Here is a 56,499-nt window from a genome sequence, read left to right as displayed (position 1 = left end):
GCTGGAGCGTCGTTCACGCCGTCACCGGCCATTGCGACCACGCGGCCCTCGCTTTTCAGGCGCGCCACCACTGCGCTCTTCTGATCAGGCAGGACATCAGCCTCAACCTCGTCGATACCCAGTTTGCGGGCGACTGCTTCGGCGGTAATGCGGTTGTCGCCGGTCAGCATGACCACCCGGATGCCCTCACGGCGCAGCGCGGCAAGGGCTTCGGCCGTGGTCGGTTTGATCGGATCAGCGATAGCGATCGCCCCGCCGGCCCGGCCATCGATCCCGACGAAGATAGCTGTAGCGCCTTCGCGGCGAAGATCGTCAGCGGCGCTCGCGAGAGCCGACGTATCGATGTTCTGCTCGGTCAAGAACCGGGCGTTCCCGAGCACGATACGTTTGCCATCGACTGTGCCGATGGCCCCGCGACCTGTTGGCGAGTCGAAATCGCTGACCTGCGCTGACGCCATGCCACGAGCCTTGGCGGCCTCGACAATGGCGAGTGCCAGCGGGTGCTCAGATGCCTGTTCAACCGCCGCGGCGAGGCGCAGCACTTCGTCCTCGGTATGGCCCGAAGCAGGCACCATGGCTGCCACAGCCGGATGCCCCATCGTCAGCGTGCCGGTCTTGTCGACCACCAAGGTATCGACCTTTTCCATGCGTTCGAGCGCTTCGGCATTCTTGATCAGGACGCCCAGCCCGGCACCCCGGCCAACACCGACCATGATCGACATCGGCGTGGCGAGGCCAAGCGCGCAGGGGCACGCGATGATCAGCACGGCAACGGCTGCCACCAGTCCGTAAGCAAACCTTGGCTCCGGCCCCCAGATGCTCCACCCGGCAAAGGCAAGAACCGCGATGGCAATCACCACGGGCACGAACCAGCCAGAAACCTGATCTGCCATGCGCTGGATCGGTGCGCAAGAGCGCTGCGCCTCTGCGACCATCTGGACGATCCGGGCCAGAATGGTGTCACGTCCGACCTTGGTCGCCGCAATGACCAGCGCGCCTGTCTGGTTGAGCGTGCCGCCAATCACCGCATCGCCCTTGGCCTTGGTGACGGGCATCGACTCACCGGTGACCATCGATTCATCGAGCGAAGAACGACCGTCCTCTACCTGGCCATCGACCGGCACCTTTTCACCGGGCCGCACGCGCAGATGGTCGCCGACGGCGATGGTCTCGAGGCCGACTTCCTCTTCGCTGCCATCCGGCATCAGGCGGCGCGCCGTCTTGGGGGCGAGGCCGAGCAGGGCCTTGATCGCCCCTGAGGTCCGTTCGCGGGCACGCAGTTCGAGGACTTGCCCCAGAAGGACGAGCACAGTGATGACCGCAGCTGCCTCGAAGTAGACCGCGACGCTGCCATCGGAATTGCGAAACGCCGGCGGGAACAGTCCGGGGGCCAGCGCGGCGACCATGCTGTAGAGCCAGGCCACCCCGGTGCCCATGGCGATCAAGGTGAACATGTTGAGGTTACGGGTCTTGAGCGACGCCCATCCGCGCACGAAAAACGGCCAGCCTGCCCAGAGAACCACCGGCGTTGCGAGAACAAGCTGGATCCAGACGGAAAGCCGCATTGGCACGAGGTGGTGAATGGCGGGGAAGATGTGCCCGCCCATCTCGAGCAGGAAAACCGGCAATGCCAAGACGAGGCCGATTTTAAAACGCCGGGTCATGTCGAGCAACTCGGGGCTCGGTCCATCATCGATACTGACTTCAGCCGGCTCAAGGGCCATGCCGCAGATCGGGCAGGCGCCGGGATGATCCTGTCGCACCTCCGGGTGCATGGGGCACGTCCAGATCGTTCCGGCCGGAGCGTCAACTGGCGGGTGCTCGCCCAAATACTGATCCGGGTTAGCGACAAACTTCGAGCGGCAGCCAGAGCTGCAGAAGTGGTATGGATGACCCGCGTGTTCAGCGTGATGAGCGGTCTTTGCTGGATCGACCGTCATGCCGCAGACAGGATCAAGCCCCATCCCTAATTGGTCATGACCGTCGTGGTGGTGTGCATGTGAGGCCGTATTGTTCATCGCTGGTTCCTGGGTGCGGTCCGCGGCAAGGGACGCCAGACTGAGGGACAACTTGCGCTCGTTCGTATCGAAAGCAAGAGCAGGCACGCCCCATGGAACATTCGCTGAATGCCGCCGTATTTGGCGAGTACTTTGCACTCCACCAAGTCCCGACAGCGTCTGGGAAAACAGACAACCCTTGCGAACCGGGTGCGAGTGGCGGGTCACATGATAGGTTTCGGGTTAGGCGAGGCGGCGGCTGATTAGCGCTGCGAAGGATCGAGGAGAGACTTGAGGTCCTGGGCCATTTCCATCGGAGCAAAGGCGCTGACATTGGCACGTCCCGTATTGCCGACGGGAAGTCGCCCGGTGAGATGACCGAGCGGCACAAGAAACAGGCGCGCAACTTGCCCGATCCCTTCTCGCCAATCTCGGTCACGACCTGCCATTTGCAGCATCTTGATGTGCGACTGCCAATGCAACCTGAAATGCATTTGGGCGGCGATGTGCGCGCGTTCCAAATGATGCCAGGCCGCCGCGCCCTCGCCGGCCTGCTCGGCGCGGTCGGCAGCAAGGTATTCTTCGGCCAGGAACGCGACAATGCGCAGACGGTCTTTCTCAGCCATGGGCGAGCTCCCTGCGCGCATGGAGGAACACTTCGGCACTGCCCCAGATCGCAAGGCTGGCCATTATCGCGGCGACCACGAGGTCCGGCCAGGCGTGGCCCGTGCCGAAGACTCCCAGCGCCGCGCCGAGCACAGCCAGGTTTGCCAGCGCATCGTTTCGAGAGCAGATCCATACAGAACGCATGTTTGCGTCACCCTCTCGATACCGGAACAGCATCAGCGCCACAGAAACATTGACCAAGAGAGCCAATGTCCCGACCACACCCATCATCTCAGGTCGCGGGTTTGATCCGGCGAGAACGGCATAGATTGCGTAGCCGATCACCCAAATCCCGAACGCAAGCATGGTTGCAGCTTTGACAAGCGCCGCCCGTGCGCGCCATGCCAGGGCCATGCCGGCTACGCCGAGGCTGACCGCGTAGTTCGCCGCATCTCCGAAGAAATCCAGAGCATCCGCCTGCAACGCGCGCGAATCCGATGCGATGCCGGCGATGATCTCGACGAAGAACATGGCCACGTTGGCGATCAGCGCGATCCACAGGATCAGCCGCCACTGCCGGTCATTGTGCCCTGCTGGATCGGGTTCGGGCGTCTCGCAGCAGGATTTGCCCATGCCGCTCTCCTTGCAACGTTCGAGTCGCCCGATCATATGCACCTTGTAGTAACTACAAGGTCAAGCGATGCGTATTGGAGAACTGGCAAGAGCCACAGGAACCAAGGCTGAGACGATTCGATATTATGAGCGCGAAGGCATCCTGCCTTCCGCCGACCGGACCGACAGCAACTACCGCGACTACTCGGCGGGTCACCTTGCCACACTCAACTTCGTTCGCAGAGCGCGCGAGCTGGGCTTCAACATGGCGCAGGTCCGCGAGCTGCTCAAGCTCTCTGACCACGAGGACAATGATTGCGCAGACGTCGACAAGCTTGTGAAGGATCAGCTTGTTGAGGTCGATCGCAAGATCGCAGATCTGACGTCGCTGCGTGACGAACTGGGGCAGATGCTGACATCGTGTCAAGCTGACCGCATCGGTGACTGCCGCATCGTCGAAAGCTTGGGCCGCACTCGGAAGACGCAGGTCAGCGCTGGCAGTTAAGAAGCTCGTAGGGTTGTGCAGGGGTGATCGTGTAGTGATGCATCACCTTCCCGTGCCAGGTTTCATGCCAGTCGAGATACCCCTTGGCCGCTACGTCGTTGCGCAAGCCCTTCAAGGCCGCCTTGGACGCAGCAGGGATCGAAAATTGCCGCGGGCACGACCTGCGCCATACGCGGGCAACTCGTATCGTGCGATCAACGGGTTCGCTCGCGGTGGCCAAGGAGGCGCTCAAGCACAAGAGCATCAACATGACGCTTCGCTATGCTCACGTTATGGATGAAGACCTTCGGCGAGGGCTTGAAATTAGCGAGTCCCGAAATAGTCCCGAAGTGTCGAATAACTGAGGATCAAAACGTGAGTTTTTCCGAGCGCGTTGGCTATGCAGTCAATCTCGGTGGAAACGAGATGCTCTACCAACTGAGCTAAGCCCCCATGCACCGGTAAGCCGCGCTATCGAGAGGTTTTTGCCGCCGCGTCAACCGGGTTAAAAAGGACATGCGCAGTGCCGAAATGACCGGCTTTTTGCCCCCCATCACCATCCCGCTCGATTGATCTTGCGGCGCTTTTGCGATCGGCAAATCTTGCATTGATCCTACCGCATCCTGGTTTCTCCTCGTATGGCCGGGGCTGGAGAACACGCCTTGGCTGACACAACGATCCCTCCTGCCCCTGCCCGCGAAGGCATGATCCGCATTCCCGGCGGCACTTTCACGATGGGATCGGAGAGCTTCTATCCCGAGGAAGCGCCCCTGCGCCGTGTGTCGGTGGATAGCTTCCTGATCGACGAAATCCCGGTGACCAATCGCCAGTTCGCCCGTTTCGTCGCGGAAACCGGCCATGTGACGCTGGCAGAAATCGCGCCTGACCCCAAGGACTATCCGGGCATACCGGCCGAGATGGCGCATCCCGGCTCTTTGGTTTTTCACAAGACCAAGGGCCCGGTCGACCTGGGCAACCCGCAGAACTGGTGGCAGTTCGTGTTCGGCGCCGACTGGCGGCACCCGTATGGCCCTGATGCCGACCTCGACGCGCTCGACCTTTGGGACCATCCGGTCGTGCAGGTCGCATGGAGCGATGCCGAGGCCTATGCCAAATGGGTCGGAAAGGACCTGCCCACCGAGGCGGAGTTCGAATATGCCGCGCGCGGCGGGCTGGAAGGCAGCGACTATGCCTGGGGCGAGGAACTGGCCCCCGGCGGGCAGATGATGGCCAATTACTGGCAGGGCCTGTTCCCGTTTTCCAACACCAGACTTGACGGCTGGGAGCGCACCTCGCCGGTGCGCAGTTTCCCGCCGAACGGCTACGGCCTGTTCGACATGATCGCCAATACCTGGGAATGGACCGCCGACTGGTGGAGCGAGCGTCCGCAGACCGTGGCCAAGAAGCGCGGCGATTCGTGCTGCACGCTCGACAATCCCAGAGGCGGCAAATTGCCTGCCAGCTTGGACCCTGCACAGCCGCAGATCAGGATCGGCCGCAAGGTGCTCAAGGGCGGGTCGCATCTCTGCGCGGAAAACTATTGCCAGCGCTATCGCCCCGCCGCGCGGCACCCCGAAATGATCGACTCTGCCACGACACACATCGGTTTTCGCTGCGTCGTGCGGGGGAGGGGCTGAGGGCGTAGGGCTGGTTGCGCTGGCTCCTGCAGTTGGCCGGTTCGGTTTGCCCGCTTGGCCGCCGCGATCCATTGAAAACACACGATTGGTTTGTGCTGTAGTGCGCTTTTCTGCGGCATCTGCGCAAAATCTGGTTACAGAGGGCCGCGATGGACCATGAACCGCTCCCGCTAGCCCTTGAACGCGCCCGCCGCGTGATGGAGCGCGTGCAGCAGGGGCATGCGGTTAGCGCCTATGAGATGGCGCAGGCCCGCGAGACTTTCGAGCGGGCCTTGCAGGAATTGCAGCGCGGGCAGGCGGTTCGGCGCGACAACTTGCTGATGGCAGCGCTGGCCGGCGCGATGTGGGCTTCGTGGATCACCGGAACAGCCATCCTGCTTTGGGCCTGACACCCGGTGTGTCAGGACTCCGTGGTGATTTGGTCAACCAGGGCCATGGCAGCGGCATGGACGTCCGCCCATGTCTCCTCAAACCCGGCGGCATCGCCGAAATAGGGATCGGTCAGTGACTGCCCCTCGCGCCCTGCGACCAGATCCAGCACCAGCGCCAGTTCGGCAGTGGCAAGGGCCGGCCGCATCGCTTGCAGGTGTGCAAGGTTCTGGTGGTCTGCCGCGATGATCGTGGTGAAGCGCGAGAAGTCGGCCGGGCGGACCTGACGGGCGCGGTAACCAGTGATGTCCTCACCGTGCCGCGCGGCGGTGGCGATAGCGCGGCTGTCTGGCGGCTCGCCCGAGTGCCAGTTACCGGTTCCGGCGGAGTCGGTCTCGATATCAAGCCCGGCCTCTCGCGCCGCTTTACGCAGGGCGGCTTCAGCCAGCGGAGAGCGGCAGATATTGCCCAGACAGACGAAGAGGACGGAAGGACTTGCCATGGCGAAGAGCCTAGCCCGCGTTCTGCATACCGGGCAAGAAAAAGGGGGAGGAACAGGCCTGCGGGGCTGGCGCAGGAGGGGGACGTTCCTCCCCCGATGCCGTCTCCCGGAGTGAGGGGTGGGAGACGGCGGGCAGCTGGAAGAGATGCGATCAGATCGGGCGGGCAGGCCCATCCTCGATTGCGGTAAAATAGCGCGCCATGGCATCGGCGGCCGCCTCGGTCAGTTCGATGAAGGCACGGCGGCGGTCGCTCTGGTCTTCGACACGGGTGAACAGGCCGCAAGTGATCATCTGGTTGATCCAGCGCAGCGCGGTGGACGGCGGCACGCAGGCTGCGATGCACAGCGAGGTCACCGACACGCGCTTGTTTTCGCCGCGCGCGGCAGTGAGGTCTAGCAGCATGTCCCAGGCCGGATCGGAAAACAGGTCGGCCCCGAAATAGCGCGCGCGCTGCTGCCGCTGGCGCAGGATCGTGCGGACCATCGGCGCATGGGGAAGCGCCGGCCGGGCAGAGCGAAGCAGCGCCGTCTCGCTTTCCGAAGAACCGGCCCAGGCGAGAGCCGGCGAGCGCAGCGCAGAATCCCCGCCCTGCTGGAAGGTTTCGAGCCGCTGGGCGATGGCCTCCACCTGCTGGGTCAGCCGCATCAGCGCAAACCGGTCCGCCTCGGCCAGTTCCCGCACGCCGTGCCCCGGGGAAAGTGCCCGCACCCGGCCAAGCGCAATGACGAAATCCGTGCGCCCCGCGTCCACGAGCAATTGCGCGCGGGACTGGTCGATGCAGCCGAACACGGAGTCCAGCGCTTCCATCGAGGTCGAGACGATCAGTTGCGCGCCAGACTGCCGGACCCGCATATCGAGCCGGGCGAGGACGGCCAGCGTCTGGGCATCGGCAACAGGGCAATCGAAGACGATCACTTCGCCCAGCGGATGCGCATCGCCGCTCACCAGTGCCGCAATGCCTTGCGCCGAGGTGACATGATAGCCCGCATTGACCGCATCCTCGCGCAGTTGCGCGAGCACGTGGGGCCGATCAGCGAAGACCGCGAGGCTCAGCGCCGCGCCGGCATCATTGGCGGCAAAGGCCTGCTCCAGATGGGCGGGCGCACTATGGGCGAAGGGTGCCTGCGGCATGGTTCCGACTCCTGTTCGACATGAACAGGAGTAGAACAAACGCAGGCCGTGTCAAGAATGTTCTTGCTCTGATCTCAATCCGCAAACGGATCGCGGACCAGGATCGTGTCTTCCCGCTGCGGCGAGGTGCTGACCAGCGCCACCGGCGTCTCGATCAATTCCTGCACGCGCTGGATGTACTTCACCGCCTGCGCCGGCAGGTCTGCCCATGACCGCGCGCCGGCCGTAGTGCCGCTCCAGCCTTCCATTTCCTCGTAGATCGGTTCGACATTGGCCTGATCGGCCGCATGGCTGGGGAAGTAGTCGAGCACCTTGCCGTTCAGGCGATAACCGGTGCAGATCTTCACCGTCTCCATGCCGTCCAGCACGTCGACCTTGGTCAGGGCGATGCCGGTGACGCCCGAGATCGCGCAGGACTGGCGCACCAGCACGGCATCGAACCAGCCGCAACGACGCTTGCGCCCGGTGACCGTGCCGAATTCATGGCCGCGCTCACCCAGCCGCTGGCCGACGGCGTCTTCCAGCTCGGTCGGGAACGGACCAGCGCCAACGCGCGTGGTATAGGCCTTGACGATGCCCAGCACGAAGCCGGTGGCGCTGGGGCCAAGGCCCGAGCCCGAGGCCGCCGTGCCGCTCACCGTGTTCGACGAGGTGACGAAGGGATAGGTGCCGTGATCGACATCAAGCAGCACGCCCTGCGCGCCTTCGAAGAGGATGCGCGCACCGGCCTTTTTCACGGTGTTCAGCCGCTTCCACACCGGTTCGGCGAACTGCAGCACGGACGGTGCAATTTCCTTGAGATCAGCGATCAGCTTTGCCCGGTCAACGGGCGGCTGGCCGAACCCGGCACGCAGCGCATCATGATGCGCGCAGAGCCGGTCGAACTGCGATTCCAGATCATCAAGATGCGCCAGATCGCACACCCGGATCGCCCGGCGGCCAACCTTGTCTTCATAGGCCGGGCCAATGCCGCGCCCGGTCGTGCCGATCTTGCCCGATCCCGCGGCGGTTTCGCGCAGGCCATCAAGGTCGCGGTGGATCGGCAGGATCAGCGGGCAATTATCGGCAATGGCGAAGTTCTCGGCATTGATGACCACACCCTGCCCTTCAAGCTTCGCAATCTCGTCACGCAGGTGCCACGGATCGAGCACCACGCCATTGCCGATTATTGACAGCGTGCCCGTGACGATGCCCGAAGGCAGCAGGCTGAGCTTGTAGACCTGATCGCCGACGACCAGTGTATGGCCGGCATTGTGCCCGCCCTGAAAGCGCACCACGGCGTCCGCCCGGCTTGCCAGCCAGTCGACAATCTTGCCCTTGCCTTCATCGCCCCACTGGGCGCCGACGACGGTGACGTTGGCCATGGTTACAGTCCCTCACCTGCCAGATGACCTGCATGCGCCCTTCGACAGGACTCGGCGCAAGAGGTGGACCAGTGCGGACCTGTGAAGGTCTTCGCAAACGGTGGCGCCTCTGGGGCAAGGGCAGCGGCGAGTCAAGACCGCAAGTCGATGGGCAAGGTGACTGCGCGATGGAAAGCAGGACAGGGCCTCAGCGATTAATGGAACGGTATCGTTTCTTTATCTTGCCACCAGCAGAGACTCGCGATAGCCTTCGCTCATAAACGGGAGAGTTCGCCAATGACCGCCATCGCCACCCTCACCCCTGTGTCCGAAATCGACCTTGCCCAGTTCCCCTGGGCGATCCCGACCGATCGTTATGTCAGCCCCGAAATCGCTCAGCGCGAGCGCGAGGCGATCTGGATGAAATGCTGGCAGATCGCCGGCCGGGCGGACGAGCTTCCCAATCCGGGCGACTGGAAGCGGCATCAGGTGCTCGACCAGTCGTTCGTCATCGTGCGCGGCAAGGATGGCAAGCTGCGCGGCTTCGTCAATGCCTGCCGACACCGGGGCAATATCCTGTGCGACGGGGCCAAGGGCCATACGCCAAAGTTCACCTGCCCCTATCACTTGTGGACCTATGATCTTGACGGATCACTGTTCGCCGTCGCGCGCCCCGATCTTGTCGGGCCGATCGACAAGGCGGAGCACGGCCTGATCGAAGTGCCGGTCGATACCGCCTTCGGCTTCATTTTCCTCAACCCCGATGCCGGTGCCGCGCCGCTGGCCGAGTACCTGACCGCCGAAGTCACCGAGCGGCTGGATGCCTACAAATTGGGTGAAATGACCCCCGTCGGGCTCGACGTACGCGAGGAACTCGATTGCAACTGGAAGGTGGTGATCGACGCCTTCAGCGAAGGCTATCACATCATCGGCGTCCATCCCGAATTGCTCAAGGTGATCGACCTGCAGGCAGGCAATTCGCGCCACGGCATGTTCGGCGATCACGGCTGCGCGGTATCGCCGTTCGAAGTGAAGGACGCGGCCAACGCCAGCCTTGACGAACAGGTCCAGGCAATCCGCGACCTGCCCTCCACCTTCCCCACCGTGGCGGAAGTCCTGCCGCTGTTCGAAACCATGATCGCCGCACGGCGCGATGGCGATGGCGCGCTGGTGCTGGGTGACGGCGAGACGGTGCGCACCATCCTGCAACAGGCCACCCGCCAGACGCTCACCGCCAAGGGCCTCGACGTGTCCACCCTCGCCGATGACCAGATGAGCGACAATCAGGGCTGGTTTCTGTTTCCCAACTTTTTCATGACCATCCGCGCCGGAGAGGCGACGACGATCATGGCCTGGCCGCACCCTTCGGGCGACCCGGGCAAGTGTGTGTGGCACGTCACCGCTTACATGTGGCTGCCCGAGGCCCTGCGCAGCCAGTACCGCGCCCAGCCGGTGACGGTGACCGAACGAGGCACCTTCCCCTATTTCCTCGCGCTGCAGCAGGACTACGACCAGATGCCGCGTCAGCAGGCGGGCCTGCGGAACGAGGGACTGACGCACCTGTCACTGGTGCGCGAGGAGCTTTCGGTGGCTCGGTTTCACCGGGTGTGGAACCGTTGGATGGGGGCAGGCTGAGTTTGTCGACCTGACCGCCGCCGACCAGTGTAGGCTGGCTTGCCCTTGCCTTCATCGCCCCACTGGACGCGGGGGGTCAGGCAGGGTGGGTTGATATCGAATAAGGATCGAACCTGTCATGCCATACTTGACGGAGGTCCCGTCATGCACTACATGACAACCTGTGGAAATTGATAGCATCAGGCACAAGGCCTTGAAGCGGCTGTTTCTTGAAGGAAAGAGCAAAGGCATCATCGAGCCGGAAAGACTGATCGATTTGCTGGCCTTCATCGTTGCCGCTGCCAATTTTGACCGGCTGGGCGGACCGCCCAACTTCGGCTTCCATGCTTTGAGCGGTGAGCGCAAAGGCAGCTTTGCCATGACCGTCATGCGAAACTGGCGACTGACATTTTGCCGGATCGACGATCAAACCCTCGCCGATCTTGATCTCGAGGATTACCACTGATGGCTCTCAAGTTGCACCCTTCGCTATTCGTCCACCCCGGCCCTTGGCTGAAGCGGACCTATCTCGATCCTTATGCCGTGACGGTGACCGAGGTGGCGAAACATCTCGGCGTGAGCCGCCAGAACATGAGCGTGCTGTTGAACGGCCACGCCGGCCTGACGGCGATGATGGCGCTGCGCTTTGAAAAAGCGTTCGGGATCAGCGCTGATTCCCTCCTTCGGATGCAGGCCGGCCATGATCTGGCCCAAGCGCGGGGACGTGAGGGCGAACTGGATGTCGAGCGGATGCGGAAGGTGCCTTGAGGGGTGTGTTTTAGTGCCAATAATTTGGCGATTGATTTTGTTACCTGGCCAGTCGCCGAGCGATCTGTGCCGTCAGTGCGTTCCAGTTTGCCAGTCGCCCCATTTCGAAGCTGTAGACATGGCTTCCTTGGCTAAGCTTCTCCTTCACCTGCCGAGCAAATGGCTCTTCAAGTGCGGCAAGCTGGATCAATTCGTCTAGCGGTTTTCTATCTCGAGTGTTGCCACGCATTGCGCCGGGATCGGGCACGTATTCGTCTGCTTTTTCCCAATCAAACTTTGTCACTCTAGCTTCTCCGGCGCAGGCTTAGCTCCCGTTGGCCGAAGTGGCTCTTATTTGCTTCTGCAGGACCAGAGCGCGCGGGGGAAGAAGTGCAACATGATCATACGTTTGGTAGTCGAAGTTGATTGTATCATTCTCGATCAGTGGGACGGGACGGAACGTAACACAAAGTCACCCAGGACACGGAATAGCATACCCCCAGGCGCGCGGATCAAACCATTTTCCTGCACGCCCCCGATCTGCCAAACTCCGCGGCATGGCCCATCCAAAAGGCGCTCCCCCTGAGCGCCGCCGCAACCTTCCCCGCTTTTCCAAAGCCGCGCCGCCAGCGCGGCTTTTGTGTGTCTGGGGCCTGTCTTGGGAAAATACAGAGAACGGCTCTCGGGTGTGTTTCATCAACCTGCATTCTGCGCAAACCGAGCAGCGGGCCGCAAAACCAGTGCAGGCGCAGGTCATGATCACCCTCGCGACAATTCACGACTGGCTAATCTTGGCAGGCACATTACCCTGCGCGCCGAACGGAGAATGCCCATGCGAAACAAGCTGTTCCTTGCCCTTGGTGCCACCGCCCTCCTCGCTGCATCGCTGGCCCCATCGATCGCCGGGGCCGCACCCGGCGACCGGCTGCGCGAACGGATCAAGGCGCGGATGGCTGAGCGAATGGGGGCGGGCGATGCGCAGGTGCCCAAGCTCGTTCCGGACAGGACCTTCACTTATGGCGCCGATCCCTTGCAGACCGGCGACCTGTGGTTTCCCAAGGGCCACATCAACGATCATTCGGTGCCGCTGGTGATATTTGTCCACGGCGGCGGATGGAAGCGCGGGAGCAAGGACAATGCCGCCAGCCGCTATGCCCCGGCGCATTTCACCGGCCTTGGTTATGCCTATGCCTCGATCGATTACCGGCTGGTGCCAACCGCCCGGGTCGAGGATCAGGCGGAGGATGTTGCCCGCGCGGTCAACGCGCTTATTGGCGATGCCAAGAAGCTGGGCATCGATACCTCGCGCATCGTCCTGACCGGGCACAGCGCCGGCGCGCATTTGGTGGCGCTGGTCGGCACGGACGAGACCTATCTTAAGAAGGTCGGGCTATCCTTCGCCGACATCGACGGGGTCATTCCCAACGACGGCGCCGCCTATGAAGTCTCTGCCCAGCTCGCCCAGGCGGGCCGGATGATGAAGACGACTTACGAGCAGGCCTTCGGCACCGATCCCGAGCGGCAGAAGGCGCTTTCGCCGACGCACCACGCGGTGGCACCGAACGCCCCCGCCTTTCTGCTGATCCATGTCCAGCGCGAGGATGGGGTGTCGCAGAACAAGGTGCTCGAAGCGGCGCTGAGGAACGGCGGCACCAGGGTTCAGCGCAATGAGTTTCCCGGCACCGGGCTGCAGGGCCATGCCGAGATCAACCGCCGGCTGGGCGATCCAACCTATGCCGCGACCGGCGTGGTCGATGCCTGGTTGAAGCAACTGTTCGAGGGTTAGATGCGTGTGACGCTTATTTCCTGACGGTTGAGCGAACAGGCCGCATAATGCGTCAGGAACGAGGTGTCCGCGGCATCGCGGCCAACGCCGATCTTGGCCATGTCGGCCCCGGTCGCCATGCCGGTGGCGTCGGCCATATACCAGGCGCCGTCGAGAAACACCTCGGCGACCGCGTGGAAATCGGGCGGAGTCACGCCGGGGGCATAGCCGCTGACGAAGCGTGCAGGCACCCCGGCGGCGCGGGCGAGGGTGATCAGCATGTGGGCATAGTCGCGGCACACGCCCTGGCGCAGGACATAGCTTTCCAGCGCCCCGGTGTTCGATGTGCTGACGCCGGGCACATAGGAAAAGTGGGTGGCGATCCAGTCGCGCATGGCGTCCACCGCCGCTCCGCCTGCCAGCCCGGCGAATTCGCTTTCGACGATGTGCTCGAAATGGTCGGCCTGGCAATAGCGCGATGGCATGAGGTAATCGACCGTCTCGGCCGGCAGCAGGTGGGTCGGCGTCGCGGCCAGTCCGGACAGGTCGGTGACCAGCCGCTGCACGGTGACTTCCGAGCGATAGGACACGGTCAGCTGGTCTTCGACATCCAGCCAGATGCGGTCGCCGATGTCGTCATGCCCGGGAATGCGCGCGAAATGCTGGACCGGGCTGATGGCGATATGCGCGCCATCGACCCGCTGCTCAGGGATCATCGCCGCCTCGATCTGGAGGAGGACGGCGGTTCGCGCTTCGAAAGTGTAATCGAGCTCGGTTTCGATGGCGAGCCGGACGGGTGCTGTCATTCCAGCCTAATGCGCGGGGGCGCGTTTGGCTGCAAGCGCGATGATTTCAAAGCGCGACCGCTTCCCCGCCGACGAGCCGGTGCGTGCAGCCCAGAGCCTTGGCATCGCAGTCCGCGCAAAGCGCCGCGACCGTGCGCCAACCGGCTTCGCGAAGCGTGGCAGCCGCAGCCGCATCGTGGCCAAGCGGCAGGAACAGCCTGTCGCGCGCCGCGCCGGTGTCGGTCAGCGTGTCGATCAGTTCGTCGGGGTAAAGCGAAAAGCCGATCGCCGGTTCGCTCGGCGCGCCAGCCGCACCAAGGATGGCATAGGTACCGCCCCGGCCAATCGCGCCGGACAGCCCTTCGGCATAGAGCGTGAAGCCGAACCACGACTGGTATTCGAAGCCGTGGCGTTCACTGGGATCGAGCGTGAGGCGCGCCATCGGGCCGACCCGCGCGGCTATTTCACGCAGCGCGGCGATGCGCGAGGAGAGCGCGCCGCCGGCGTCAATCGCCGCCAGCCGCTCGATCGCGTTGTCGAAGGGGCCGATCGCGGTGAGCAGCGGCAGGTAAGCCTCGCCCCCGGCAGCGACGAGCGCGCCGGCGTCCTTGGCATCAAGTTCGCGGCGAACGGCCTCGATCTTGCCGGCGGCAAGCGGGAGTGCTTTCGCGGCGAGGGTATCGACGAGATCCGGAAGCGTGAAGTCGACCGAAATCCCGGTCGCCCCGGCGGCCTGCAGCGCCGCGATGGCAACGGCGACGATCTCGCCGGCAGCGGCGACGCTGTCCGACCCGATCAGTTCTGCCCCGATTTGCAACCTCTCGCGGGCCGGGTTCAGCCCGTCGCCCTTGATAGTGAGGACCTGCCCCTGATAGCACAGCCGCAGCGGCCGCGCGGAAGCGGCGAGACCCGTCGCCGCCATGCGCCCGACCTGCACGGTAATGTCAGAGCGCAGCGCCAGTGTCCGCAGGCTCGCCGGATCGACGAAGCGGAACATGCGGCGTGGCTGGACACCGGCCATACGGCTGGCCATCGACTTCTCGAATTCGATGCTCGGCGGCTGCACACGGTCGTAACCGTGACTGTCCAGCACATCGAGCACGGCACGCGTCACCCGCGCGGCGCAGGCTGCGCTGGCGGGCAGGCGGTCTTCAAGTCCTTCGGGAAGCAGGTCGCGATCAGTGTCCATGGCCGGGCCTTAGTCAATTCGACGTCCCGGCGAAAGCCGGGACGTCGAGAGCATCAGAACGCCAGACGCATGGCGCGCTTCACACCCGGCAAGGCCTTGGCCTTTTCGAGCACATCGGCGGGCAGCGCAGAGTCGAGCGACAGCAACAGGATCGCCTCCCCGCCCGCTTCGCGGCGGCCGAGGTGGAAGGTACCGATGTTGATGCCGTTCTCGCCGAGCAGCGTACCGATGCGGCCGATGAAGCCGGGCGCGTCCTCGTTCACAATGTACATCATGTGGCCGTCGAGGTCGGCCTCGATGCCGATGCCGAAGATTTCGACCAGACGCGGGCTGGCATTGCCGAACAGCGTACCGGCGACCGAGCGTTCACCCGCGTCGGTCTTCACCGAAACGCGGACCAGCGTGTGGTAATCGCCGGCCTTCTCTGTCTTGACCTCACGGACCTCGATGCCCCGTTCCTTGGCGAGGAACGGCGCGTTGACCATGTTCACCGTGTCCGACTGGGTGCGCAGGAAGCCGGCAAGCACGGCGGCGACGATCGGCTTGGCGTTAAGCTCCGCCGCAGCGCCTTCGGTGTGGATCGAGATGCGCGGGATCGTGCCGGTGGTGAGCTGGCCCATCAGGCTGCCCAGGTTTTCGGCAAGCGCCATATAGGGCTTGAGCTTCGGCGCTTCCTCGGCGGAAAGGCTGGGCATGTTGAGCGCGTTGGTGACGCCGCCGTTGACGAGGTAGTCGGCCATCTGCTCGGCCACCTGCAGGGCAACATTGACCTGCGCTTCGGTGGTCGATGCCCCAAGGTGCGGGGTGCAGATGAAGTTCGGCGTGCCGAACAGCGGCGATTCCTTGGCCGGTTCGGTCTGGAACACGTCAAGCGCCGCGCCGGCAACCTGCCCGCTGTCGAGCGCATCCTTCAGCGCTGCCTCGTCGATCAGTCCGCCGCGCGCACAGTTGACGATGCGCACGCCCTTCTTGGTCTTGGCGAGGTTTTCGCGGCTGAGGATATTGCGCGTCTGGTCGGTCAGCGGCGTGTGCAGCGTGATGAAGTCTGCCTTGGCCAGCAGGGTGTCGAGATCAGCCTTCTCCACGCCCATTTCGATCGCGCGTTCTTCGGTCAAGAAGGGGTCAAATGCGACGACCTTCATCTTGAGGCCGAGTGCGCGGCTGGCGACGATCGAGCCGATGTTGCCCGCGCCGATCAGGCCGAGCGTCTTGCCGGTGACTTCCACGCCCATGAAGCCGTTCTTCGGCCACAGGCCTGCCTGGGTCTGGGCATTGGCTTCGGGAATCTGGCGTGCCAGCGCGAAGATCATGGCGATGGCATGTTCGGCGGTGGTGATCGAGTTGCCGAACGGCGTGTTCATCACCACGACGCCCTGCGCCGAAGCGGCCGGGATATCGACATTGTCAACGCCGATGCCGGCGCGGCCGATGACCTTGAGGTTCGGCGCGGCATCAAGGATTTCCTTGGTGACGCGGGTCGAGGAGCGGATGGCGAGGCCATCGTAATCACCGATGCGGGCGATAAGCTGTTCGGGGGTTTCGCCGGTGATGACGTCCACGTCGCAGCCGCGTTCGGCAAAGATCTTGGCGGCGTTGGGGTCCATCTTGTCGGAAATGAGTACGCGGGGCTTGGTCATTTTCTTAATCTTTCGTCATCCCGGACTTGATCCGGAATCGCTGGAAGCTGGGCTGGCGCTCTCGCAGTTGCGTCGATGAGGCCAGCGGTCCCGGGTCACGCCCGGGACGACGGATTATTGCTTGAGCGAGGCGTAAGCCCAGTCGAGCCAAGGCCCGAGCGCTTCGATATCGGCGGTGTCCACCGTGGCGCCGCACCAGATGCGCAGGCCGGCGGGGGCGTCGCGGTATCCGGCGATGTCGTAGGCCGCGCCTTCCTTTTCGAGCGCGCCGGCAAAGGCCTTGATGAAGTCCGCATCCGCGCCTTCGACCGACAGGCAGACCGAAGTCTTCGAGCGGATCGCTTCGTCAGCGCACAGGTGGCTGAGCCACGGCCGCGACTGCACGATGGCATCAAGCGCGGCGGCATTGGCATCGCTGCGAGCCTGCAGGCCCTTCAGTCCGCCCAGACCCTTGGCCCATTCGAGCGCGAAGATCGCGTCTTCGACGGCCAGCATCGATGGCGTATTGATCGTCTCGCCCTTGAACACGCCCTCAGCAAGCTTGCCCTTCGAAACGAGGCGGAACACCTTGGGGAGCGGCCATGCCGGGGTATAGGTTTCAAGCCGTTCGACCGCACGGGGGCCGAGGATCAGCACGCCGTGGCCACCCTCGCCGCCCAGAACCTTCTGCCACGAGAAGGTGGCGACATCGATCTTCGACCAGTCAATGTCATAGGCAAAGACCGCGCTGGTCGCGTCGGCAAAGGTCAGGCCTTCGCGGTCGGCGGGGATCCAGTCGGCATTCGGCACGCGCACGCCAGAGGTGGTGCCGTTCCAGGTGAACAGCACGTCGGTGCTGAAATCGACCTGCGAAAGATCAGGGATCTGGCCATAGTCAGCGCGGATCACCGTGGGATCGAGCTTGAGCTGCTTGGCCGCGTCGGTCACCCAGCCTTCGCCGAAGCTTTCCCAGGCCAAGGTCGTCACGCCGCGCGCGCCGAGCATGGTCCACATCGCCATTTCGAAAGCGCCGGTGTCCGAACCGGGCACGATGCCAATACGGTGCGTGTCGGGCAGTGCAAGCACTTCGCGCATCAGGTCGATGCAGTACTGCAGGCGCGTCTTGCCTATCTTGGCGCGGTGCGAGCGGCCAAGGCTTTCAGTGGCGAGTTTTTCGGGGGAATAGCCCGGCGGCTTGGCGCAGGGACCGGAAGAAAAGTAGGGACGCTCCGGAAGCGCCGGCTTGGTATCAGTCATGTAGTCTCTCCTTACAGAGAGCACGCGCGGCGTTGGGACCGCGTGGCCCGGCGCCGCTCCTAATGCTGCGCTGCAACGAGTCAAGCGCATTATCCACTTGTTCAGCGCGGGCAGCAGCCTGAAAACCTTGCGTTAACCATTTTCCGCGTAGTTTTGCCCCATGCGCCGGATAGTCATCCTGCTGCCGATTGTGGCCCTGCTCAGCGCCTGCGGAGGCATGATCCCCGGCGGCCGCGCGCCCCAGAAACAGACGGTTCAGCGCTCGACTCAAGTCTTCACCCCCAGCCCCGAAGCGCAGCAGTGCTACAACGGACTCGGCCTTGCAAAAGCGAGCTTCACGCCGCTGCCCGACCAGTATTATGCCGCGGGCTGTTCGGCGGTCAGTTCGGTGCGGCTTTCCGGCCTGAGCAGCGATGATGCGAAGTTCGGTGTGACCAATTTGGGCGCCGTCACCTGCCCGCTGGCACAGACCTTTGCCAATTGGGCGCGATTCGGCGTGGACCGCGCGGCGCGGCAGATCCTCGGTTCGCCGCTCGCCCGGATCGAGACGATGGGCAGCTATTCCTGCCGCACCATCGCCGGGCGCGACAAGCTGTCGGCCCATGCCACGGCCAATGCCATCGACGTCTCCGCCTTTGTCCTCGCCGATGGCCGCCGCATTTCGGTGACTGGCCAGTGGAGCGGCGGCACACTGCAAGAGCGCCAGTTCCTGCAAGTAATCCACGCCAGCGCCTGCAAGCGCTTCGGCACCGTGCTCGGCCCGGCCTACAACGCGGCACACAGCGACCATTTTCACGTCGAGGTCAGCGCGCGGAGCTTCTGCCGCTGACATCAGCGCGCAGTTGCAAATCGCGCAAATTGATGAAGTACACCCGCAACGCATCCTGCTTACGCGCGCATGGGCGAGGCCCAGACGCATGAAAGCCGCGCACTGGGCGCGGCTTTCGGGAAAAGCGAAACGGATCGCGGCCGGGCTCACGGCACCGGCCTTTGGCCTAATGTCATGGACGCGATTGTGGCAGCTTCGGTGCGTGTAGGGAGATTGTTTGGCGGGCAGCGCCGTAATCCCGCTTCAATCCCTCCAATCGAGCTGGCGCAAGACTTCGGCAATCGCTTCGGGGTCGAGCGCGAAGCCCATGTGCGCGCAGCGTAGCGCCACGGCCCGGTCGCGTTCGCCGGGGCGGCCGCAAGAGGCGCGCGGGCTTACGACACCGTCGCGCGGGCTCCACAAAGCGACGGTTGGCACCGGTGGCTTTTCGGAGACGTTGGCCCCGATCGGCGCTTCATCCACACGGTGGCCGGTGATCATCTGGTACGCGCGCCAGGCATTGTTGGCGCGGCGGTCGCCTGAAAACGGCGTGCCCATGGTGATGACGCAGCTGACGGATTGCGGCACAACCTTGGCAGCTTCGCGCGCGAACAGGCCGCCGAGGCTCCACCCGACCAACGCGACCGGCGCGGCTTCACGGGCGGCAAGGTTCTCGATGCGGGCGACCAGCGCGGCAAAGTTTTCTTCGGTGGGGCCAAGGTTGAAGCCCTGCCCCCAGTCATGCGGGCGGTGGCCAGCATCTTTAAGCGCGCGCGACAAACGGCGCATCCGCAGGGTGTGCGATCCAAAACCCGGCAGCAGCACCACTGGCTGCGGGCGCAGGGCCGGCGGTGATTTGGCCAGGGGGCGCGTAGCCAGCGCAATCGATGCGGCCTCTCCCCACAGCAAGTGGCGGGCCGGGCCATGGACGCCTTCAGGGCCGGGTTCGCGGGCCAGCGCGGCGCGGCGGCGAAGTTCGACGCTGCGGGTAAGCGCCTCGTCTCGCAATCGGATGAACGCGTTCATGGTTCCGATATGGTGGGCGAAGTCCGAACGCGCAATGAATGAAGGCGATGTTTCCTTCAGGCAACCATGCGCAGGTCGGCGATTTCCGGCCGGTGCTGGTGGGCAAGATGTTCGACCACGGGGCCGAGAAGCGGGCGGGAAAATGCCAAGTCGATCTTCGGCCCCTTGATCCAGCGGATGGTCCCGCAAACCGATTCCAGACCTTGCGGACGCAGGATCACGCTGTCACCGCAGGACACCTGCATTCCCCAACATTCGAGCCGGAAGCCATGTTCGCTGAGATCGGTCACCATGACTGGTTCACCCGGCCCGCCGGGCAAGCGCAGCCGCGCCGGCATGGCTAAGTCAATCCGCCGGCGGCGCCGCAAGTAGGCAAGGTCAAGTGCTACGACCGTTCTCCACTCCATCCACGCAAGGCAGGACGGCGAAAGCGGCGGCGGCCTAAGGGTGTGCGGTCATGCGCTGAATGCCGGAGGGGCCATCCTTGTCCGATGAGACGTCGTCATCGTCGCCACTGCCCCCCCGGTAAGCCGCGCTGGCTTTCAGGCGTTCGGTCTGCCGCCCGGCGGCTTCGGCGAGCAAGCCGCCGTGCGGGTTGTTGGCAATCGGCCCCAAGTGGAGCAGCGCCTCGTCACGCCGGCCATCGCGCGCCAGTTGCATCGCCGCAGGCATACGCAGGCCGAAATCGAACGGCGCGACCTTCGGCCTGCTGTCCTATCCCGGCATCGCCAATCTGGGCGATCCGATGCAGTCGCTCGCCGCCGAACTGGAACTGCGCGCCCGCGCCTTCGTTAGACGTTAGCCTTCCAGCGATTTGCAGACAGGGCATTGCGGTACAGATCGGGAACCTTCATATAGCTGCCATGGCCGAAATCGTCATCCGCCGCGGGCTGGAAGAACCTGACACTTCCGGCAAGTTCGTGCCGCACAAGCCCGCGCGTCCGGAAAAGGCCGATGGCGGCAAGCCTTTCCGCATTGTCTCGGAATACCAGCCGGCGGGCGACCAGCCGACTGCGATTGCCGCGCTTGTCGAAGGCATCACCGATGGCGAGGCGACGCAGGTGCTGCTGGGCGTTACCGGCTCCGGCAAGACCTTCACCATGGCGCAGGTCATTGAGGCCACCCAGCGCCCGGCGCTGATCCTGGCGCCCAACAAGATCCTCGCCGCGCAGCTTTATGGCGAGATGAAGAGCTTCTTCCCCGACAACGCGGTCGAATATTTCGTCTCCTACTACGACTATTACCAGCCCGAGGCCTATGTCGCCCGGTCGGACACCTACATCGAGAAGGAAAGCTCGGTGAACGAGGCGATTGACCGGATGCGCCATTCGGCCACCCGCGCGCTGCTGGAGCGCGATGACGTGATCATCGTCGCCTCGGTCAGCTGCCTTTACGGCATCGGCTCGGTCGAAACCTATTCGGCGATGATCTTCGACCTGAAAAAGGGCGGCACCGAGGACCAGCGCGAGATCATCCGCAAGCTGGTGGCGCTGCAATACAAGCGCAACGACGCCGCCTTTGCGCGCGGCAATTTCCGCGTGCGCGGCGACAGCCTCGAAATTTTCCCGAGCCACCTTGAGGACACCGCCTGGCGGATCAGCTTTTTCGGTGATGACATCGAGGAGATCAGCGAGTTTGACCCGCTGACCGGCAAGAAGGGTGCAACGCTCGACAAGGTGCGGATCTACGCAAACTCGCACTATGTCACCCCTGGGCCAACGATGAAGCAGGCCGCCTCGGCCATCCGTTTCGAGCTGGAGGAACGGCTCAAGGAACTGGAGGCCGAAGGCAAGCTGCTCGAATACCAGCGGCTGGAACAACGGACCAATTTCGACCTCGAGATGATTGCCGCCACCGGCTCCTGCGCGGGGATCGAGAATTACAGCCGCTTCCTCACCGGGCGCCTGCCGGGCGAACCGCCGCCGACGCTGTTCGAATACCTGCCCGACAATGCCCTGCTGTTCGTCGATGAAAGCCACCAGACCGTCCCGCAGATCGGCGCGATGTCCAAGGGCGACCACCGGCGCAAGATCACGCTTGCCGAATATGGCTTCCGCCTGCCCAGTTGCATCGACAACCGCCCGCTGCGCTTCAACGAATGGGACGCGATGCGTCCGCAGACGGTGGCCGTGTCCGCCACGCCAGGCGGCTGGGAAATGGAGCAATCGGGCGGCGTCTTTGCCGAACAGGTGATCCGCCCGACCGGCCTGATCGACCCGCCGGTGGAGATCCGCCCGGTCGAAGACCAGGTGCAGGACTGCATCGAGGAATGCCGCAAGGTGGCGCTCGCCGGCTATCGCACGCTCGTCACCACACTGACCAAGCGCATGGCCGAGGACCTCACCGAATTCATGCATGAGGCGGGGCTGCGCGTGCGCTACATGCATTCCGACGTCGAGACGCTGGAACGCATCGAACTGATCCGCGACCTGCGGCTGGGCGTCTATGACGTGCTGGTGGGCATCAACCTGCTGCGCGAAGGCCTCGACATTCCCGAATGCGGGCTGGTGGCGATCCTCGATGCCGACAAGGAGGGCTTCCTGCGCTCCGAGACCAGCCTGATCCAGACCATCGGCCGCGCCGCGCGCAATGTCGATGGGCGGGTGATCCTCTACGCCGACCGCATCACCGGATCGATGGAACGCGCCATGGCGGAAACCGACCGCCGCCGCGAAAAGCAGCACGCCTACAACATCGAACACGGCATCACGCCGGAATCGATCAAGCGTGACATCCACAACATCGTCGCCGACACCGCAAGCCGTGACAGCGTGCTGGTCGATATCGAAGATGATGGGGTGAACAACCTCGTCGGCCACAACCTGCGCGGCTATATCGAGGACCTCGAGAAGCGCATGCGCGCCGCCGCTGCCGACCTGGAATTCGAGGAAGCCGGCCGCCTGCGCGACGAAATCCGCCGGCTGGAGGCGACCGAACTTGGCCTGCCCGAAGGGGAGCGCAAGGCGCCGATTGTCGGGCGGAGCAACGAAGGCAAGCCGGGGACGCGCAAGACCCGTTATGGCAAGAGCCAGAAGAAGTGGGGGCGGTGATCCTTTCCCGCCGCGCCGCGCTGGTGGCAGGCGGGGCCTTGACGCTCGCCGCGCGCCTGCCCGCTGCGCCGCGAACTACGCCGAAAGTCCGCACCGGGCTGGACCGGGTGCTGGCCGATCCCACACCCTTGAAGGGCAAGCGCATTGGCCTCCTCACCCATGATCCGGCGCTGAGCGCGGACGGACGGCGCGGGGTGGATGCGTTGGCCGCCTTGCCCGGGGTGACGCTTTCCTCGCTGTTCGCGCCGGAACACGGACTTGCCGGAACGGCTGCAGCCGGCGAGCATGTCGGCGATGCCCGCGATGGCAAGACCGGCCTCCCGGTGTTCAGCCTCTATGGCGCGCGGCCCGCACCTGCACCGGCGCAACTGGCCGGTCTCGACCTGTTGGTGATTGATCTGCAGGACGTTGGCCTGCGCTGCTACACCTATGCCGGCACGGCGCTGAAGGCGATGGAAGTGGCGGCGAGGGTCAGGGTGCCGGTCCTGCTGCTCGACCGGCCCAATCCGCTGGGCGGACTGGTGATCGAGGGCACCGCGCTGGAGGATCAGTGGGTGGGCACGACGCCGGTCACCGCGCTGCCGACGCTCTATCGCCACGGCCTGACATTGGGCGAGATCACGCGCTATCTGACGCTTGGCGGCTTCGGGTGGAACATTGCGGTTTCGAAGATGGACGGCTGGACACGGGGCATGGGGACCGAGGTGTTCGGCCCCGGAGGGCTGCCCTTTGCCTCGCCATCGCCCAACCTGCGCAGCCCCGCGGCGATCCTTGCCTATGCCGCGAGCGTGCTGGTGGAGGGCACCAATGTGTCCGAAGGGCGCGGCACGGATGCCCCCTTCGAACTGATCGGCGCGCCGTGGATGGATGGCGCGGCGCTGGCCAAGGCGCTGGGGCGGCGGAAATTACCCGGCATCCGGGTCGCGCCCGCGCAGTTCACGCCGACAAGCTCCAAACACGCTGGCAAGACCTGTGGCGGGGTGCGCCTGACCGTCACGGACGAGCGGCGCTACAGGGCGTTCGATACCGGTGTGGCACTCGTGTGCGCGCTGCGCAGCCACGCCCCCGAACGCTTCGCCTTCCTGCCGGGCAACCCGCCGTTCTTCGATCTCCTCGCCGGACGCGGACTGGTGCGCCAGTCGATCGCCAGGGGCTGCGCTGAACGCACCGTCGCCGAGGCCTGCGAGCGCGACCGGCCGCGCGGGATCGAATGGCAGACCTCGGGCCGGATTTACACTTCTTGACACGGACTTGTGGCAAAGTGCCGCAATGCCGTTGCAACGCCGCGCGCCATGCGGGATGAGCCGCGCACGATGCTGATGTCCCGCCTGCCGCTAATCCCCCTCCTGCTGCTCGCCGCCTGCTCACGCAGCGACGATGGTGAAACGCCCGAGCAGGCGAAGCGCCTCGTCCTGCCCTCGCAGCCCGCCCCCTTGCGTGAGCCGCCGAAGCAGCCCGAAGGAACGGTGTGGACGGCGCTGGGCAATGGAGCTGCCGCATTTGGCGTTCCAGGGCAGGCGCCGTTGCTGACCGTGGCCTGCGAAAAGCGAGGCTCGCTGGATGCCGTCCTGCGTTTCACCCGCTTCACCCGCGCCGACGAGGGCGCGAAGGCCTTGTTCGCGCTGGAGGGCAACGGCCACGTTGCCCGCGTCAAACTCGATGTCGTGAAAGCGGGCGATCCGGGGGAATGGCAAGGCACGGTCAGCGCCTTTGATGAGCGCATCGAAGCGATTCGCGGGTCTTACGCAGTGGCGGCAACGCTGCCCGGCGGCGGCACCCTGCGCTGGGGCGGCAGCGGCATTCCGGGAGCCGTTCTCACCGATTGCCGCGCCGGCCTGACACTGCCCAAGGCCGCGGCGAGTGCTGAGGCCAGCGAGTCCGCCGAACCGGCAGACGAAGGCTAGGACCTAGGCCGAAAGCCTGCCGAACTGCGATTCGAAGGCCGAGACATCGCCGGCGGCGAGGAATTTCGCCTGCTCCACCCAGTTGTCCTTGGCCGGACGCCCGGCGAAAGGCCCGAGTTTGCTGTCGAGCGCGGCGAGATCGGCATCGGTCATCGCCGCGATCTGCGCGAAGGTCGTGATGCCGAGTGTGGGCAGCAGGGCCTGAAGCTTTGGCCCCAGACCCTTGATCCGCGCAAGGTCATCGCCGTTAGCCGCCGCCATCGGCGGCGGAGCAGCGGGCGGCGGCGGGGCAACGGGTTCGTAGTCAGGTTGGGGCGCGGGCGTGATCTCGGGCTCCGGCGCGGGCGCTGGCTCAACCTCGGGCGTGGGTTCCACGATCGGCGGAGGCGGCGGCGATGCCGGCTCGATCTCGGGCTCGGGGCTGGGCTGCGCGGGTTCAATCTCAGGCTGGGTCGCAGCCCGGGCTTGAACGACTTCGACTTCCTCGACCTGATCCTGCGCAGCAACGGCCACCACTTCTGCCACACCGCCCAGAATTCCGCCCGCCGGCGACGGTATAACCTGCGGAATCGCCGCAGCGGGAGCCGCATCGATCAGCGCCTGATTGCGCCGTGCCGGCGCGGCGCCTTCGTCAAGCACATCGGGCTTGTATTCGCGCTTGGCCGGCTTGCTGCCGCGCGCCAGCAGCCACCATGCGACCAGCAGCACGGCGAGCGCAACCACGCCGAGCACCAGCCAGTTCGCTTGAATTGTTTCCATCATGGCAAAAATCCCTTCGGGTTCATGGCCACAGAACTAGGACAATCGCGCGCGAGTGGAAAGCCTAACGCGCGCTGCCCAGACTATCGGCGATTCCGACCAGCTTGATGAATTCCTGCCGGTAGAAATCGGTCGGACTTCCGGCCAGATCGCGCACCTGCCCCATCGAAAATCCCGCGAGCAAGGGATCGCCGCGCAGCTTCTGGCCAAAGGCGGCTACGGCGGCGGCAAAGCGGAAATCGGGCGAAGGCGCGCGACGGTTCCACATCATCATCGCTGGCACCGGCTGTTCGATCAGCCGCGATGTCGTGCCATCGGGAAGCTTGTAGCGCAGCTTGACGAAGGCCATCTCGCCCGAGCGCCCGACCATTGCCGGCGGCTTGTCATCGGGCAGCGCATCGTAACGGCGCGCGTCGGTCCAGCCCTTGAAGCCGGCGGGAACCACTTCATAGATCGCCGTGACCTGATGGCCCGAGCCTATGTCGCCGGCATCGACCTTGTCGTTCTTGAAATCCTCTTCGCGCAGCGCGCGGTTTTCATAGCCGACCAACCGGTACTGGCTGATCTGCGCCGGATTGAATTCGACCTGGATCTTCACGTCCTTGGCGATGGTGAACAGGGTCGATCCCATTTCCTCGCCCAGCACCTTTTTCGCCTCGAGAGCGCTATCGATATAGGCGTAGTTGCCGTTACCGTGATCGGCAACCCGCTCCATCAGGCCTTCGTTGTAATTGCCCGTGCCGAAGCCCAGCGTGGTGAGTGTGATGCCGGAATCGCGCTCCTTCTCGACCATGTCGATCAGCGCCTTGGTATCGGAGACCCCGACGTTGAAATCGCCGTCAGTGGCCAGCAGGATGCGGTTGACGCCGCCAGCGATGAAATTGTCGCGGGCAATCTGGTATGCCAGCTTCAGTCCCGCTCCGCCCGCTGTCGATCCTCCGGCGCTGAGCCGGTCAAGCGCGGCGCGGATCTTTGCATCGTCATTTGTCGGTTCGAGCACGAGGCCCGCCGCGCCCGCATAAACTACGATGGACACCTTGTCCTGCGGCCGCAATTCGCGCGACAGGCCGGCGAGCGCGGTCTTCACCAGCGGCAGCTTGTCGGGCGAATTCATTGATCCCGAGACATCGACAAGGAACACCAGGTTTGCCGCCGGACTGCTGGCACGCGGCAGGTCATAACCGCGCAGTCCAATGCGCAGCAGCCGCGTTTCCGGGTTCCACGGCGTGACCATGGCGTCCGTGGTCACCGAAAATGGCGCGGCCTTGCTGGCCGGAAGCGGGTAATCATAGCGGAAATAGTTGATCAGCTCCTCGGTCCGCACGGCGTCCCTGGGCGGGGTCTGCCCGGCTGAGAGGAAACGCCGCATATTGGCATAGGCGCCGGTATCGACATCGACCGAGAAGGTGGAGACCGGATCGGTGCGGGTGTGCCTGATCGGGCTGACGTCCTTGCCATCATACTTCTCGCGGCCCGGATCGGTGGCGACCATGACCGGCGGGACATAGCCGAACCGGGAATCCGCACGCGCCGCCTTTGCCGATGGGTTGTACATATTGAATGCGACCCCTCCGCCAACGCTTGACGGCATGGGCGGAGGGGGCGGAGGAGGTGGAGGAGGAGGAGGAGGCAGGGGCGCCTGCTCTGCCGAATTGCCGCGAACGGCAACCGTGTCCGCCGCGCAGCCTGAAAGTACCCCGACAAGAGCGCATGTCGCGGCAAGCGATGCTAGATTACGCATGGCAAAGTCCCCTTCCTTCACAACCCGCGTTAAAGGAGCGACTCAGCGCGTGAACGCTTTCTGAACATCGGAATGAGGCCTGCCGATCACAGGCAAGCAATTCAACCGCCGACGTTTTTCCGAAACAGAACCCGGTCTTCAGGGCCAAAGCCCTTGTGCCAGGTGACCCAGCCATAGATGCCCAGGATCAGCGGAATGCCCAGCAGCAGTTCCGCCCATTCGGGCAGGAAACGCGTAGCTGCCGCGCCCACGGCCAGCGCCGGAATTGCGGCGATCACCAGCGACCAGCGCCAGTTGTTGACCGGCTGACCAAGGATGCGGCCCAGCACCAGCGACTTGGCGATCGAGGTGAAGGCCAGCGCCAGCATCAGCCCGCCCGCAGCAGCGGCGGCGGCATATTTGTCGTTCAGGCCCATGTCCTTGACCAGCAGGATGCCGCCCACGGTAAACACCACCTGCAGCACGATGGTGCCGATTGAGATGACGAGGTTGCGCAGCCGCGCGAGGTAGATCAGTGCCGCCTCGCTCACCACGGCTGTCGCGGCGACGACCTCGGCCAGCAGCAGCAGGTTGAGCGCGCCGTTGCCGCCGACGAATTCCGGCCCGATCAGCCCCATCACGCCAGCGCCGGGAATGCCCAGCGCCAGCGCCACGCCCAGCTGCGCGGCAGTGATCCAGAAGCCGACCTGGCAGACCTGCCGGGCGATACCGGCATAGTCCTTGTCCTTGATCGAGCGGGTGATGACGGGACCAAGAATCGGCTCGAAACTGGTCTTGAACTTCTGCGGCAGCGAGGCGATCTGCTGCGCCGCGTAATAGACCCCGACCGCCACCGGCGAGGCGAACGCGCCCAGAATGGCGATGTCGAGCCGGCGCGTGCCCCATTCAACCAGATCCGCGACGGCCAGCGGGGTGGAGGCCAACGCCGTCTTCCACAGGCGCAATGGGTGCGGGTTCCACTGCTGCGGCAGGCCATAGGAACGGTAGAGCGGCACCAGCGTCACGGCAAAGGCCGCGCATTTCGCCATGAGATAGGCCATCGTCAGGCCGCTTTCAGGTGCCAGCACGAGCAAGGCGCTGGCGCCGATCGTCAGCACCCACGGCTCGACCAGCGACCGTGCCCGCACGGTCGTCGCCACGTCATAGCGATAGGCCAGCGCGGCCAGCGTGATCTCGGTCAGGGCATTGGGCAGGATCGCCAGCGGCAGCAGCAGGTCCCACGCGGTATACTGCCCCGCCGGGAACATCGGCAGCGGAAAGGCGAAGAGCAGCAGTCCGGCGGCCACGGCCAGCAGGGTGGTCAGCAGCATACCGTCAGCGACGATGCAGGCCGGGTGGCCGTCTTCTTCCGCCAACCGCTGCGCAAGGCCGCGCCGCTGGCCGAGCGCGCAGATCTGCGCGATCAGTTCGACCGCAACTATGGCCGAGGCATAGCGCCCCAGCGCCTCGACCCCGTAAAGTCGCCCGGCGATAAACAGGAAGGGCGCGGTGCCCAGCAGCCGCAGCACGAAGCCGAGCACATTGGTACGCCCGCCCTTGGCCAGCGCGGCAATGTCCTTCTGGTGTTCGGCTTCGGTCACTGCGGGCGGCCTGCCTCTGCACGCAGCGGGCGGGCGAGCAGGCGGGCGACGGCTTCGCGGGCACTAATCTCACCCGAGAGCAGCGCGGCGACAGTCTGCACGATCGGCATGTCGACACCTTCGCGGTTCGCGATGTCGGCCAGCACCGGCGCGGTATGCGCGCCTTCGGCCACCGAATTCTTGCCCGCCAGCGCTTCTGCCGAGGACAGCCCCATGCCAAGCGCCTTGCCCAGCGAGAAATTGCGGCTTGAGGTGGACGAGCAGGTCAGCACCAGATCGCCCAGCCCGCACAGGCCGGCCAGCGTATCGGCTCGTCCGCCGCGGGCCATGCCGAAGCGCAGCATCTCTGCATAGCCGCGCGCGATCAGCGCGGCGCGGGCGTTCTGGCCAAGCTCGAGCCCGTCGACCACGCCGCAAGCAATGGCGAGCACGTTCTTCACCGCTCCGCCGATCTCCGCGCCGATCAGGTCGTCCGAATAGTAGGGCCGCAGCGTCGGCCGCGAAATGACCGGGGCGAGCCGCTCCCACTGTGCCTGCCCGCCGGCACAGGCCAGCGTGACAGCGGTGGGCAGGCCAGCGACCACCTCATGAGCAAACGTCGGCCCGGAGAGGACGGCGATTTGCGCAGACGGCGCGGCTTTCGCGGCGATCTCACCGGTAAGCATCCCGGTACCAGCCTCGATACCTTTCGAGCATAGCAGGAGGTCGCGCTTGCGGTCGGGCAGATCGGAGAGAACGCGGGCGAGATGCTGCGCCGGAACGACGGCAAGCACGGTTTGCAGATCGGAAATATCGCCAATCTGGTTCGTTGCTGTAACATTTTTCGCCAATCTGGCGCTAGGCAGGAACAAGCTGTTGGTCCGCGCCGAATTGATCTCCTCGACCAGCTCTGCCTCGCGCGCCCAGAGCAGCACGGGGGTGCCATCGCTCGCCAGGACCTGCGCTAGGGCGGTGCCCCATGCCCCGGCTCCGATCACGCCGATGGTCATGCCTTCACTCCTGCCCCGCGCACCGGCGCGGCATCGGGATCGAGCGGCCAGCGCGGGCGCGCGGCAATATCGAGCGGATCGGGCGCGAAATCGTGGCTCATCAGTCGCTCCATTCCGGCCCAGCCGATCATCGCCGCATTGTCCGTGCACAGCGCCAGCGGCGGTGCCACGAAGGGTAGGTCGTGTTCGGCGGCCAGTTTTTCCAGCCCCGCGCGGATCGCCTGATTGGCAGCAACCCCGCCCGCCACGACCAGCGCGGTCATGTCCCCCGCCGCGGCCATGGCGCGCCGCGTGCGGTCAATCACGCAATCGAGCGCGGCTTGCTGGAACGAAGCGGCAATGTCGGCGTCGGAATAGTCACCTTGATTCTGCTTCGCCCGCATCACCGCGCTTTTCAGCCCGGCGAAGGAGAAGTGCGGTTCCTCGCTACCCAGCAAGGGGCGCGGCAGGCGGACCTTTTTCGCATCGCCATCGCGCGCCAGCTTCTCGACGGCCGGCCCGCCCGGATAGCCAAGACCGAGGATCTTGGCGGTCTTGTCAAAGGCCTCGCCCAGCGCATCATCGATGGTCGTGGCGAGCCGGCGGTACCGGCCCAGCCCCTGCACTTCGAGCACCTGGCAATGGCCGCCGGACACCAGCAGCAGCAGATAGGGATAGGCCAGCGAGGCATCTGCCAACCGGGGGCTGAGCGCATGGCCTTCAAGATGGTTCACCGCGATCAATGGCTTGTCCGATGCCATGGCCAGCGCCTTGGCGCTCACCAGCCCGACCATCACCCCGCCGATCAGCCCGGGACCGGCGGTCGCGGCGACGGCATCGACATCGGCCAGCGTCATCCCCGCATCGGCCAGAGTCGCGGCGATCAGCGGGGCGAGCCGCTCGGCATGGGCACGGGCGGCGATTTCGGGGACGACCCCGCCATAGGGGCGATGTACTTCATCCTGTGAGGCGATGCGCTGGGCAAGCACGGTCCGGTCCTCGCGCACCAGCGCGGCCGCCGTTTCGTCACAGGACGATTCAATTCCGAGGACCACCCGCATCCAGTCTTTCCCTTAACGGTAATGCTGCCTAGAGCAAGCCGCGATGATTGACGTTCCGGATCGCCCTATCCGCCTCGGCACCCGCCGATCGCCGCTCGCCATGGCCCAGGCCGAAGAAGCCCGCGAACGCCTGTGCAAGGCGCACGGCTGGCCGCTGGAGGCCGTGAAGATCGTCCCAGTCACCGCCAGTGGCGACAAGATACAGGACCGCCCGCTGGCCGACATCGGCGGCAAGGCGCTGTGGACCAAGGAACTCGACCAATGGCTGATCGCCGGTGAAATCGATTTCGCCGTCCATTCGGCCAAGGATGTCGAGACATGGCGGCCACTGGAGATGACCATCGCGGCCGTGCTTGAGCGCGAGGACGTGCGCGACGTGCTGGTTGGCGTGGCCAGCCTCTCCGCTCTGGCCCCCGGCGCCCGCATCGGCACCAGCGCCCCGCGCCGCGCCGCGCAGGTGCTGCACCTCAGGCCCGACTGCGAGGTTGTCTCGTTTCGCGGCAATGTCGCTACCCGTTTAGGCAAGCTTGCCAGCGGAGAGGCCGACGCGACCCTGCTGGCGCTCGCCGGGCTCAACCGGCTGGGGCAAGGCCATGTCGGCACGCCGCTCTCGCTCGAAGGCTGGCTGCCGGCGCCCGGACAAGGCGCCATTGCCATCGAATGCCGCGCAGCTGACGCAGCAACCGCCGCGCTGCTCGCCGCCATCGACCATGCCCCCAGCCACGCCGCGCTGATGGCCGAGCGCGACCTGCTGGCGGCACTGGGCGGGAATTGTCATTCGGCGATCGGCGTCCACACCCGCGCGGAAGGCGCTGACCTGCGGCTGTGCGCGGCGATCTATACGCTGGACGGCACGGAAAAGGTCGAGCGCGAAGCCCGTTTCTCCGCCGGGGACCGCGATGGGCCAAGACGCCTCGCCGCGGCACTGCTGGCCGGGGCGAGCCCGGCGCTGTCGGCCTGCTTTGATCCGCCGTGATGCCGGTGCTCGTCCTGCGCCCGGAACCGGGCTGCAGCGCCACCGTTACGGCGGCGCAGGCACTGGGCCTCGATGCCCGCGCTGCACCACTCTTCGCGGTGGAGCCGCGCGGCTGGGCACTGCCCGATGCCGCAGCCTTCGATGCCCTCCTCGTCGGCAGCGCGAATGCCTTCCGGCATGGCGGCGCCAAGCTGGACGCCTTGCGCGAACTGCCGGTTCATGCCGTTGGTGAGGCAACCGCCGAGGCGGCACGAACAGGGGGATTTACCGTCGCCAAATGCGGCAGCGGCGGTCTGCAAGGCGTGCTGGACGAGGTCCCGGCCGGGACCCGGCTGCTGCGACTGGCGGGCGAGGAGCGCGTCGAACTCACCGCACCGGCAGGCGTGAGCATGGCAGAAGTGATCGTCTATGCCAGCGTACCGCGCGCGCTGGATCCCGCGATGCTGCCGGCTTTGCGAGCTGGCGCGCTGGTCCTGCTGCACTCAGCCGAAGCGGCGCGGCACTTCGCCAGCGAATGCGCGCGGCTGGGCATCGCCCCGTCTGCCGTAGCGCTCGCCGCCATCGGCCCGCGCGTAACGGCGGCAGCTGGCGATGGCTGGCGCGTAGTTGAAACCGCCGATCAACCGAGCGATACCGCCCTGCTGGCCCTCGCCCACCGAATGTGCCAAAGCTGACCGCGATGAACGACGAATTGCTCAATCGAACCTCACAGCCAATGCCTCAGCGCCGCAGCGGCGGTGGACGCATTGCCTTGGCTTCGGCGCTGCTCGCTTTCGTGCTTGGCGCTGGCGGTGTCGGCTATCTCGCATGGGCGGGAATGCTGCCGTGGAAGGCGCAGGGGCCCGATCCGATGCTGGTCCGCCCTCTGGCGCAGCCCGCGCCCTCGGCATCACCCGGAACTGCGCCCGTGCAGGTTCCCGTTGCCGAAGCCGCGATGGCCGTGCGGATCGTCGCGCTTGAACAACGGCTGGCGCAGATTGACCTGCGCGCGCAGGCGGCATCGGGCAATGCCGCCCGCGCCGAAGGCCTGTTGGTCGCCCTGGCGGCGCGGCGTGCGCTCGATAAGGGCGTGCCGCTTGGCTACCTTGAAGACCAGCTGCGCCTGCGTTTCGGCACCCGCCATATGAGTGAGGTGAATGTCGTTGCCCAGGCCGCGAAAAACCCGGTCACGCTCGACAAGCTGCTGGCTGATCTGGAGACGCTGGCCCCCAAACTGTCCGGTGCTCCGGTGCGCGGCGATTTCTGGGCGGCGGCCCGTTCGGAGCTCGGCAGCCTGTTCGTTGTCCGGCATGACGATGCGCCCAGCCCTGCCCCGCAGAACCGCATCGAACGCGCCCGGCTGATGCTGATTTCGGGCAAGGTCAAGGAAGCCGTGGCCGAGGTTCAGGCCCTGCCCGGCGCTGCCGCCGCCCGAGACTGGACCGATGCGGCCAGCCGTTTCGCCACCTCGCGCGCCGCGCTCGACCTGCTGGAAAGCGCGGCCTTGCTCGAAGCGGAAACGCCAAGCGATGCCGCCGGCAAGGCGGCGGTGCAGCCCAGCCCGGTCAATAGCCTCCCGGCGAACTGAACCGGCGCCCGGTCAGCGCAGCTTCACTCGCACCCCGGCCCAGACCGTGCGCGGCACACCAAGATCGATCGAACCGGCCTGATTGCGGGTGACCACTTGCGTACCGGTCAGGTTTTCACCGCGCAGGACGAGTGAGAATCCCTTCGCCAGCGGCAGTTCCACCGTTGCCCCCAGCGTCGTCGCGGCGGCGAGCGAATCCACCTGCAAGTCATCCTCGAACTGCGCGCCGGTGAGGCGCAGCAGCAGCGAGAGCGTCCAGCCGTCCGCCGGTTGCCAGATCGCCGAACCGCTGGCAGAAACCCTAGCGGTTTGCGCCGGGCGCTTGCCGTTGAGGGTGGCGGAAACGCCGCTGGCCTGAACTTCCGCATCGGTCAGCGCCAGTGCGCCGCGCAGCGACAGGGTGCCCAGCTGCGCCCGCGCCGAAGCCTCGATCCCGCGCGCGTGAACTGCATCGACATTGCGCCGCTCACGCAGGTTGGTGCCGATTGTGACATTGGCGATCGCGCCCTCAACCTTGTTGTCGAAGGCGGTCAGGCCGAGCGAAATGCCCGTGGCCGGCTGCCATGTCATGCCGGCTTCGAAGCCCCTGAGGCGCTCATTGGCCAGCGCGGCATTGGCGCGGGTGGTCACCGGGAATACGGTGAAAGGCCGGTAAAGCTCGTTGAGCGTCGGCAGCCGCAGGCCGGTATAGGCCGCAGCGAACAGCGTGGCGTCCTCGCCCAGTTTCAGCGCGGCGCGGGTGCGCCAGCTTGCCTGCCAGCCGGAGCGGTTGACAAAGCGGTTGTCGGTGGTGACGACGCCCGCCGCGCTGGTTTCGCGGAAGAAGCCGCCAGACTGGCTCCAGCGATCAGCCCGCACGCCGCCCGAAAGTGTCAGGTCACCTGACACGATTTCATCGTGCAAGCTGATTGCGAAAACGCTTTGCGCCCCGCCCGCGAGCCGCCGCACCGTGACCAGCCCGGTGACCGCGCTATAGGCCGCCTCCTGCGTCTCGCCCGCGCCGCGCCGCCATGACAGGCCCAGCTTCAGGTCATGCCCGCCGCCCACCGGCGGGCGCAACTCGAGCTTCGCCCCGGTGCCGGTGGCCGGCGTGCCATACTGGTCGAGAGTCTTGCGGAAACTTGTCGAGGAAATGACCACGTTGGAGAAATTGCGTGCCTGCACCCAGGCGAGCGCGTCGACCTTCCAGCGGCCCGAGGCCAGCAGCCGCACCGAGGCATCCTGCCCGGTTGACGACGAATCCGCCCCGGCAAAGCGCAAGGTGCGGTGATCGTCATAGACCAGTCCGCGCAGTTGCAGCTCCACATCGGGCGCGATCGGCGCGGCGGCGCGCAGGGATGTGGACCAGCTTTCATAGGCCGCGCGCACCGATGCCGGCACGCGCTGGCTGACCGGCGTGGTCCAGAAGCCCGGGCCGCGATCCCAGCGCCCCCCAAGTGAGACGCCCCCAGTCCCGAGCCGCGCGGAAACCGTGCCGGAAAGCTCGCTATCGCCGCGATCATCGACCAGCGCGGCGCCGGCCAAGCGCGGAGCCTCGCGCGGGTCTTCGCTTACCAGCTCGATCGTTCCCGCCACCGCGCCTTCGCTGAAAGCCCCCGCACCGCCGCCGTTCCACACGGTGACGCGTCCGAGCCGGTCAGGCGTGAGCGCGCTCAGCGGGACCGAGCCGAAGAAGGGATCGGCCATCGGCACGCCGTCGAGCAGCACGGTTGTGCGGCTTGAGGCATTGCCGCCAAGTGCGCGCAGCGTGATGCCCTGCGCCGTCGGATTGGACGAGCGGCTGTCAGACCGGCGGAATTGCTGGAGCCCGGGTACGGTGGCGAGCAGGTCTTCAAGCCGGCCCGAGAGGGCGAGCGCGGCCTGTTCCCCAGTGCGGACGGCCTGCGGGCGGTCCAGCGATCCGGTCACCACGATGGGTGGTTCTTCGGCAAAGGCGGGGCTGGAGCAGAGTACGGAAAGAAGCAGGGCGCGGCGCATATGGACCCTTTCACATACCCCGCTGCGGTAAGCTATCCCTGAAACATCAGCCACCCGCATCGTCATGCTGAACGTGTTTCAGCATCGATCAGGCCCCGCGCCCCGATCTGGCAAGGGACGCGCAACGGCGCCCTCGCCCTTTCCCACGAAGTGCGGAGAGCGAGGATAAATGGATCCTGAAACGAGTTCAGGAAGACGAAGCTCCAAACTTAGTGAATGGCTACCCCAGCTTCTTTGGCGCGCCCGTCCCCATGAACTTGGCAAGGTTCCAGTGCAGGCTGGGGATCGCGCGTTCGCGGTAAGGGTTGGGCTTGGTGCCCTTGAACCCGCCGCTTTTCATGCCCTGCTGGACGGCGGCCATGTTGTTGAAATCCTGCTGGAGCACGGCGGGCCAATCGTCCGGTTCGATATATTCCCAATCGGTCTCGGGCGCCTCGCCTTCGGCAAAGAGTTCAAACACGGCGGCTTCGAAATAGCACTTGTTCGGATCGTTGCCGTAGGGCCGCGCCATGTAGCAGAGCATGTTGTTGACCGCGTGGCCGATCTGGAAGTTGGGGAAGATCTGCCATGCCGTGCCCGCCTGCGCGGTGTGGCTGCTGGGCACTTCGGGCCAGACGACGCCGCGCTGCGCATCGATCTGCTTGCTGCGGGTGATCCAGTAGCCCAGCACTTCGGCCGGCGGCGTACCTTCGGGCAGTTCGTCGACGAGGGCATTGGCCACATCCACCATGGTCTGCGTGGTGTTGGTGTTCGCCGCTTTCCAGGTGTAGTTCTGCATCTGCGCGGTGGAAATGCGCGCGTCATCGCCGGTGCCGACGCGCAGCTTGCCGGCGTTCTCTTCCATGTCCTTGGGCGCATCATAGCCGATGTTGGAGTGCTTGCCCTGGTTGTGGCCCCAGCCGGGGAAGGAACCGAATTCCATGAATTCCGGGTGAGTCACCGGCACATGATAAGTCTCGTTGAAGGCTTCCAGCGCGACCTTCCAGTTACAGTCGAACACCACGAACTGCCGCCAGCGATAGCGCATGTTATGCAGCTGGTAGGGATCGAGCATGGTGTTGGCTGGCGAGAGGTAGTCTGCCAGCGGCTCGGCATCGGGATCCATGTTGATCCACACCCAGCCGCCCCAGGTATCGCATTTGACCGAACCGAGTCGGATGTCGTCGTCGTTCAGCTTGCCCTGCCAGTGCTCACGCTCAGGCACATGGACGCAAGTACCCTTGCCGTCGAAAGTCCAGCCGTGGAACCCGCAGACGAAGTTCTTGCGGTTGCCGCGCGCATTGCGCCGGCCCTTGGGCGTATCGACCAGACGGCGGCCGCGGTGGGTGCAGACGTTCCAGTGGGCGGAAATCTCGTCCGCCGAATTGCGCACGACGAGGATTGAATCGTCGAGGATGTCGAAGGTGATGAAGTCCCCGACGTTTGGCATGTCTTCCAGCCGCCCGGCCTGCAGCCAGGTCCTGCGCCACAGCCGGTCACGTTCGGCGCGGACATAGTCTTCGGAAATATAGGCCTCGACCCCGATGGTGACCGGCTGTTCGAGTTCATCCGCATTTTCGACAATACCGCTGATATCCGCCACGCTTGGCCTCCCATGAAATCGAACGACGAGGTAACACCAATGGCCGCCCCGGCAAATCGCAGGGGCGGGGAATTGAGGCCGGGAGTGGACTTGGCTGTCCGTTCGCCCAAGATCGCCCGAGCAGAGACACGGGAGACACCCATGAGCAACGAATCGAGCGCCCAGATCGCAGAAGCGCGCAAGGACTGGAAGACCGAGCACATGGAGATGTATATCTCCTCAGGCGGCAGTCAGGGCCATATCATGGACATCACCCCGGTGGGCGGCCCGGTGCTGGGCACCCACTGCATGATCCGCTTCAAGGGCCGCAAGTCCGGCCGGACGCTGATCACCCCGCTTTGCTACACCATGGTTGGCGGCGAAGTGCTGATCTGCGGCTCCAAAGGCGGCGCGGACAGCCATCCCAACTGGTACCTGAACCTTGTTTCCGACCCGCGCGTCGATTTCCAGATCGGCACGCAGGCATGGCAAGGCAAATGGCGCGAGCCGGAGGGCGAGGAGCGCGAATTCGCGTGGAAAGTGCTGATCAGCAACTTCCCGTTCTATGCCGATTACCAGAAGTCGACCGACCGGGTACTGCCGCTGATTCTGATGAACGCGGTTGAGCCGGTCCCGGTGTTCACCACGCCTGAGTGAGAAGAGCGCTTACATCGCCCCTATCGTCACCCTGAACTCGTTTCAGGGTCCATCGCGCCTCTACGCTCAGGTCAATCCTTGGACAAATCAAGGTCACCCTTGCGAGCAATTCGAAGCACCGCGCGCGTGGCCAAATGGATGCTGAAACAGGTTCAGCATGACGAAGCATTTTGAACTTGAGGAATACCCCATGCCCCGCCTGACTTTCGGCTACCTGTTCGATTTCCGCAATCCGCAGCAGTGGCACCGCGACTGGCACGAGCTTTACGAGGAAACCGTCGCGCTCGCCGCCTGGACCGAACAGGCCGGGTTTGACGCAGCGTGGGTGCCCGAACACCATCTGGCGAGCGACAGCTATGTCACCTCGCCGATGATCCTGCTCGCCGCGATAGCCGCGCGCACCTCGCGCATCCGGCTGGGCAGCGCGATCTCGCTGGCACCGCTGTACCATCCGCTGCGCTTTGCCGAGGATTGCGTGGCGCTCGATGCGCTATCCGGCGGCCGGCTGGAGATGGCTCTGGCCATCGGTTACCGGCGGCGGGAATACGAAGCTTTCGGCATCGATTTCACCAGGCGCGGGGCGATTTTCGATGAGTTTCTGGATGTCGCCACACGGCTGTGGGCGGGCGAGACGGTGGACTTCGCCGGCAAACACTTCACCCTGAAAGGCGCCAAACTGATGCCGCCCGCCCCGCGCGGCCGCATCCCGCTGCACATCGGCGGCTTTGCACCCAAGGCGCTGGAACGTGTGGCGAAATATGCCGACGGCTATTTCGGCGACGTCGGCGCGGTGGCGCCCTATGTCGAGAAGTTGAAAGAAGCCGGCAAGGACCCGGCCAGCGCCCGCGCGCTCGCCACCTGTCTGTTCATGGTCGTGGCCGAGGACAAGACGGCGGCGATGGACGAACTCGCGCCCTATTATCACCACGTCAACAACACCTATGCCGGGTTCATGGCTGAGGACAAGGCGATCGGCATGGATGATGCCGCGCTGGCCGCCATGGACCTCGATGCCTTCAAGTCGAGCGGCATCCTTGAGATCATGACGCCCGACGAAGCGATCGCGCGGTTCAAGGCGATGCAGGCCAAGACCCCCGCACTCGAACACCTGATGTTCATGCGCCCGCCGGGGCTGCCGGTGGAGCGGTTCAAATATTACGCGGGCTTGGTGGCAGACAAGGTGATGCCGGCGTTTGGGTAAGACGTTCGCGCGCTCGAGCCTTCGCCTTCCCACACCACATTCGTCATCCCCGCGAAGGCGGGGATGACGGAACTGAACCTGAAGTCGCCGAGTTAAGCCCGCAGCAACCTTGGCAAATCGCCCGACATCCCGCGCGCTTCTTCCATGAAGAACTTCTTCAGCGGCGAAATACGCTGCACCGCGCCCATGCCCAGCCGCCGGATGGCCGAGGGCAGGCGCCCGGGCACACCGAACAGGCGCGTCAGCGAGTCGGTGGCCGCCATGACCATCGTGGCATCGACCGAGCGCCAGCGCTCATAGCGCGCCAGCACCTGCGCGTCGCCGGGTTCCAGCCCCAGCCGCATGCCATCAGCGATCACCTCGACCAGCGCGCCGACATCGCGCAGACCAAGGTTCAGGCCCTGTCCGGCAATCGGGTGCATCCCGTGCGCGGCATCGCCGATCAGCGCGAGGCGCTTGTCCACGAGGTGGCGCGAATGGTGGAAGTTGAGCGGCCACGACATGCGGGGTGCGGCCAGTTCGAGCGTGCCGAGGATTTCCCCGACCCGCTCCTGCACTTCGGCAAGGAAGGCGCGGTCGGAAAGCCCGGTCCAGGCAGCCGCGTCCTTTTCCGCCACAGTCCAGACCAGCGCCGAACGGTGACGCCCATCCTGATCGAGCAGCGGCAGCAGGGCGAACGGCCCGGCGGGGTAGAAAATCTCCCACGCCACGCCTTCGTGGCTGCGCTCGTGATAGAGCGCCGTCACCATCGCCCGGTGCTTGTAATCCCACTTGGCGAGGCTGAAGCCGGCCTCGTCGCGGGTGGGCGACTGGCGGCCCTCGGCAGCGACGAGGAGGTTGCCGCAGAGCACCTGCCCGTCCTTCAAGGTCACGCTGACACCGTGTTCGCCGCGGGTCCGATCCTGCACCGTGGCGGCGGTGTGCCAAATCAGCAGCGGCTCCTGCTTGGCCGCTTCATAGAGCGCCATGCGGATATCGCGGTTGGCGAACATGCGGCCCAGCGTGCCTTCATCGGCATTGGGACGGAAATCGATGCGGCCGGGCTTCATCCCGTCTGTAACGGCAATACCCTCAATCGGGCAGCCGAGCGGTTCGAGCCGGTCGGCCAGCCCGATATTGTCGAACAGGTTCCAGCTCGCGGTCGAAATGGCCGAGGCGCGGCCATCGACGCCTTCGGCGGTCAGTTCCGCCTCGCTCGCGCGGTCGACGACATGGCTGGAGATGCCTTCCTTCGCCGCAGCCAGTGCCAGCGTCATGCCGACAAGGCCGCCACCCAGGATGACGAGATCGCGTGGATCGTTCACTGACATGTGTTTCCCTCCGCGCCGTCGAGATCAAGACAGCGCCCGTCGAAGCTGCCGTCGGGCACCTTCAGTTTGAGCAGCGCGGCAAGCGTCGGCGCAATGTCGACGGTTTCAACCGGCGCGGGCTGTTCGAAGCCGTTCATCCCCTTGCGCCAGAACATCAGCGGCACGCGGCGGTCATAGTCCCATGGACTGCCGTGGGTGGCGGTATAGCCCTTGGCCGGGCTGGCAATCGGCGCGACAGCGCGGTCGAGCAGCACGACGACATCGCCCGACCGTCCGGGATCGAAGCTGGCACGTGCCCGGTCGCGCAGAGTCCAGTCTTGCGGGTTACCGCTGGGGGTCGGCGTCGCGGAAAGCTCGCCGGCAGCAAAGGCAGCGGCGACCTGCGGATGGGCGCGCAGCTTTGCCACCAGCGCATCGAGCGCCAGGCCTCTTTGCGCCGGAGTCAGCGCGCGGCTGAGGTACATGTCACCGAACGGACCATCGCCATAGACCAGCGGCTCGATGCCGGTGATGCCAAGCTGCGCGGCAATTGCCTTGCCCAGCGCGGACGGCGACAGCGCCGGGTCGACCCGCACCGCGCGCGGCAGGGCCTGCTGGTCAAGCCGTTCGACGGCATCGACCCCGCCGTGGTCGGCAGTCAGCATCACGGCATAGTCGACTTTCGACTTGTCGAGCCTGGCAAAGAACGCGCCCATGGCGCGATCGAGCTGGTCGAGCTGGATGCACATTTCCACGCCTTCGTTGCCCACGGCATGGCCGACATAGTCGGTCGCCGACAGGCTGACGGAGAGCACGTCGGGCGCATTCCCCCGGCCCAGCTTCATGTCGTCAAACAGGCGGCTGGCGAGCGCGAAGGTCGCGGCATCGAGCCTCGGGCTGCGGCTGAAGGCGACCGAATCCTTCGCCGGTGCGGGGAAGCGTCCTGTGCCAATTGCGTCCTTGCCCACTGTCACGGCCCGGTCACGCGGAGCGCACCATGCGGGTGCGGCAAAGGCCTTGCCTCCACGCGCGATCATCTTGGCAATTGCGCCGTTTTCCGCGACGGCGGCAGGCGAAAGAGCAGTGCCCCTGAACGAGGTGAAGCCCGCGCCCTTCCACCAGTAGCCTTCGTCGATCTGGTGGCCGCCCATCATCATGACGGCGCGGTCCTTGCCCGAAACGGCGACATTGCGGCTGCCCGGCCACTGGCGCTTCATCCATTCGCCCAGCGTCGGCACCTTGAGGAAACGCGGCGAGACCACCGGATTGTTCGCGCTCGATTCCGGATCGGTGACGTCTTCGGAGCAATAGACCCGCTTGTCGGCGCGGGTCAGCGACAGGTCGAACCAGTTGTTGGCGATGATGCCGTTGCGCGCCGGGCGCACGCCAGTGAGCAGGGTGGAATGGCCGGGGCAGGTCTCGGTCGCGGCATGGCCCTGATAGGCCGAGGGGAACACCGCGCCGTCCTGAAGCCGCTTGAGACCGCCGGTAAAGTGGCGGCGGTACTGCGAGAACAGGTCGGCGCTCAGCTGATCGACCGACAGGGCAATGATCAGGCGGGGCGGATTCGCCGGGGCCTGCGCCTCTTCCTTGGCGAACACGGGGGCGGCGATCAGGGCAGATGCGGCGGTAAGAAATGCGGTCAGGGCGCGGCGGCGCATGGGTGTTCCTTGAACTGGAGCGACAAAAGCGGCAGGAGCCTTGAATGGAACCCCGGCGCTTTTCGCGCAAGGGCTGTTGGACGAAAGATCAACGCTGCCGATGCCGCATTATCGCCGATCAATGACGCTGCTGTGGCAGGCACTGGCCTTGCTATGCGCGATCATAGTCCAGCCCGCTTTCGCCAAGCCCACCAACATCCGTGCCCAGCTGGTGGCAGAGAAGGCTGCCATGCCGGGCGAGAGCGTGACGCTGGCCTTCGTGATGAAGCCCGCGAAGGGCTGGCACGGCTATTGGCAGAACCCGGGCGATGCGGGGCAAGGGATGCGCACCCGCTGGTTTGTCGGCGATGCCCAGGTGAAGGCCGGCGCGCTTCGCTATCCCACGCCCGAAACACTGCTGATCTCGGGCCTGATGAACCACGTCTACGAGCACGATTATGCCGTGCTGGCCGATTTTACCGTGCCGAAGGATGCTCGCCCGGGCATGGTTCTGCCGCTGAAGGTTCAGGCCGAGTGGCTCGCCTGCACCGACCAGATCTGCGTGCCCGAAGAGGCCGAGCTTACCACGCAGGTCACAGTGGGGAGCGGCAAGGCTGACCCGCGTTTCGATGTTTGGCGCGCCGCCCTGCCCGCGCCGCTGGGGGCGCAGGCAAAGTTCCAGCTTGCAGGCGATACGATCCGGCTGGGCATCCCGATGCCGGCCAGCGTCGCGCTGGACAAGCCGCACATGTTCGCCGCCGAGGACCACGTGGTCGACTATGCCGCCCCGCAGGCCTTTGCCCGCAGTGGCGACTGGCTGCTGGTAACTCTGAAGCGCCCGAAGATCGCCGCCATCGACCCCGCCCAATTTGGCGCGGTGTTGCGGCTGAACGGTGCGGGCGATGGGGTGGAACTGTCCGCCATCCCCGGTGCGGTGCCAACCGGAGGCACGCCATTGAAAGGCGATGCCGCCGCCGATCTGTCGCTTCCAATGCTGCTGCTCGCCGCGCTGGCGGGCGGGCTCTTGCTCAACATCATGCCCTGCGTCTTCCCGATCCTCAGCCTGAAAGCCCTTAGCCTCGCCCGCGCGGGTGAGAGCGAGGCAGAGGCGCGGCGTGAGGGGGTGGCCTATACCGCCGGCGTGGTGCTTGCTTGCGCGCTGCTAGGGGCGCTGCTGCTCGCCCTGCGCGCGGCGGGTCAGGAAGTCGGCTGGGCCTTCCAGTTGCAGGAACCGGGCGTGGTCGTCGTGCTGCTGCTGCTGGCCACGGCGATCACTGCCAATCTTGCCGGACTGTTCGAATTTGCCGTCCCCGGTTTCGCTCGCGCAGGCTCGCCGCAGGGCGCTTTCGCCACCGGAATGCTCGCGGCATTCGTCGCCACCCCCTGCACCGGGCCGTTCATGGCCGCCGCAATGGGCGCGGCGCTGCTGCTGCCGGTGACCGAGGGCATGGCGCTGTTCGTCGCGCTGGGGCTGGGGCTGGCGTTGCCGTTCCTCGCGGTCGCTTACATCCCTGCTCTGCGCCGCCTGCTGCCCAGGCCTGGCAAGTGGATGGTCTGGTTCAAGAAGCTGATGGCCGTGCCGATGGCGCTGACCGCGTTGGCGCTGCTGTGGCTGTGCTGGCGGCTGGGGGGCGACTGGTTCGCCGGGCTGACCGCGTTCCTTGCAGTCGCTTTCGTCATCGCGCTGGCCGCAACCGGTAAGCGGCAACGCGCGGGCAAGTCGGCTGGCTGGGTGCTGGCCGTGATTGTCGTGCTGATCGCTCTAGTTGGCGCGGAAAAGCTGCCCAAGCTGTTCGCGCCGCCGGCTGCCGGGATTGAATCGATCCTCGATACCAAGCCCTTCTCCGAAGACGCGCTCGCCAAGGCCCGCGCTTCGGGCAGACCGGTGTTCCTCTACTTCACCGCCGACTGGTGCCTGACCTGCAAGGTCAACGAAAAAGCTGCCATCGAGCGTGCGGAGACCAAGGCTGCGTTCGAGAAGGCCGGCGTGCAGGTGCTGGTCGGCGACTGGACCCGCCGCGACCCGGCGATAACGCGGTTTCTGACGGCGCAGGGGGCAGCGGGCGTTCCGCTCTATTTGTGGTACGTTCCGGGGAAGGATGCCGAGCAATTGCCGCAGGTGCTGAGTGCGGGGTTGCTGGCGGGGAAGGCACAGCAATAAACAAACTCGTCATCCTGAAACGAGTTCAGGATGACGATTGGATAAGTCGGGTATTGCGGTCCGAATAGGTCTCGTCGATGGCCTCGAAGCGCAGCGGTTCGCTGCCCGCGCGCATGTCGGCGAGTTCCGCCTCGGCCATGCCCATCGCGGCGGCGAGTTCCGCGCTGGTGGGATCGCGGCCCAGTTGACCGCGCAGTTCGGTTTCTTTTTCGCGCAGGTTACCAGCGAGGCGATCCGCATCGCCATCGAGGCTTTGCTGATCAATTGACGCCGGGTCGTTCCGGCCGGGACCGGACAGAGGCAGGGATGCAGCCGAACCCTTTCCTTGCCCGCAATGCCCGTTCCGGCCGGGGCACCACGCGCCATCGCAGTCGCGTGACGCGCAGGAGCCGGGTGCCGGTTATGCGGCCTTGGTTGCAAGCTGCCAGCGGTCCCGGATCAAGTCCGGGACGAGGCATGGGCGCCGGAGTTCAATCCAGTCCCAATTCCGCCTTCAGTTCCGCATTGTGCTCGCCAAGACGAGGCGCGGGGCCGCGCACTTTGCCCGGGCTGGCGCCAAACCACGTCGGCACGCCGGGATAGGTCAGCGTGCCGTAATCGCTCTCGATCGGCTCGAAAAAGCCGACGGCATCGAGGTGCGGATTGTCGAACAGTTCGTCGGTCGTGCGCAGCGGTGATGCCGGGATGCTCAACTCGCGCAGCAGGTCGAGCCATTCCTGCGTGGTGCGCGTCAGAAACGTCTCGCCCAGCAGGCCGTAGACCCGCCCGATCTGCTTCGCGCGCAGTTCCAGCGTGGCGAATTCCGGCGCGTTCCATTCCGGCTTCACCCGCTCGACAAAGGCGTTCCAGTGGCGGTCGTTGTAGACCATCGCCGCGATATGCCCGTCCTTGGTCTTGTAGGGCCGCCGGTTGCGCTCCACCGCGCGGTGATAATGCGCGGGGCCAAGCGGCGGATTGAACAGTTTGCCATTGGCATGTTCGACCAGCATGAATGATGCCATCGCCTCGAACATCGTGACTTCAACCTCTTGCCCCTCCCCCGTGCGTTCACGATGGAACAGCGCCATCATCGTCGCATAGAGCGCGTGGAGCCCCGCCACCTTGTCAGCCATGATCGTGCCGACAAAGCCCGGTTCGCCGTTGAGCAGGTTCTGGACATGGGTGATGCCGCATTCGGCCTGGATCGTATCGTCATAGGCCGGCTCGTCCGCCTGCGGGCCGCGCCGTGAATAGCCGTAGCAGTTGACGTAAACGACATCGGGCCGGATCGCCTTGACCGCCGCATAATCGAACCCCAGCCGGGCGATCGCCTTGCCGCGCATCGAATGGATGAACACGTCCGCCGTCGCCACCAGCCGCCGCAGGACTTCCTTGTCGGCCTCGTCGCGCAGGTTGAGCATCAGGCTGCGTTTGCCGCGATTGACGTTGACGTGGATGCCGCCCATCCCGGCTTCCGGACCGGCGGAAATCCAGCGGGTATTGTCCCCCTCCGGCCCTTCGATCTTGATCACGTCGGCGCCCATGTCTGCCATGATCTGCGTGGCATAGGGTCCGAAGACGACGCTGGTCAGGTCGACGATGCGAATGCCCGCCAGGGGGCCCGGCTTTTCCGAAATTTGGCTCATGATGTTCCTGCGGTTAGGCGAAAGCGCGGCGCAAATCCATTCGCCGGGCCGATATGCAGCGTCAGGGCAGTTGTCGCCCCGGTGCAGCGCTGCTAGCCGCCCTAGTCATTGACCCGCACGCCCAACGATGGAGCCGCGCCTTGGATTTTACTTTCACCGAAGACCAGCAGACGATCCGCGACGCCGTGCTGCAGCACTGCTCGCAATTCGGCGACGATTACTGGCTGGATCATGACCGTTCGGGCGAATTCCCCGAAGACTTCTACGCCGCCATGGCCGAAGCCGGCTGGCTGGGCGTTGCCATGCCCGAAAGCTGCGGCGGATCTGGCCTTGGCATCCTTGAGGCCTGCATCATGATGCAGGCCGTGGCCGAAAGCGGCGGCGGGATGAGCGCAGCCTCGGCCATCCACGGCCCCGTCTTCGGACTGGAGCCGGTGATCCTGCATGGCACCGAGGAACAGAAGCAGCGCATGATTCCCCCGGTCATCGCCGGCAAGGACAAGATGTGCTTCGCCGTGACCGAACCGAACACCGGGCTCGACACCACCAGCCTCAAGACCCGCGCCGAAAAGGTCGACGGCGGCTACCGCGTCAATGGCGAGAAGATCTGGATCACGAACGCCCACGTGGCCGACAAGATGCTGATCATCGCCCGCACCACCGCGCTGGAAGACGTCAAGAAGAAGTCCGAAGGCCTGACCCTGTTCTACACCACGCTCGATCGTTCAAAGATCGAGACGCGGATCATCCCGAAGATGGGCCGCCACGCGGTGGGATCGAACATGGTGTTCATCACCGACCTGTTCATTCCCGAGGAAGACCGCATCGGCGCCGAGGGGCAGGGCTTCAAGATCCTGCTCGGCGGGCTCAACCCGGAACGCTGCCTGCTCGGCGCGGAAGCCACGGGCCTTGGCCGCGTGGCCATCCAGCGCGCATCGAAGTTCGCGCAGGAGCGCATCGTCTTTGGCCGGCCCATCGGCCAGAACCAGGGCATCCAGCACCCGCTCGCCAAGGCGCAGATGCAGGTCGAAGCGGCGACACTGATGGTGTGGAAGGCCGCTGCGATGTTCGACAAGGGGCTCGATTGCGGGGTGGAGGCGAACACCGCCAAGTACCTAGCCGCCGAGGCCGGGTTCGAGGCGTGCCAGACCGCGATGATGTCGATGGGCGGCATGGGCTATGCCCAGGAATACCACGTCGAGCGCTACCTGCGCGAAGTGCTGATCCCGCGCATCGCCCCGGTCAGCCAGCATCAGATCATGAACTACATCGCCGAGCGCGTGCTCGAACTGCCGAAGTCCTATTGATACGCAAGCCTCCTCCCCCTTGATGGGGGAGGGATACGAAGGCTTGGCGGAATGTCCGCCTGGCCGCAGTTGGGTGGGGGTGAGTTTGCCCGAGGCGACGCGCCCGGCGGGTAGCGTACCCCCTTCCAGCTCCGACTAGGCAGCACAGCTGCCAAGTCTCCACATCCTTCCCCCATCAAGGGGGAAGTGTAGAGGAAGAATCGAATGCACCACGCCCCCGCCACCGCCCGTTCCTGGCTCTTCGCCCCCGGCGATAGCGAGAAAAAGATGACCAAGGCGATGGAAGGCACCGCCGACATCGTGCTCATCGATCTTGAGGATGCGGTCGCGCCGGAGAGCAAGGCCGCCGCCCGGCCGATGGTGCATGATTTCATCAAGGCCAACCCCGAGCAGCGACACCGCCTGTGGGTGCGGATCAATCCGTTCGATGGCCCTTACACCCTGGCTGACCTTGCGGCGATCATGCCCGCCCATCCCGGCGGCATCATGCTGCCCAAGGTCTATGGCCGGCAGGATGTGGAAAAGCTCGATCACTGCCTCTCCGCGCTCGAAGTGGCGAACGGTATCGAGGAGGGCTCGACCCCGGTGATCGTGCTGATCACCGAGACGGCGGAGGCCATGTTCCACACCGGCGACTACAAGGGCGCCCCGCGCGTCGTGGCGCTAACCTGGGGGGCGGAGGACCTTGCCGACTCGATCGGTGCGCAGTCCAACAAGGACGAGAGCGGCGCCTATACCTTCACCTACGAGCTCGCCCGCAGCATGACCGTGCTGGGCGCAGCGACCGCCGGGGTCACCGCGATCGAAACAATCAGCGCCGACTTCCGCGACCTTGAAGCCCTGCGCCAGCGTGCTACCCGCGTGCGCCGTGACGGCTTCAAGGGCATGATGGCGATCCACCCGGCGCAGGTCGACGTGATCAACGAGGCCTTCACCCCCAGCGAGCAGGAAATTTCCGAGGCGCAGGAAATCGTCGACATTTTCGCCGCCAACCCCGGCGTCGGCGCGATCGGCTTCAAGGGCGCGATGCTCGACCGGCCCTACCTCAGCCGCGCGCAGCAGTTGCTGCGGCAGGTGGGGAAGCTGTGAGGGGCTTTGCTTCCACCAATCAGATTCGTGATGCTGAACTCGTTTCGGCATCCATTTTGCCTTGGGCACGGGTCCGTGTCTTGTCGAAGCAACGGCGCAAGTATGCCTCTCTCGATAGCTCCGGACGCGAGGCACGATGGACCCTGAACCAAGTTCAGGGTGACGAGGGATGGAATGCCGGGGAAGCTGGCCTGTGACGATCCAAATCACCCCCGAAACCCTCGACCTCAGCCAGCATCTTCGCCCCGGCGACCACATCGTCTTGGGCCAAGCCTGCGGTGAACCGACCACGCTGGTCAAGGCGCTGATCAAGCAGGGCGCGGCAATCGGCGGCCTATCCGCCTTCATCGCCACCAGCTTTTCCGGGCTGTTCACGCCCGACAGCGCCGCAAGCTTCCGCCTGTCATCGATGGGCGCGATCGGCGCGTTGCGATCGATGACCAGGGCAAACGCGCTCGACGTGATCCCCGTCCATGTCAGCCAGGTCGCACCGCTGATCGCCGCCGGGATCATGCCCTGCGACGTGGCGATGATCCAGGTCAGCCCCGCCGACGCCGATGGCAACCATTCCTGCGGCCTGATCAGCGACTACGTCCGCGCGGCAGTCGACAAGGCGCGGGTGGTCATCGCCGAGGTCAACGAGGCCGTACCCTACACCTTTGGCGAGACGATCCCGGCCTCGGCCATCAACGTGTTCGTCCACACCGATGCCGCCCCGGTCGAAGTCGCGCCTGCGAAGATTTCCGAGACCGACGAGGCCATTGCCCGCCACTGCGCCGCATTCATCGGCGATGGCTCGGTGATCCAGACCGGCGTAGGTGCGGTGCCCGATGCGATCCTGCGCCAGCTCCATGACCGCAAAGACCTCGGCGTCCATTCGGGCATGCTGGGTGACGGGCTGGTCGACCTGATCGAGGCCGGCGTGGTCACCAATGCCCGCAAGGAAATCGATCCCGGCGTGACAATCAACGGCGCACTGATCGGCACGAAGCGGCTTTACGATTTCTGCCATCGCAACGCGTCGGTTCGCATGACGGCGACGAGTTACACTCACGATGCTGGCGTTCTGGGCCGCCTCTCACGCCTCGTCACGATCAACTCCGCTCTCGAGGTTGACCTTTCCGGACAGGTCAATGCCGAGGGCACCGGCGCCGCCTACATGGGCGGCACTGGCGGGCAGGTCGATTTCGTCCGCGCCGGCGCACGGTCGCCCGGCGGGGCATCGCTGATGGTCCTCGCCGCGAGCGCCAAGGGCGGGACGATCAGCAAGATCGTGCCTGCGCTCGGCGGCCCGGTCACCACGGCGCGCAGCGAAGTCGATGTGGTCGTCACCGAATTTGGCGCAGCGCAGCTCAAGGGCCAGTCGCTCGCCGAACGGGCGCGGCGTCTGACGGCAATCGCCCATCCCGATTTTCGCGAAGAGCTGGACCGCCACGCCTTCGACATTGCCAAGCGGGGTTTCTGATCATGCCAGAGTCCAACAATTCCGCCGTCCTTTACGCCATCGCCGAACCGGGCATCGCGGTGATCACCATCAACCGCCCGGACCAGCGCAACTGCCTCTCCGCCGAAGTTCGCGATGGCCTGCGCGCCGCCTGGGAGCGGTTCGAGGCGGATGACGGTGCGCGGATCGGGATCCTGACCGGCTCGGGCGAAAAAGCGTTCTGCGCCGGCGGCGACCTCAAGGAGATGGTCGAGAAGCAATTGAAAGTGCCGCCGCGCGACATGTTCCCGGTGCCTTACGAGAATATGCGCCTGTCCAAGCCGACCATCGCGGCGGTGAACGGCGTGGCCTTTGCCGGCGGGTGGATGATCGCGCAAGCCTGCGACCTGTGCGTTGCATCGACCGCCGCGAAGTTCGCCATCACCGAGGTCAAGGTCGGCCGTGGCAGCCCTTGGGCGGCGCCGCTGATCCACATGATCCCGCAGCGCATCTACATGGAGATCGTGCTGACCGGCAAGCCGATCAGCGCGCAAAGAGCTTACGAGATCGGCCTCGTCAACCGGCTGGCCGAGCCAGAGGCGCTGATGGACTGCGCGCTGGAGCTGGCGCGAGAAGTGATCGAAGGCGCGCCGCTGTCAGTCGAGGCTGCCCGCAACACGGTCATGCTGGCCACCGAGATGGGCCGCGCCGATGCGCTCGAGGCTGCCTATGGCGCGCACGAAAAGTGCTACAATTCGCACGACGCGCAGGAAGGCCCACGCGCCTTTTCGGAGAAGCGCAAGCCGGTGTGGCGCGGCCAATAGGGTCTGGACGCCCCCTCCAAGTTTGCTAACATAGTGACGAACAGGAGAGGGCTTCATGACGATCAATCGCCGCAACCTTATGGGCGGAGCCGCCGCGCTCGCCGCCGGGGCCGTTGCCAGCCCCGCGCTTGGCAAGGTCAAACCTTTCAGCCCCCAATTCGGCCCGCGTTCGCGCGTGGTCTATGTCAACGATCTTGCCGGGGACATCGACGGCCTGTTCGCCACGGCACACATTGCGCTTTCCCAAACCTCGCAGCTGCGCACGATTGTCGGCTCGGGCTTCATGGGCCCGCACGAAAGCGCCGATAACGCCACGAAATTGGGCCGTGAGATGATGGGGCTGATGGGTCTCAAGGTGCCCATTGTGGCAGGAAGCTCCAAGGCCATCGGCAAAGACAAGGTCCCCCAGCCTTCGCCCGGTGTTCAGGCAATCATCGACGAGGCCATGCGGACAGACACCGCACTTCCGCTCTATGTCGCGGTTGGCGGCGGCCTGACCGAAGTGGCCAGCGCCATAATGATCGAACCAAGGATCGCCGACCGCATGACCCTGATCTGGATCGGCGGCGGGTCCATGCCGGACGGTGCCCCGCGAGAGGCCAACTTCAACATCGATCCTGATGCGGCCCGCTTCATTTTCAACGAAGCCAAGGTGCCGATGTGGACGATCCCGCAGGCTGTCTATTCGATGTGCATCGTCTCCGCCACCGAACTGCAGGCCCGGGTCGCGCCTCACGGCAAGATCGGCAAATGGCTTTACGAGAAGCTGGTCAACGCGTCGGCTGACATGTCGCGCAACCTGCCAGCCGGTATCAGCTTCAAATTCAACACAGGCGAAACCTGGATCCTTGGCGACAGCCCGCTCGTTGTGCTCACCTCGCTCACTGACTGGGTGCCCAATTTCGACTTCAAGACGCGTTCCGTAAGCTGGGACAGGACGAGCGCGGGCCATTACGACGAGGTGCCGTGTCCTGTGATGAACGCGGACGGCAGCTTCACGCCGCGCAGCGACGGCCGCAAGGTGCGCATCTACAAGGACATCGACACCCGGCTGATGTTCGGCGATTTCTTCGCCAAGCTGGAGCTCAATTACCCGGCGCGGTGAGGACCACAATTGGGCTCGTCATCCCGGCGAAGGTTAGCAGAGCCGGAGACGGTCCTTACCCTTCCGCGCCGCTGGCCATGCCGAACGAATAAACCAGATGATCAACGTGACCGTGAAGGCCGAAGATCTGCGGGTCGGTCTTGTCGCGGATCTGGCCGACCTTCGCGTCAACATCGTCAACCGTCCATGCGGGCTGGTAAGCGCCCTTTGTCTCGGCGATGTACATTTCAGTCATGCGGCCGGCGACGGCGGCGTAGATCTCGCCCGAGACCGAGCAATTCTCGTGCGCTAGCCAGCCGACCATCGGCGCGACCAGTTCCGGCCCCATCGGCGGATATTGTGACGTGTCGAGCCCGTCGGCCATGCGCGTGACGGCGGCGGGCACGATGACGTTTGACTTGACGTTGAATTCCTCACCTTCAAGCGCGATCACATTGTTGAGGCCGATCATCCCCGACTTGGCCATGGCGTAATTGACGCAAGCCTTGTTGCCATAGACCCCGCCGATCGAGCTGGTCAGCACCATGCGGCCATAGCCTGCATCGCACATCGGGCCCATTGCCGCGCGGACCACGTGGAACGCGCCCTTGAGGTGGACGTCGAGCACGGCGTTCAGGTCCTCGTCGGACAATTCGCGGATCGTGCCGTAGCGGACGTTGCCGGCGTTGTGGATCAGCACGTCGATCCGGCCCCAGGTATCGAGCGCCGACTGAATGATGGCGCGGCCGCCTTCTGGCGTGGCGACGGAATCGGTGTTGGCAATTGCCTCTCCCCCGGCGGCGCGGATGGCGTCGACCACGTCCTGCGCCGGGTTCTCGTCCGAACCCTCTCCGCGGATGACCGAGCCATTGTCATTGACCACGACCTTGCAGCCGAGCGATCCCAGCAATTGCGCATAGGCCCGGCCAAGACCGCGCCCGCCCCCGGTGATTACCGCCACGCGGCCGTCGAAACGCAGTGCCATTCCATCCTCCATCCAATGCCGCCGTGCTGCCGCAGAACCCCGCCCGGTGCCAGCGCGCGCCGTATACTATCGCCTGAGCGACCTACGCCTTGACCGCGCGGCTGCAGAATTCCCAAAGTTCGTCAGCCAGCGCCAGACGCCGGGCGCGATTGGGAATCCCTGTTTCCTCGGCCAGCAGTTCGGTGTGCACCGTGGTGGAGACGAGGTTGTAGACCAGCAACGCCATGCGGTCGGCATCGCCGTTGCGAACCGATCCATCGGCCATGCCTTCGGCGAGGTACCCGGCCATGGCGGCGAGCAACGGGCGCAGCGCCTCGGCCAGTTCGCCGGGATGGCTCTCCGCCAGTCGCATATGCTCGCGGCTGAGCGCCGCGCCGCGCAGGTCGCGCCCGCCTTCGGGCGTCTCGTCGACCCCGTAACGGCCGAGCACGATCGAGGTCACTACGAAGTGCAGCCGTTCGAGCGGGGTCGCGCGGTCGCTCGCCCAGTCACCCAGCTGGCTCGCGGCGGCATGCAGCGTCTGGGCAAAAACCGCGAGAACCAGATCGTCCTTGCCTGCGAAGTTGTCATAGAAAGCGCGGCGGGCGAGACCGGTGCGGGCGAGCACCGCGCGGATGGTCAGGCCTTCCAGCCCCTCCTCTGCCAAGAGATCATAGGCCGCCGCGACAAGCTGCTGCGCGCGCTGGTCCGAGGTTGCATTGCGGCGCGCATCAGGCGCGGCTGGCGCGAGTTCGATTGACTTTGGCACGGTGCTCGGCTACCTAATTGAGAACGCCGTTCTCATGTGCGGCCATTCTCCGGGAGAGTCAAGTCGATGCCTAACGTCACTTACATCGAATCGAACGGCGCCAGCCATGTCATCGACGTGCCGCTCGGCGAAAACGTGATGCGCGGCGCGCTGTACAACAATGTCGACGGGATCGTTGGCGAATGCGGCGGCGGCCTCTCCTGCGCGACCTGCCATTGCTATGTTGACGATGCCTGGGCCGACAAGGTGGGCACGCCGACGAGCCAGGACGAGGTCGACCTGCTCGAAGGCGTCAGCGCCGAGCGCAAGCCGACCAGCCGCCTGTCGTGCCAGATCGTCATGGATGCCAGCCTCGACGGGCTGGTGGTTCACCTGCCTGAATCACAGTACTGAAGCGCGGAGAGACACCATGCCTATCGACGCCGCAAACCCCGTTCCGCCCACTTATCCGCGCCGCTTCGGCATGGATCAGGTGCCCGCGCACGTTTCACCCGACCTGATCCGTTCGGTCGGCATCACCTATGCGCCCGAATTCCTGGCCAACCCGCAGCAATTCTTCATCGACCTGCAGACCAAGCAGCCGCCGCTGTTCTATGAAGTCGGCATGATGGGCAATTCGTGGCAGGCGACCAAGCACGCCGATGCCCTGCACATCCTGCGCCATCCCGAGATCTTCTCAAACGAGGGCGCGACCCCCTTTCCGCGCGATCCCAACGATTACTTCTACTTCATCCCGCAGGAAATCGATCCGCCGGAACACCGCAAGTACCGCAACATTGTCGATCCGGTGTTCAGCCCCCAGGGCGTGCTCAAGCTCGAAGGCAAGATCCGCAAGCTGGCCAACGACCTGATCGACCAGTTCATCGATGACGGAAAAGTCGAATTCACCGAGGCCTTCGGGCGCCCGTTGCCGGTCATGGTGTTTCTCGACATCATGGGCCTGCCGCAATCGATGCGCGACACTTTCGTCGAATGGGCGATGGACCTGCTCCATTCGAACAGCCGCGAGATCATGGGCGAGGCGATGGCCAAGATCACCGCCTATCTGAAGAGCGCGATTGCCGACAAGAAGGCCAATCCCGACGACGGCGTGGTCAGCCTGATCGCCCATGCCGAGATCGACGGCCGCCCGCTTTCAGACAAGGAAGTGTTCGGCTTCGTCTGCTTCCTGTTCATTGGCGGGCTGGATACGGTCTTCGCCACGCTCAACAACATCTGGCTCTACCTTGCGCGCAACCCACAGATCGTCGAGGAAATGAAAGCCGATCCGGAAAACATCAACGCGCAGGTCGAAGAACTGCTGCGCCTGTGGTCGGTCACCTTCTCGGGCCGCGTTCTCATCCAGGACACCGAACTGCGCGGCGTGCAGCTCAAGAAGGATGACCGGATCACCTGCATCCTGCCGTCATGCAACTTCGACCCAGAAGTGTTCCCGAACCCAACCGAGTGCAATTTCCACCGCCCGCGCAAGACCGTGCTGGCCTTCACCGTCGGCGCGCACTCCTGCATGGGCGCGCACCTTGCCCGGCTGGAAATCAAGATCGCGCTGCAGGAATGGCTGAAGCGCATCCCCACCTTCTCGGTCGGGCCGGACTTCAAGGCCGAATACCGGCCGGGCGGCGTTGTCGGGCCCGAAGAAGTTCCGCTCACCTGGTAATCAGCCATCACCCGGGCGGCTTGCATGGCGGGCCGCCCGTGGCATCCTTCCCCCTGCAAAGGGGAGGCACATGATCAAGACAGACCGGCGCGAGGTGATCGGCGGGGCGGTTTGCGCCGCGCTGGCCGCAGGGTTACCCCTTCCCTCAATGGCTGGAGAGGCGCGCATGACCACACCGATCAACCCCGATATCCTGCATTACCTGTCGGGCCTCCACGGCGCGGTCGATAACCTCAAGGACACCTGGCACCCGGAAGACCCGGCCTATCGTGCGGACCTCTATCGCCAGACGATGACCAGCCTGTCTTATGCCTATTTCATGTATTTCCACGCCGATGCCGAACACCCGGACTGGGCGCCGTTGTGGAACCCGGTCTACACGCTGCAGCCCAACCCCGACGATATCTATGTTCAGTCACCGATCCGCGGCGACCTGACCTACCGCGTCTCGGGTAATCGCGGCACCTGCAAGATCCTGTCGTTCACCACGCAGGCCGCGCTTTCGGGCACGGTCGACCAGATGCCGGTGCCCAACGGCCATAACGAGCTCGATACCAACGATATCGGCATCGGGCTGGGCGAGGATTTCGAGATTATCTTCAGCCAGAAGCGCCCGGAAGGCTACACCGGCCACTGGGCGCCGCTGCACCCGGCGGCACGCGGCATGTATTTGCGGTACCGCATGTACGACTGGGCGAACGAGCGCGATCCGCAGCTTTCTATCGAATGCCTCGATCAGGTAGCTCCCAAGCCGCGCCTGACCCCGCAGCAGATCCTTGATCGCATCGAGCAGATGGCCAGGTTCCCGGCTCGCAAGACCAAGCTCTACAACGCCATGCAGAACGCGGTGAAGCAAAGCGTGGGCTTCAACGTGTTCCAGCCGGTGCGCTATCCCGGCGCGCTGGTGAAGCAGGTCTACTGGCCCGCCTGCTTCCAGTTCGACGCCGACGAAGCGCTGATCATCGAGACCGAGATTCCGAAGCGCGCGCCGTACTGGAACGTCCAGCTCAACGATCCGATGTTCAATGCGCTGGAATATGTCTACCGCCTGAGCAGCACGAATGGCGCGATGGCCCGGCTGTCCAGCGACGGCAGATACCGCGCGGTGATTGCGCTTGAGGACCCCGGCGTGCCCAATTGGCTCGACCCGGCGGGCTATACCGAGGGCGGGATCTATGGCCGCTGGTACGACTGCGACAGCGAACCCACCCCCACGATCAAGCGGGTCAAGCTGAAGGACCTGCGCGCAAACCTCCCCGCCGATACGCCGGTGGTGACGGCCGAGGAACGCCGGGAAGAACTCGCGCGGCGCGTGCGCGCCTGCCAGCGGCGGCGGCGGTGGTGAATTAGGGTCAGGACCCATTAAATTGCTTGCATGATGCGTTGGGGGTTGATTCAATGGCGGTACCGGGAGGTGCTGCTTGTGGATGACCTGTTTATGTTGAGCGAGGCGCAGATGCGCCGGATTGCCCCGTATTTCCCGCTGTCGCACGGTATTCCGCGGGTTGATGACCGGCTGATTGTGTCGGCGATCATCTTTGTCATCAAGAGCGGCCTGCGGTGGCGCGATGCACCGCGCACTTACGGGCCGCACAAGACGATCTACAACCGGTTCATCCGCTGGAGCCGCCTGGGCGTGTTCAACCGCATCTTTGTCGAACTGGCGGGACAGGCCGGAGAGCTTGACCGGATCATGATCGACGCCACGCATCTGAAGGCGCACCGGACGGCGGCAAGCCTCTTAAAAGGGGGGCTCTTCCCAGATGTATCGGGCGCACCAAAGGCGGCTTGAACTCAAAGCTGCATGCAGTCTGCGACGGTGAAGGCCGCCCCATCGTGATGATGCTCACCGAGGGCCAGATGAGCGACCACAAGGGCGCTGTTCTGCTGTTCGATGCCCTGCCACGCGCCAAGGAACTGCTGGGCGACAAAGGCTATGACAGTGACTGGTTCCGTGCCGCGCTGTCAGCGCGCGGTATCACCCCTTGCATCCCGCCAAAATCCAACCGCAAGGTGCAATATCACTATGACAAAGCGGTCTACAAGAAGCGCCACTTGGTCGAGAACCTGTTCGCCAAAATCAAAGACTGGCGGCGCATCCACACCCGCTATGACCGCTGCGCCCACACCTTCATGTCCGCCATCTGCATCGCCGCAACCGTCATCTTCTGGCTCA

General features: G+C 64.9%; 55 protein-coding genes (1 of these 55 only partly in view). 29 read left to right on the top strand and 26 right to left on the bottom strand.

The window, feature by feature from the left end:
• The 3 genes from WG900_RS17255 to WG900_RS17245 all read right to left on the bottom strand — a co-directional run.
• On the bottom strand, window positions 1-1,964 hold the 5' portion of the coding sequence (locus WG900_RS17255) for a heavy metal translocating P-type ATPase (RefSeq protein ID WP_339969126.1). Its footprint begins 319 nt before the window's first position; 1,964 of the gene's 2,283 nt are visible here — the first part of the coding sequence; the start codon lies at window positions 1,962-1,964; its stop codon lies off the left edge, out of view.
• A gap of 296 nt (window positions 1,965-2,260) precedes the next feature.
• Complete coding sequence (locus tag WG900_RS17250; protein WP_339969124.1) at window positions 2,261-2,623, bottom strand: DUF3703 domain-containing protein; 363 nt, start codon at window positions 2,621-2,623, stop codon at window positions 2,261-2,263.
• Window positions 2,616-3,236 (bottom strand): cation efflux transmembrane domain-containing protein, encoded by a 621-nt coding sequence (locus WG900_RS17245; protein ID WP_339969122.1) that lies wholly within the window; start codon window positions 3,234-3,236, stop codon window positions 2,616-2,618. Before WG900_RS17245 ends, WG900_RS17250 begins: the two co-directional genes overlap by 8 nt.
• Before the next feature lie 67 nt (window positions 3,237-3,303).
• On the opposite strand from WG900_RS17245, the gene WG900_RS17240 reads away from it, so the two are divergent.
• From WG900_RS17240 to WG900_RS17225, 4 genes are all read left to right on the top strand, one after another.
• Entirely contained in the window at window positions 3,304-3,720 is a 417-nt protein-coding gene (locus tag WG900_RS17240; RefSeq protein WP_339969120.1) for a MerR family transcriptional regulator, read from the top strand.
• An 83-nt stretch (window positions 3,721-3,803) separates the two neighbouring features.
• Window positions 3,804-4,064: a tyrosine-type recombinase/integrase gene (locus WG900_RS17235; protein ID WP_339969118.1), complete on the top strand. Its 261-nt coding sequence runs from the start codon at window positions 3,804-3,806 to the stop codon at window positions 4,062-4,064.
• Window positions 4,065-4,403: 339 nt separating this feature from the next.
• Window positions 4,404-5,336, top strand: coding sequence for a formylglycine-generating enzyme family protein (locus tag WG900_RS17230; RefSeq protein WP_339969391.1), 933 nt, complete (start codon window positions 4,404-4,406; stop codon window positions 5,334-5,336).
• A 149-nt stretch (window positions 5,337-5,485) separates the two neighbouring features.
• Entirely contained in the window at window positions 5,486-5,725 is a 240-nt protein-coding gene (locus WG900_RS17225) for a hypothetical protein (protein WP_310531157.1), read from the top strand.
• Between the two features lie 11 nt (window positions 5,726-5,736).
• Here WG900_RS17225 and WG900_RS17220 read toward each other — a convergent pair whose 3' ends face one another.
• From WG900_RS17220 to WG900_RS17210, 3 genes are all read right to left on the bottom strand, one after another.
• Window positions 5,737-6,207, bottom strand: coding sequence for a low molecular weight protein-tyrosine-phosphatase (locus WG900_RS17220; protein WP_339969115.1), 471 nt, complete (start codon window positions 6,205-6,207; stop codon window positions 5,737-5,739).
• Between the two features lie 151 nt (window positions 6,208-6,358).
• On the bottom strand, window positions 6,359-7,339 hold the full coding sequence (locus WG900_RS17215) for a MarR family winged helix-turn-helix transcriptional regulator (protein WP_339969113.1): 981 nt from the start codon (window positions 7,337-7,339) through the stop codon (window positions 6,359-6,361).
• A 74-nt stretch (window positions 7,340-7,413) separates the two neighbouring features.
• Window positions 7,414-8,703: an adenylosuccinate synthase gene (locus WG900_RS17210; RefSeq protein ID WP_339969111.1), complete on the bottom strand. Its 1,290-nt coding sequence runs from the start codon at window positions 8,701-8,703 to the stop codon at window positions 7,414-7,416.
• Window positions 8,704-8,979: 276 nt separating this feature from the next.
• On the opposite strand from WG900_RS17210, the gene WG900_RS17205 reads away from it, so the two are divergent.
• The 3 genes from WG900_RS17205 to WG900_RS17195 all read left to right on the top strand — a co-directional run bounded on the left by WG900_RS17205 (window position 8,980) and on the right by WG900_RS17195 (window position 11,064).
• The gene (locus tag WG900_RS17205) at window positions 8,980-10,317 is read left to right on the top strand and encodes an aromatic ring-hydroxylating oxygenase subunit alpha (protein WP_339969109.1); all 1,338 of its coding nucleotides are present in this window, start codon (window positions 8,980-8,982) and stop codon (window positions 10,315-10,317) included.
• A 163-nt stretch (window positions 10,318-10,480) separates the two neighbouring features.
• The gene (locus tag WG900_RS17200; protein ID WP_339969108.1) at window positions 10,481-10,762 is read left to right on the top strand and encodes a type II toxin-antitoxin system RelE/ParE family toxin; all 282 of its coding nucleotides are present in this window, start codon (window positions 10,481-10,483) and stop codon (window positions 10,760-10,762) included.
• Window positions 10,762-11,064, top strand: a complete 303-nt coding sequence (locus tag WG900_RS17195; RefSeq protein WP_339969106.1) for a HigA family addiction module antitoxin — start codon at window positions 10,762-10,764, stop codon at window positions 11,062-11,064. The genes WG900_RS17200 and WG900_RS17195 overlap by 1 nt, the downstream gene beginning before the upstream one ends.
• Before the next feature lie 40 nt (window positions 11,065-11,104).
• Here WG900_RS17195 and WG900_RS17190 read toward each other — a convergent pair whose 3' ends face one another.
• Window positions 11,105-11,347 carry a hypothetical protein gene (locus WG900_RS17190; RefSeq protein ID WP_339969104.1) on the bottom strand — a complete coding sequence of 81 codons (243 nt, stop codon included), beginning with the start codon at window positions 11,345-11,347 and terminating at the stop codon, window positions 11,105-11,107.
• A gap of 645 nt (window positions 11,348-11,992) precedes the next feature.
• On the opposite strand from WG900_RS17190, the gene WG900_RS17185 reads away from it, so the two are divergent.
• On the top strand, window positions 11,993-12,829 hold the full coding sequence (locus WG900_RS17185; protein ID WP_417598434.1) for an alpha/beta hydrolase: 837 nt from the start codon (window positions 11,993-11,995) through the stop codon (window positions 12,827-12,829).
• Here the strand turns inward: WG900_RS17185 and WG900_RS17180 are convergent.
• The 4 genes from WG900_RS17180 to WG900_RS17165 all read right to left on the bottom strand — a co-directional run bounded on the left by WG900_RS17180 (window position 12,826) and on the right by WG900_RS17165 (window position 17,655).
• Entirely contained in the window at window positions 12,826-13,614 is a 789-nt protein-coding gene (locus WG900_RS17180; RefSeq protein WP_339969102.1) for a transglutaminase-like domain-containing protein, read from the bottom strand. The two genes, WG900_RS17185 and WG900_RS17180, sit on opposite strands and share 4 nt — an antisense overlap.
• 46 nt (window positions 13,615-13,660) lie before the next feature.
• Entirely contained in the window at window positions 13,661-14,782 is a 1,122-nt protein-coding gene (locus tag WG900_RS17175) for an ATP phosphoribosyltransferase regulatory subunit (protein WP_339969100.1), read from the bottom strand.
• A gap of 53 nt (window positions 14,783-14,835) precedes the next feature.
• A complete protein-coding gene (gene serA, locus WG900_RS17170; RefSeq protein ID WP_339969098.1) occupies window positions 14,836-16,419 on the bottom strand; it encodes a phosphoglycerate dehydrogenase in 1,584 nt (527 codons plus the stop codon).
• Between the two features lie 114 nt (window positions 16,420-16,533).
• Entirely contained in the window at window positions 16,534-17,655 is a 1,122-nt protein-coding gene (locus tag WG900_RS17165; RefSeq protein WP_339969096.1) for a phosphoserine transaminase, read from the bottom strand.
• A 160-nt stretch (window positions 17,656-17,815) separates the two neighbouring features.
• On the opposite strand from WG900_RS17165, the gene WG900_RS17160 reads away from it, so the two are divergent.
• Window positions 17,816-18,484, top strand: a complete 669-nt coding sequence (locus tag WG900_RS17160) for an extensin family protein (RefSeq protein WP_339969094.1) — start codon at window positions 17,816-17,818, stop codon at window positions 18,482-18,484.
• A 243-nt stretch (window positions 18,485-18,727) separates the two neighbouring features.
• On the opposite strand, the gene WG900_RS17155 is transcribed toward WG900_RS17160, so the two are convergent.
• The 3 genes from WG900_RS17155 to WG900_RS17145 all read right to left on the bottom strand — a co-directional run bounded on the left by WG900_RS17155 (window position 18,728) and on the right by WG900_RS17145 (window position 20,104).
• Window positions 18,728-19,489, bottom strand: coding sequence for an esterase/lipase family protein (locus WG900_RS17155; RefSeq protein WP_339969092.1), 762 nt, complete (start codon window positions 19,487-19,489; stop codon window positions 18,728-18,730).
• Window positions 19,490-19,545: 56 nt separating this feature from the next.
• The gene (locus WG900_RS17150; RefSeq protein ID WP_339969090.1) at window positions 19,546-19,827 is read right to left on the bottom strand and encodes a hypothetical protein; all 282 of its coding nucleotides are present in this window, start codon (window positions 19,825-19,827) and stop codon (window positions 19,546-19,548) included.
• A gap of 103 nt (window positions 19,828-19,930) precedes the next feature.
• On the bottom strand, window positions 19,931-20,104 hold the full coding sequence (locus WG900_RS17145; protein ID WP_339969088.1) for a hypothetical protein: 174 nt from the start codon (window positions 20,102-20,104) through the stop codon (window positions 19,931-19,933).
• On the opposite strand from WG900_RS17145, the gene WG900_RS17140 reads away from it, so the two are divergent.
• The 4 genes from WG900_RS17140 to WG900_RS17125 all read left to right on the top strand — a co-directional run bounded on the left by WG900_RS17140 (window position 20,088) and on the right by WG900_RS17125 (window position 24,443).
• Window positions 20,088-20,291 (top strand): hypothetical protein, encoded by a 204-nt coding sequence (locus tag WG900_RS17140; RefSeq protein ID WP_339969086.1) that lies wholly within the window; start codon window positions 20,088-20,090, stop codon window positions 20,289-20,291. The two genes, WG900_RS17145 and WG900_RS17140, sit on opposite strands and share 17 nt — an antisense overlap.
• Before the next feature lie 61 nt (window positions 20,292-20,352).
• Window positions 20,353-22,539: an excinuclease ABC subunit UvrB gene (uvrB, locus tag WG900_RS17135; protein ID WP_339969084.1), complete on the top strand. Its 2,187-nt coding sequence runs from the start codon at window positions 20,353-20,355 to the stop codon at window positions 22,537-22,539.
• The gene (locus tag WG900_RS17130; protein WP_339969082.1) at window positions 22,536-23,783 is read left to right on the top strand and encodes an exo-beta-N-acetylmuramidase NamZ family protein; all 1,248 of its coding nucleotides are present in this window, start codon (window positions 22,536-22,538) and stop codon (window positions 23,781-23,783) included. Before uvrB ends, WG900_RS17130 begins: the two co-directional genes overlap by 4 nt.
• A gap of 48 nt (window positions 23,784-23,831) precedes the next feature.
• Window positions 23,832-24,443: a hypothetical protein gene (locus tag WG900_RS17125; RefSeq protein ID WP_339969080.1), complete on the top strand. Its 612-nt coding sequence runs from the start codon at window positions 23,832-23,834 to the stop codon at window positions 24,441-24,443.
• Between the two features lie 3 nt (window positions 24,444-24,446).
• Here the strand turns inward: WG900_RS17125 and WG900_RS17120 are convergent, their stop codons facing one another.
• The 5 genes from WG900_RS17120 to tsaD form a co-directional block, all read right to left on the bottom strand.
• On the bottom strand, window positions 24,447-25,205 hold the full coding sequence (locus WG900_RS17120; protein ID WP_339969078.1) for a hypothetical protein: 759 nt from the start codon (window positions 25,203-25,205) through the stop codon (window positions 24,447-24,449).
• A gap of 61 nt (window positions 25,206-25,266) precedes the next feature.
• Entirely contained in the window at window positions 25,267-26,757 is a 1,491-nt protein-coding gene (locus WG900_RS17115; RefSeq protein WP_339969076.1) for a vWA domain-containing protein, read from the bottom strand.
• 287 nt (window positions 26,758-27,044) lie between these two features.
• Complete coding sequence (locus WG900_RS17110) at window positions 27,045-28,523, bottom strand: lipopolysaccharide biosynthesis protein (RefSeq protein ID WP_339969075.1); 1,479 nt, start codon at window positions 28,521-28,523, stop codon at window positions 27,045-27,047.
• A complete protein-coding gene (locus WG900_RS17105) occupies window positions 28,520-29,512 on the bottom strand; it encodes an NAD(P)H-dependent glycerol-3-phosphate dehydrogenase (protein ID WP_339969073.1) in 993 nt (330 codons plus the stop codon). Before WG900_RS17105 ends, WG900_RS17110 begins: the two co-directional genes overlap by 4 nt.
• Window positions 29,509-30,552 carry a tRNA (adenosine(37)-N6)-threonylcarbamoyltransferase complex transferase subunit TsaD gene (tsaD, locus tag WG900_RS17100; RefSeq protein ID WP_339969071.1) on the bottom strand — a complete coding sequence of 348 codons (1,044 nt, stop codon included), beginning with the start codon at window positions 30,550-30,552 and terminating at the stop codon, window positions 29,509-29,511. Before tsaD ends, WG900_RS17105 begins: the two co-directional genes overlap by 4 nt.
• A 43-nt stretch (window positions 30,553-30,595) precedes the next feature.
• On the opposite strand from tsaD, the gene hemC reads away from it, so the two are divergent.
• Genes hemC through WG900_RS17085 form a run of 3 tightly spaced genes read left to right on the top strand, consistent with a single transcriptional unit; the run spans window position 30,596 to window position 33,095 of the window.
• Window positions 30,596-31,528: a hydroxymethylbilane synthase gene (hemC, locus tag WG900_RS17095; protein ID WP_339969069.1), complete on the top strand. Its 933-nt coding sequence runs from the start codon at window positions 30,596-30,598 to the stop codon at window positions 31,526-31,528.
• Window positions 31,528-32,202 (top strand): uroporphyrinogen-III synthase, encoded by a 675-nt coding sequence (locus WG900_RS17090; RefSeq protein ID WP_339969067.1) that lies wholly within the window; start codon window positions 31,528-31,530, stop codon window positions 32,200-32,202. The genes hemC and WG900_RS17090 overlap by 1 nt, the downstream gene beginning before the upstream one ends.
• 5 nt (window positions 32,203-32,207) lie before the next feature.
• Complete coding sequence (locus WG900_RS17085; RefSeq protein ID WP_339969065.1) at window positions 32,208-33,095, top strand: hypothetical protein; 888 nt, start codon at window positions 32,208-32,210, stop codon at window positions 33,093-33,095.
• Between the two features lie 12 nt (window positions 33,096-33,107).
• Here WG900_RS17085 and WG900_RS17080 read toward each other — a convergent pair whose 3' ends face one another.
• Window positions 33,108-35,072 (bottom strand): TonB-dependent receptor, encoded by a 1,965-nt coding sequence (locus WG900_RS17080; RefSeq protein WP_339969063.1) that lies wholly within the window; start codon window positions 35,070-35,072, stop codon window positions 33,108-33,110.
• A 220-nt stretch (window positions 35,073-35,292) separates the two neighbouring features.
• Window positions 35,293-36,654, bottom strand: a complete 1,362-nt coding sequence (locus tag WG900_RS17075; RefSeq protein WP_339969061.1) for an aromatic ring-hydroxylating oxygenase subunit alpha — start codon at window positions 36,652-36,654, stop codon at window positions 35,293-35,295.
• 141 nt (window positions 36,655-36,795) lie between these two features.
• On the opposite strand from WG900_RS17075, the gene WG900_RS17070 reads away from it, so the two are divergent.
• Window positions 36,796-37,290, top strand: coding sequence for a nitroreductase/quinone reductase family protein (locus tag WG900_RS17070; protein ID WP_339969059.1), 495 nt, complete (start codon window positions 36,796-36,798; stop codon window positions 37,288-37,290).
• Window positions 37,291-37,447: 157 nt separating this feature from the next.
• Window positions 37,448-38,491 carry an LLM class flavin-dependent oxidoreductase gene (locus WG900_RS17065; RefSeq protein ID WP_339969057.1) on the top strand — a complete coding sequence of 348 codons (1,044 nt, stop codon included), beginning with the start codon at window positions 37,448-37,450 and terminating at the stop codon, window positions 38,489-38,491.
• Between the two features lie 92 nt (window positions 38,492-38,583).
• Here the strand turns inward: WG900_RS17065 and WG900_RS17060 are convergent, their stop codons facing one another.
• Window positions 38,584-39,801: a UbiH/UbiF/VisC/COQ6 family ubiquinone biosynthesis hydroxylase gene (locus WG900_RS17060; RefSeq protein WP_339969055.1), complete on the bottom strand. Its 1,218-nt coding sequence runs from the start codon at window positions 39,799-39,801 to the stop codon at window positions 38,584-38,586.
• On the bottom strand, window positions 39,792-41,441 hold the full coding sequence (locus WG900_RS17055; RefSeq protein WP_339969053.1) for an alkaline phosphatase family protein: 1,650 nt from the start codon (window positions 41,439-41,441) through the stop codon (window positions 39,792-39,794). Before WG900_RS17055 ends, WG900_RS17060 begins: the two co-directional genes overlap by 10 nt.
• Before the next feature lie 76 nt (window positions 41,442-41,517).
• Between WG900_RS17055 and WG900_RS17050 the strand changes: the two genes are divergently transcribed.
• Window positions 41,518-43,581, top strand: coding sequence for a protein-disulfide reductase DsbD family protein (locus WG900_RS17050; RefSeq protein WP_339969051.1), 2,064 nt, complete (start codon window positions 41,518-41,520; stop codon window positions 43,579-43,581).
• 37 nt (window positions 43,582-43,618) lie between these two features.
• Entirely contained in the window at window positions 43,619-43,849 is a 231-nt protein-coding gene (locus WG900_RS17045; RefSeq protein WP_339969049.1) for a hypothetical protein, read from the top strand.
• Between the two features lie 202 nt (window positions 43,850-44,051).
• Here WG900_RS17045 and WG900_RS17040 read toward each other — a convergent pair whose 3' ends face one another.
• Window positions 44,052-45,206, bottom strand: a complete 1,155-nt coding sequence (locus tag WG900_RS17040; RefSeq protein WP_339969048.1) for a CaiB/BaiF CoA transferase family protein — start codon at window positions 45,204-45,206, stop codon at window positions 44,052-44,054.
• 140 nt (window positions 45,207-45,346) lie between these two features.
• Between WG900_RS17040 and WG900_RS17035 the strand changes: the two genes are divergently transcribed.
• The 5 genes from WG900_RS17035 to WG900_RS17015 all read left to right on the top strand — a co-directional run bounded on the left by WG900_RS17035 (window position 45,347) and on the right by WG900_RS17015 (window position 50,954).
• The gene (locus WG900_RS17035) at window positions 45,347-46,513 is read left to right on the top strand and encodes an acyl-CoA dehydrogenase family protein (RefSeq protein WP_339969046.1); all 1,167 of its coding nucleotides are present in this window, start codon (window positions 45,347-45,349) and stop codon (window positions 46,511-46,513) included.
• Between the two features lie 204 nt (window positions 46,514-46,717).
• On the top strand, window positions 46,718-47,602 hold the full coding sequence (locus tag WG900_RS17030) for an HpcH/HpaI aldolase/citrate lyase family protein (protein ID WP_339969044.1): 885 nt from the start codon (window positions 46,718-46,720) through the stop codon (window positions 47,600-47,602).
• Window positions 47,603-47,795: 193 nt separating this feature from the next.
• Window positions 47,796-49,067 carry an acetyl-CoA hydrolase/transferase family protein gene (locus WG900_RS17025; protein ID WP_339969042.1) on the top strand — a complete coding sequence of 424 codons (1,272 nt, stop codon included), beginning with the start codon at window positions 47,796-47,798 and terminating at the stop codon, window positions 49,065-49,067.
• Between the two features lie 2 nt (window positions 49,068-49,069).
• Window positions 49,070-49,849 (top strand): enoyl-CoA hydratase/isomerase family protein, encoded by a 780-nt coding sequence (locus WG900_RS17020; protein ID WP_339969040.1) that lies wholly within the window; start codon window positions 49,070-49,072, stop codon window positions 49,847-49,849.
• A gap of 55 nt (window positions 49,850-49,904) precedes the next feature.
• A complete protein-coding gene (locus WG900_RS17015; RefSeq protein ID WP_339969038.1) occupies window positions 49,905-50,954 on the top strand; it encodes a nucleoside hydrolase in 1,050 nt (349 codons plus the stop codon).
• A gap of 55 nt (window positions 50,955-51,009) precedes the next feature.
• On the opposite strand, the gene WG900_RS17010 is transcribed toward WG900_RS17015, so the two are convergent.
• Both WG900_RS17010 and WG900_RS17005 read right to left on the bottom strand, forming a co-directional pair.
• Complete coding sequence (locus WG900_RS17010; RefSeq protein WP_339969036.1) at window positions 51,010-51,918, bottom strand: SDR family NAD(P)-dependent oxidoreductase; 909 nt, start codon at window positions 51,916-51,918, stop codon at window positions 51,010-51,012.
• A gap of 82 nt (window positions 51,919-52,000) precedes the next feature.
• A complete protein-coding gene (locus WG900_RS17005) occupies window positions 52,001-52,666 on the bottom strand; it encodes a TetR/AcrR family transcriptional regulator (RefSeq protein ID WP_339969035.1) in 666 nt (221 codons plus the stop codon).
• 66 nt (window positions 52,667-52,732) lie between these two features.
• Here WG900_RS17005 and WG900_RS17000 point away from each other — a divergent pair, with 66 nt between their 5' ends.
• From WG900_RS17000 to WG900_RS16985, 4 genes are all read left to right on the top strand, one after another.
• Window positions 52,733-53,059, top strand: coding sequence for a 2Fe-2S iron-sulfur cluster-binding protein (locus WG900_RS17000; RefSeq protein WP_339969033.1), 327 nt, complete (start codon window positions 52,733-52,735; stop codon window positions 53,057-53,059).
• Between the two features lie 16 nt (window positions 53,060-53,075).
• Window positions 53,076-54,323, top strand: a complete 1,248-nt coding sequence (locus tag WG900_RS16995) for a cytochrome P450 (protein ID WP_339969031.1) — start codon at window positions 53,076-53,078, stop codon at window positions 54,321-54,323.
• 166 nt (window positions 54,324-54,489) lie between these two features.
• On the top strand, window positions 54,490-55,668 hold the full coding sequence (locus WG900_RS16990) for a hypothetical protein (RefSeq protein WP_339969389.1): 1,179 nt from the start codon (window positions 54,490-54,492) through the stop codon (window positions 55,666-55,668).
• Window positions 55,669-55,746: 78 nt separating this feature from the next.
• Window positions 55,747-56,499 (top strand): IS5 family transposase gene (locus WG900_RS16985; protein WP_339969029.1). Its coding sequence is split into 2 segments (ribosomal slippage), with 754 coding nucleotides annotated over them: window positions 55,747-56,065 and window positions 56,065-56,499; the frame shifts between segments, so codons are not numbered across the junction. This gene is flagged as partial in the annotation.

The sequence above is a fragment of the Novosphingobium aquae genome, assembly GCF_037572715.1.
In the GTDB taxonomy this organism is placed as follows: Bacteria; Pseudomonadota; Alphaproteobacteria; order Sphingomonadales; family Sphingomonadaceae; genus Novosphingobium; species Novosphingobium aquae.
The sequence above is the reverse complement of the archived record's forward strand: the minus strand, read 5'-3'. Positions and strand labels throughout refer to the sequence as shown.

Coding starts and splice junctions, on each gene's coding strand:
- WG900_RS17065 (WP_339969057.1), top strand. CDS start 37,448: ATGACGAAGCATTTTGAACTTGAGGAATACCCCATGCCCCGCCTGACT.
- WG900_RS17195 (WP_339969106.1), top strand. CDS start 10,762: ATGGCTCTCAAGTTGCACCCTTCGCTATTCGTCCACCCCGGCCCTTGG.
- WG900_RS17070 (WP_339969059.1), top strand. CDS start 36,796: ATGAGCAACGAATCGAGCGCCCAGATCGCAGAAGCGCGCAAGGACTGG.
- tsaD (WP_339969071.1), bottom strand. CDS start 30,552: ATGCGGGTGGTCCTCGGAATTGAATCGTCCTGTGACGAAACGGCGGCC.
- WG900_RS17125 (WP_339969080.1), top strand. CDS start 23,832: ATGCGGGATGAGCCGCGCACGATGCTGATGTCCCGCCTGCCGCTAATC.
- WG900_RS17105 (WP_339969073.1), bottom strand. CDS start 29,512: ATGACCATCGGCGTGATCGGAGCCGGGGCATGGGGCACCGCCCTAGCG.
- WG900_RS17250 (WP_339969124.1), bottom strand. CDS start 2,623: ATGGCTGAGAAAGACCGTCTGCGCATTGTCGCGTTCCTGGCCGAAGAA.
- WG900_RS17165 (WP_339969096.1), bottom strand. CDS start 17,655: ATGACTGATACCAAGCCGGCGCTTCCGGAGCGTCCCTACTTTTCTTCC.
- WG900_RS17120 (WP_339969078.1), bottom strand. CDS start 25,205: ATGATGGAAACAATTCAAGCGAACTGGCTGGTGCTCGGCGTGGTTGCG.
- WG900_RS17090 (WP_339969067.1), top strand. CDS start 31,528: ATGCCGGTGCTCGTCCTGCGCCCGGAACCGGGCTGCAGCGCCACCGTT.
- uvrB (WP_339969084.1), top strand. CDS start 20,353: ATGGCCGAAATCGTCATCCGCCGCGGGCTGGAAGAACCTGACACTTCC.
- WG900_RS17000 (WP_339969033.1), top strand. CDS start 52,733: ATGCCTAACGTCACTTACATCGAATCGAACGGCGCCAGCCATGTCATC.
- WG900_RS17185 (WP_417598434.1), top strand. CDS start 11,993: ATGGCTGAGCGAATGGGGGCGGGCGATGCGCAGGTGCCCAAGCTCGTT.
- WG900_RS17150 (WP_339969090.1), bottom strand. CDS start 19,827: ATGCCGGCGCGGCTGCGCTTGCCCGGCGGGCCGGGTGAACCAGTCATG.
- WG900_RS17245 (WP_339969122.1), bottom strand. CDS start 3,236: ATGGGCAAATCCTGCTGCGAGACGCCCGAACCCGATCCAGCAGGGCAC.
- WG900_RS16995 (WP_339969031.1), top strand. CDS start 53,076: ATGCCTATCGACGCCGCAAACCCCGTTCCGCCCACTTATCCGCGCCGC.
- WG900_RS17175 (WP_339969100.1), bottom strand. CDS start 14,782: ATGGACACTGATCGCGACCTGCTTCCCGAAGGACTTGAAGACCGCCTG.
- WG900_RS16990 (WP_339969389.1), top strand. CDS start 54,490: ATGACCACACCGATCAACCCCGATATCCTGCATTACCTGTCGGGCCTC.
- WG900_RS17225 (WP_310531157.1), top strand. CDS start 5,486: ATGGACCATGAACCGCTCCCGCTAGCCCTTGAACGCGCCCGCCGCGTG.
- serA (WP_339969098.1), bottom strand. CDS start 16,419: ATGACCAAGCCCCGCGTACTCATTTCCGACAAGATGGACCCCAACGCC.
- WG900_RS17155 (WP_339969092.1), bottom strand. CDS start 19,489: ATGAACGCGTTCATCCGATTGCGAGACGAGGCGCTTACCCGCAGCGTC.
- WG900_RS17055 (WP_339969053.1), bottom strand. CDS start 41,441: ATGCGCCGCCGCGCCCTGACCGCATTTCTTACCGCCGCATCTGCCCTG.
- hemC (WP_339969069.1), top strand. CDS start 30,596: ATGATTGACGTTCCGGATCGCCCTATCCGCCTCGGCACCCGCCGATCG.
- WG900_RS17030 (WP_339969044.1), top strand. CDS start 46,718: ATGCACCACGCCCCCGCCACCGCCCGTTCCTGGCTCTTCGCCCCCGGC.
- WG900_RS17115 (WP_339969076.1), bottom strand. CDS start 26,757: ATGTACAACCCATCGGCAAAGGCGGCGCGTGCGGATTCCCGGTTCGGC.
- WG900_RS17015 (WP_339969038.1), top strand. CDS start 49,905: ATGACGATCAATCGCCGCAACCTTATGGGCGGAGCCGCCGCGCTCGCC.
- WG900_RS17060 (WP_339969055.1), bottom strand. CDS start 39,801: ATGTCAGTGAACGATCCACGCGATCTCGTCATCCTGGGTGGCGGCCTT.
- WG900_RS17220 (WP_339969115.1), bottom strand. CDS start 6,207: ATGGCAAGTCCTTCCGTCCTCTTCGTCTGTCTGGGCAATATCTGCCGC.
- WG900_RS17205 (WP_339969109.1), top strand. CDS start 8,980: ATGACCGCCATCGCCACCCTCACCCCTGTGTCCGAAATCGACCTTGCC.
- WG900_RS17240 (WP_339969120.1), top strand. CDS start 3,304: ATGCGTATTGGAGAACTGGCAAGAGCCACAGGAACCAAGGCTGAGACG.
- WG900_RS17180 (WP_339969102.1), bottom strand. CDS start 13,614: ATGACAGCACCCGTCCGGCTCGCCATCGAAACCGAGCTCGATTACACT.
- WG900_RS17010 (WP_339969036.1), bottom strand. CDS start 51,918: ATGGCACTGCGTTTCGACGGCCGCGTGGCGGTAATCACCGGGGGCGGG.
- WG900_RS17230 (WP_339969391.1), top strand. CDS start 4,404: ATGATCCGCATTCCCGGCGGCACTTTCACGATGGGATCGGAGAGCTTC.
- WG900_RS17215 (WP_339969113.1), bottom strand. CDS start 7,339: ATGCCGCAGGCACCCTTCGCCCATAGTGCGCCCGCCCATCTGGAGCAG.
- WG900_RS17085 (WP_339969065.1), top strand. CDS start 32,208: ATGAACGACGAATTGCTCAATCGAACCTCACAGCCAATGCCTCAGCGC.
- WG900_RS17210 (WP_339969111.1), bottom strand. CDS start 8,703: ATGGCCAACGTCACCGTCGTCGGCGCCCAGTGGGGCGATGAAGGCAAG.
- WG900_RS17040 (WP_339969048.1), bottom strand. CDS start 45,206: ATGAGCCAAATTTCGGAAAAGCCGGGCCCCCTGGCGGGCATTCGCATC.
- WG900_RS17160 (WP_339969094.1), top strand. CDS start 17,816: ATGCGCCGGATAGTCATCCTGCTGCCGATTGTGGCCCTGCTCAGCGCC.
- WG900_RS17020 (WP_339969040.1), top strand. CDS start 49,070: ATGCCAGAGTCCAACAATTCCGCCGTCCTTTACGCCATCGCCGAACCG.
- WG900_RS17080 (WP_339969063.1), bottom strand. CDS start 35,072: ATGCGCCGCGCCCTGCTTCTTTCCGTACTCTGCTCCAGCCCCGCCTTT.